Below are 55,090 nucleotides of genomic sequence, written 5' to 3' on the forward strand. Positions count from 1 at the left end.
CCGGTCGACGGGGCGGATCAGGGTCGACCATCAGCGGCCATAGACGGCCACGTCCGATTCGCTCACCTCCTCACCGACCCGGACCACCTCCGCGAGGAAGGCATCGACCTTGTCGCCCTCGATGCCGAAGTCGTTGACGATCCAGTCCCTCCATGCCGGCGTGGCGATCTCCGACATGCGCGCCCGCTCCTCGGGGGGCATGATGTAGCACTCCTCGAAGCGCTCGCAGGACTCCTCCCAGCTGGCCGTGGCCAGGGCCCCGGACATGCCGTGGCCGATGGCGACGGCCTCGCGGGCGGAGGTGACGATGGCCTCCTGCTGCGTCTCGGTCAGGCTCTGGAACCACTCCTCGCTGACCAGCCAGGCGGCGCTGTTGTAGACATGGCCGGTCAGGGTGGTGTAGTCCGTCACCTCGTCGAAGTTGTAGGTGGTGTTGAGCACCGGGGCATTGAACTGGCCGTCGGCGAGGCCCGTCTCCAGGGCGGTGATCACCTCACCCCAGGGCAGCGGCGTGGCCGAGGCGCCCAGCGACTTCATGATGGCCACGTGCCCCGGGTTCTCCTCGGTGCGGATATTGAGCCCCTCGAGGTCCTCCACGGTCTTGATCAGGCGCTCGTTGTTGGTGAAGGCCACGAAGCCGCCACCGTCATCGAAGGTGCCCAGGTAGCGCATGTCGGCCTCCTCGATGGTCCCCGACATGAAGTCGGCGAACCACTCGCTGTCGAAGAAGGTCCAGGCCTGGCGCCAGTTATCGAAGATGAAGGGGGCGGTCATCAGCTGATAGTCGTCATAGAAGGACGACATGGCCCCGGTGGTGATGATGGTGGACTGCAGGGTCCGCCCGCCCTGGACCTCGGACCCGGTCTCCACCTCGGAACCCAGCTGGCTGTTGCCGAAGATCGACACGGTGATCTCGCCATCGGTCCGGGTCTCGACCAGGTTCTTGAAATGCACCAGCGCCGGATAGACCTCGTTGTTGCTCATGTCCTCCGGAAGGATGGTGGCGATGGCCATTTCCGTGGACTGGGCCTGCACCTGGGTGCTGGCGATGGCCAGCGGTAGCGCGGCCAGCGCCAGGGCACCGGGGAGAGTCTTCGCTTTCATGGTCAACCTCGCGTCGTCTTGTCATTATCGTGACCCTGTCTCGCCCTCCCAGCAGAGGACACAACGAGACAGCTGACCTTCAGACTAGGTCGACTCTGGCCCGCCTGCTTGCCCGCAACTGCGATGCTCTTGCCCGAGACTCGGGAATGCCTGGCCCTCACGGCGCGCCCGGGAGGGCGAGACGGCGAAGCGTCGGCGGTAGGCGCGGGAGAAACTGCCCTGGTCGCGAAAGCCCACCAGGGAGGCGATGTGGCCGAGACTCAGGCCGCTGTGGGTGACCAGGGCTCGGGCGTGATCCAGGCGCCGGCGCTGGACATAGGCGAGCGGGGTCACGCCGGTCAGCTCCCGGAAGCAGGCGTGGAAGTGGCCCGCGCTCAGGGCGCAGAGCGCGGCCAGCTGCTCGACGCGGATCTCGTCCGCCAGGTGTCGGTCGATCCAGGCGTCCAGGCGCGCCAGGTCGAGGCGCTCGCTAGACCCCGGGCTGGCAGCCATGCCGGCACCCGCGGACAGGGGGTCGGACTCGAGGTGGAGATAGAGGGCCCGCAGCAGCAGCGCGGCGATCTCGCTGTGCAGGGCCGGACAGCACTCGAGTTGCTGCATCAGGCTTGCCGCCAGGCGGTTGAGGCGTGGCGGCACGGCGAAGAAGCGCGATCGCTCGAAGAGGCGCCCGATGGCCTCGCCATCGCGCAGGGCCGGCAGGCTCGAGGCAGGAATGTCGAGCACGAAGGTGCGGTTGCGACCATCACCCCGATAGTCATGGTGGCGGCCGCAGGGAATCAGGCAACCCCGGCTGCCGGTGATCCGATCCCCCCGCCCCTCGATGGAGAGCTCGGTGGCCCCGCGGGTGGCGAGGATCAGCTGGTGGTGGTCATGGGCATGAGCCACGTGCTCCTGGCCCAGGGTGGCGGCGCGAAGATCGAGCAGGGTCATCGGGGTATCGCCTTCCAGTCGCCATCGACAGCGTCAACATGGCGTGACGCAAGGTGGAAAGCAAGTCGGGTGGGAGGGCCTAGTGATCACTCCCGAGCCCCTTCGATGCCCTGGACCACATAGTCCCGCGCCACGCCGATGTGGTAATCGATGGCCTCGCGACAGCGCGGAGCATCGCCGCTGGCCAACGCATCGAGCAGCAGGTGATGGCTCTCGGCAATGGAGTCCGGCGCCTCGTGGGTCTTGGTGATCAGGGTGATGCACAGCCGCAGCTCGTGGGCCAGGTCATCGAAGGTCCTGAGCAGGCGGCGGTTTCCTGCCGAGGCGATCAGCAGGCGATGGAAGGCCAGGTCCGCTTCGATGCGCCGGCTCTCGTCGCCGCTGCCCGACGCCTCGCACAGCACCTCGACCTGTCGCCGCAGTGCCGGCAGGGCCCCGGACGGACAGGACCCGGCGAGCCGCTCCATGGCATGGCGTTCCAGGCAGAGCCGGAGGTCGAAGATGTCGGCGAGCTCTCCGGCATCCAACGCCCGCACGAAGAAGCCACGCCGGGGCTGGGAGACCAGCAGGCCGCGACTCTCCAGGAGCCGCGCTGCCTCACGGACCGGCGCGCGGCTGACCCCGAGGTCGCGGGCCAGTTGCACCTCGGACAACCGTTCGCCGGGGGCGAAGCGCTGGCCGATGATGGCCTGGGTCAGGTAGTCGGCCACCTGGTCCACCAGGTTTCGCTGCTGGATGAAGGCGGCGGGCGTGACGACTGGGGATGCGGGCATGCGGCTCGGACTCGCGTCGGGAAGGCTTCCCTCCCAGTATGGCCAAGGGGCGCCGCTTGTCGACCGTCGATTGACGACTGTCGACAGCTCGAGAGGTGCCTGCTAGCTTCATCCGAGTGACTGCCCATTGCCAACAACAATCGCCACAACGGGGACAGCATCATGAAGACACCACTGGCCATCGCCCTTGCCGCCGCGGCCATCACCGCCCCCTCCGCCTTCGCCGACGAGCCCAAGGCCGGCGGGGTCATCGACACCATCATCCAGCCCGAGCCGCCGGGCCTGGTGCTGGGCATGATCCAGAACGCCCCGACCCGCACGGTCGCCGGCAACATCTACGAAGGCCTACTGCGCTATACCACCGACCTGGAGCCCCAACCCCAGCTCGCAGAATCCTGGGAGGTCAGCGACGACGGACGCACCTGGACCTTCCACCTGCGCGAGGATGTCACCTGGCACGATGGCGAGCCCTTCACCGCCGAGGACGTGGTGTTCTCCGCCGATGTCTTCCACCGCGAGCTCAACCCCAGCGCCCGTGCCGTGCTGCAGCATGTGGAATCCATCGAAGCCACCGACGACCACACCGTGGTCTTCACTCTAGAGAAGCCCTTCGGCCCCTTCCTGATCTCCTTCGAGGCGGGGACCTTCACCATGGTGCCCAAGCACATCTACGAGGGCACCGAGTTCCGCGACAACGAGGCCAACAACCATCCCATCGGCACCGGCCCCTTCAAGTTCGACAACTGGGACCGCGGCACCGTCATCCAGCTGGTGAAGAACGAGGACTACTACGAGGAGGACCTGCCCTACCTCGACGGCATCAACTGGCACATCATCCCCGATGGCGCCTCCCGCGCGGTCGCCTACGAGAACGGCACCGTCGACGTGCTGCCCTACGGCACCGTTGAGAACTTCGACATCCCGCGCCTCACCGAACTGGACAACACCTGCGTGACCGAGCAGGGCCACGAGTACTTCAGCCCCTTCGCCATGCTGTGGATGAACAACCGCGAGGGCCCCACGGCCGACAAGCGCTTCCGGCAGGCGGTCATGTACGCCATGGATCGCCAGTTTGCCCGCGACGTGCTGTGGAATGGCCTGGGCCAGGTACCGCTGGGGGCGTTCGGCTCCAACGCCAGGTTCCAGAACGATGACCTGGAGCCCTACGACCACGACCCGGACCGCGCCCGCGAGCTACTCGACGAGATGGGGTATGACGGCGAGGAGGTCCGCCTGCTGCCGCTGCCCTATGGGGAGACCTGGACGCGCTGGGCCGAGGCCGTGCAGCAGAATCTCAAGGAGGTCGGCATCAACGTGCGAACCGAGGCCACCGACGTGGGCGGCTGGAACCAGCGCCTCGGCGACTGGGACTACGACCTCGCCTTCACCTACCTCTACCAGTATGGCGACCCAGCACTCGGCATCTCGCGCACCTACCTCTCCAGCAACATCGAGAAGGGCTCGCCCTGGAACAACGTCGAGGGCTACGAGAACGAGCGGGTCGACGAGCTGTTCAACCAGGCCGCAACGGCCTTTCCGGACGAGGAGCGCGAGGCGCTCTATCACGAGGTCCAGGAGATCCTCCAGGAGGACGTGCCGGTGGGCTGGCTGCTGGAACTCGGCTTCCCGACCATCTACCGCTGTGACGTCAAGGACCTGGTGACCTCGGGCGTGGGCGTCAATGACGGCTTCAAGGACGCCTGGCTCGACAGGTAAGCCATGCGGGGCGGCCCTCACGGCCGCCCCTGCGCCGTTCCACCGCGTCCCACGTCGCCAGGGGGTAATGGCATGCTCTATGTCAGGCTGATCGCGTCACGGCTGCTCAAGGCCGTGATCGTGCTGTTCATGATCATCATCTTAAACTTCTTCCTCATCCAGATGGCGCCGGGCGACCCGGCCGCCATCCTGGCCGGCGAGGCCGGGGCCACCGATGCGGAGTTCCTGCGCCAGCTGACCGAGCGCTTCGGCCTGGACCAGCCGCTCCACGTGCAGCTGTGGCGCTATGTCTCCGGCGTGGCCATGCTCGATTTCGGCTTTTCCTACCGCCAGCAGGTGCCGGTGCTCGACCTGATCCTGGCTCGCTTGCCGGCCACCCTGCTGCTCACCGGCACCGCCTTCGTGCTGTCGCTGGTGCTGGGCATCGTCGCCGGCTCGCTGGCCGCGGCCCGGGTCAAGAAGCCCTCGGGCTCGATCATCATGGCCCTGGCGCTGATCTTCTACGCTACCCCGCTGTTCTGGGTCGCATTGATGGCCGTGGTGCTGTTCTCGGTCTATCTCGACTGGCTGCCGGCCTACGGCATGTACACCGTGGGCGCGGGCCTGGAGGGGTTCGCCCTCGCCCTGGACGTCGGCAAGCACCTCATCCTGCCGGCCACCACGCTCGCGCTGTTCTTCATGGCCATCTACACCCGCATGACGCGGGCGTCGATGCTCGAGGCCGCCCAGCAGGACTTCGTCAAGACGGCACGCGCCAAGGGCCTGAAGAACAGCGTCATCCAGCGACGCCACATCCTGCGCAACGCCCTGCTGCCGATCATCACCCTGGCCGGCCTGCAGGCGGGGCAGATGGTCGGCGGGGCCATCCTCACCGAGACGGTCTTCGCCTGGCCCGGCATCGGCCGGTTGATGTTCGAGGCCCTGCAGCAACGCGACTACAACCTGCTGCTGGGCATCTTCTTCTTCTCGGCGGCCCTGGTGATCGTCTTCAACATCATCACCGACCTCGTCTACCGCCTGGCCGACCCGCGCATCAAGGAGGCGTCATGAGCTTCTTCGCCCGCTTCGCCCAGAACCGCGGCGCCCTGGTGGGCCTGATCATCCTGATGGCGATCATCCTGATGGCCATCCTGGCCCCGCTGCTGTTCCCCGAATCGCCCTGGCGCATGGTCCAGCGCCCCTTCCTGCCGCCGCTCGAGACGGAAGGCTTCCCGCTGGGTACCGACACCATGGGACGCAACGTCGCGGCCGGCCTGATGCACGGCGCCTGGGTCTCGCTGCTGATCGGGCTGGTCTCGACCACGGTGGCCCTGGCGATCGGCGTGCCGCTGGGGGCCATTGCCGGCTACTACGGGGGCCTCGTCGACGACGCCCTGATGCGCTTCACCGAGTTCTTCCAGACCATCCCCAACTTCGCCCTGGCCATCGTGCTGGTCGCGATCATGCAGCCCAGCATCACCTCCATCGTGCTGGCCATCGCCATCGTCAGCTGGCCGCCGGTGGCGCGCCTGGTGCGCGCCGAGTTCCTGTCACTGCGACACCGCGAGTACGTGGAAGCCGCCCGGCTGGTGGGCCAGACCAACGCCACCATCATCCTGCGTCAAATCCTGCCCAATACCCTGTCACCGATCATCGTGCTGGCCTCGCTGATGGTGGCGACGGCCATCCTGCTGGAGTCCGCCCTTTCCTTCCTCGGCCTGGGCGACCCCAACGTGATGTCCTGGGGCTACATGATCGGGGCGGCACGCACGGTGATCCGTCAGGCCTGGTGGCTGAGCTTCTTCCCCGGTGTGGCAATCCTGCTCACCGTGCTGGCACTCAACCTGGTGGGCGAAGGCCTCGACGACGCTCTCAACCCCAAGCTCGCCCGGGAACGTTCATGAGCGGTGGCGAAGGAGAATCCCATGACTGACACCCTGCTGAGCATTCGCCACCTGAGCATTGCCCTGCCGCACGGTGCCGATCGCGACTTCGCCGTGGAGGACGTCAGCTATGACGTGGCACGCGGCGAGATCATGTGCGTGGTCGGCGAGTCCGGCTCCGGCAAGTCGATGGCCGCCAATGCCCTCATGGGCCTGCTGCCCAAGGGGGTGCGGGCCACCGCTGGCGAGGTGGTGTTCGATGGCCAGGATCTGCTCCAGCTCACCGAGACGCAGCATCGTGCCCTGCGCGGGCTGCGTATCGGCATGATCTTCCAGGAGCCGATGACCGCCCTCAATCCGCTGATGCGGGTCGGCGCCCAGATCGGCGAGGTGTTCGAGGCCCACAACAGGCTGACCCCGCGCGAGCGACAGGCCCGTGCCCTGGAGCTGCTGACGGAAGTGGGCATCCCCCAGCCCGAGAAGGCCATCCGCGCCTATCCCTTCGAGCTCTCCGGCGGCCAACGCCAGCGGGTGATGATCGCCATGGCCCTGGCGCTCGAGCCGGAGCTGCTGATCGCCGACGAACCCACCACGGCGCTGGACGTCACCACCCAGGCACAGATCCTCGACCTGATCGGCGACCTCCAGCGTCGCCACGGCATGGCCGTGATGTTCATCACCCACGATTTCGGCGTGGTGGCCGAGATCGCGACCCGGGTCTGCGTGATGCGCGAGGGGCGCATCGTCGAACTCGGTGAGGCCCGGGAGGTGCTGGAACATCCCCGGCACGACTATACCCGGGCGCTGATCGAGGCGATTCCCAGCAACGCCATGCCCGCCGCCCGCGAGGCCGACCAGAGTGCCCCGCTGCTCGAGGTGCGTCACCTGCAGAAGGTCTTCCGCTCCCGCGGAGGCCTCTTCAAGCCCTCGCGTGAGGTCCATGCCCTGGACGACGTCAGCTTCACCATGGCACGCGGCGAGACGGTGGGCATCGTCGGCGAGTCGGGCTCCGGCAAGTCGACCCTGGGACGCTGCGTGGTGCGCCTGGAGCGGCCCGACAGCGGTGAATTGCTGCTCGACGGCGTCGACCTCACCAGCCTCAAGGGCGAGTTCCTGCGCCGCGAGCGCCGGCGGGTGCAGATGATCTTCCAGGACCCCTATGCCTCGCTCAACCCGCGCACCCGGGTCGGCATGGCCATCGCCCAGGGGCCCATCGCCAACGGCGTGAACCGGCAGCAGGCGCTCAAGGAGGCCGGTGACCTGCTCGACCTGGTCGGCCTGGGCGTCGCCTCGGCCGAACGCTTCCCCCATGAGTTCTCCGGAGGCCAGCGCCAGCGCATCGGCATCGCCCGGGCGCTGGCCCTCAATCCCGAACTGATCGTCGCCGACGAGGCCGTCTCTGCCCTGGACGTCTCCATTCAGGCGCAGATCCTGGAATTGCTCGAGGACCTGAAGCAGAAGCTCTCGCTATCGCTGTTGTTCATCACCCATGACCTGCGCGTCGCCGCCCAGATCTGCGACCACATCATCGTCATGCAGCACGGTCGCATCGTCGAGCACGGCACCGCGGAAGCGGTCTTCCTCTCGCCGCAGGAGGCCTATACCCGCGAACTGCTCGAGGCCATCCCCGGCAGGGCGCAGGTCCTGGCCACCGCCTGACCCACCCGGAGCCTGAACCTGTCATGGACGCCCTCTTGAAGGAGATCACCGCCATCGTCGGCGCCGCCAACGTCCTCACCGGCGAGGATGTCAGTGCTCGACGCGTCGACTGGCTGACCGGTGCCCCCTGCCGCGCCGGGGCCATCGTGCGACCGGGATCGACCAGGGAGCTCGCCGAGGTGATGCGTGCCTGCCACGCCGCCCGCCAGCCGGTGGTCACCCACGGCGGCCTCACCGGACTCGTGCATGGCACCGAGGCGGGCCCCGATGAGCTGGCCGTGTCGCTTGAGCGCATGACCGCCATCGAAGCCGTCGACCCGGTCAGTGCCACACTCACCGTACAGGCGGGGGCGCCTCTGCAGAGCGTCCAGCAGGCCGCCGAGGCGGTGGGCCTGCAGTTCGCCCTGGACCTGGGTGCCCGCGGCAGCTGCACCATCGGCGGCAATATCGCCACCAATGCCGGCGGCATCCGGGTCATCCGCTACGGCATGATGCGCCAGCAGGTGCTGGGGCTCGAAGCGGTGCTGGCCGACGGCACCGTGGTCAGCTCGATGAACCGCATGCTCAAGAACAATGCGGGCTTCGACCTCAAGCAACTGTTCATCGGCAGCGAGGGGACACTGGGTATCGTCACCCGGGCAGTGCTGCACCTCCAGCCGCCTACCCCGGACGTGCAGACGGCGCTGGTCGCCTGCCCCTCCTTCGAGAACCTGACCGGCCTGCTGGGCCATCTGGGCCGGCATCTCGGCGGCAGTCTGGCGGCCTTCGAGGCGATGTGGCAGAGCCACTATCGGCTGCTCACCGAGGAGAGCGGCCGGCACACGCCACCGCTCTCCCCCGACGCCCCCTTCTACGTGATCCTCGAATCGCTGGGCAGCGAGCCCCAGAGCCATGGCGCCCAGTTCTCCCTTGCCCTGGAGCGCGCCCTGGAAGACGAGTTGATCAGTGATGCGGTCATCGCCCAGTCCGACGCTCAACGCCAGGCCCTCTGGGCGATACGCGAGGACATCGAGGGGCTGATCCAGGCCCTCTCGCCGCTGCTCACCTTCGACGTCAGCCTGCCGATCGGCGAGATGAATCGCTATGTCACCAGCCTGGAAGCGGCCCTGGCGCGCGACTGGCCTCGGGGACGCATGGTCACCTTCGGCCACCTGGGCGATGGCAACCTGCATATTTCCATCACCGTCGGCAGTGCCGATCCGGCGGCCCGCCGCGCCGTCGAACACCTGGTCTACACGCCACTGGCCGAACTTGGCGGCTCGGTGTCGGCCGAGCACGGCATCGGCCTGGAAAAGCGCGACTACCTTGCCCTCTCGCGTACCCCGGAGGAGATCACGCTGATGCATACCCTCAAGCGAGCCCTCGACCCCCACGGGCTGCTCAATCGCCACAAGGTGCTCGCACCGCAGGACGGCTGACCCCTCGATGGCACGCTTCCTCCCTGACCGATTGCCACTCGCGCTCACCCCCCGCCCGATGCTCGGCACGCTGGCCTTGATCCTCGCCATCGGGCTCTTCTGGGGCGGCAACTGGCCGGCGGTGCGCTTCATCCTTCGGGACCTGCCGCCCTTCACCCTGCGCGCCATCGGCTTCTCCGCCGGTGCGCTGGTGCTGCTGGGCTGGGCCCGCTGGCGCGGCCTTCCGCTTCGCGTGGGGGGCAGGGAGTGGCCGTGGCTCGCGGTCACGGGACTGTTCACCATCCTCGGCTTCAACCTGGCGACCGCCTTTGGCCAGCTGCGCATGCCGACCTCCCAGGCGGCGATCATCGCCTTCACCATGCCGTGCTGGGCATTGCTGATGGCCTGGGGGTTGCTCGGCGACAGGATCAGCACACGCCAGTGGCTGGGGCTGGCCACCGGCCAGCTGGGGCTGATCGTGCTGCTCGGTCCCGCAGCGCTGGCGGCGCGGACCGAGGACCTCATTGGCCCCGTCATCATGCTCGGCGCGGCCCTCTCCTGGGCGCTGGGCACCGTGCTGATCAAGCGGCGTGGGCATTGGGAGAGCCACCCGGTGGTGATCACCGGCTGGCAGTTCGCGCTCTGTGCGGCACCGATGATCGGACTGGCGGCTTGGCGGGAGTCGCCGCCACCGCCCGGGGACTGGCTCGACACGACGTGGCTGGCACTCGGCTACCACCTGGTATTCTCGATCTGCCTGGCGCAGATGCTATGGTTTCGCAACGTCAACCGCCTCACCGTGGGGGAGTCCACCACCAGCACCCTGCTCATTCCGGTGGTCGGCGTCGGCAGCGCCAGTCTGCTGCTGGGTGAGCCCCTGACGCCGCAGGTGGTGGTGGCGCTGCTGCTGATCCTCGGCGCCATTGCCGTCGTCCTGCTCGGCAGGCGACGCCTTGACCCCGCCCCGCGACTGACCGACCGTGATTGAATCCCCTCGACCACAGCTGACTGGGAGTTCCCGATGCCCCGCTTTCCCGACCACCTGACCGGCGACGGCCCCACCAACCCCTTCCCCGGGATCCGCGTGCTGGAGCGCCGCCTGGGCCGCGAGATTCCCCACCGCCTCGGCTCCAACGAGGGGCTCGACATGCCCCACCGCGCCCTGCGCGCACACTTCGGCGATGCCATGGTCGAGCATGCCTATTGCTACGGGGATTCGGAGGCGCTGGGCGTGCGCCAGCGGCTCGCCGGGCAGCAGGGCATTGTGCTCGAGGCCCTACTGGTCGACGCCGGGGCCGACAGCCTGATCGCCCTCGCCCTGCGCACCGTGGCCGAGGCCGGCACCGCCGTGGTGGCCACCGCCGGCACCTACCCCACCTTCGGCTACTTCGCCCGGGGCCAGGGCTGTCGGCTGGTCGAGGTGCCCTACGAGGAGGCGCCGGGCCGCCTCGCCCCGGACCTCGAGGCCCTCTCCGCCGCTGCCCGGCGGGAACAGGCCCGACTGGTCTACCTCGCCAATCCCGACAACCCCAGCGGCCACCTGCATGACGACGCGGCCGTTCGCCGCCTGCGCGAGACGCTGCCCGACGACTGCTGGCTGCTGCTCGACGAGGCCTACCACGACTTCCGCGAGGATGCCGATTCTCCCTTCGCCCGCGAGGTGCTGCCCGGCGTGATCCGCCTGCGCACCCTCTCCAAGGCCCACGGGATGGCGGGGCTGCGCATCGGCTACGCCATCGCCGAGCCCGAGACCCTGGCGATGATGATGAAGGTGCGCATCCACTATGCGGTCTCGACGCTGACCCTGGCCGCCGCCGAGGTGGTGCTGGACCATCCCGACGAGACCCGCGAGCACATCGCCGCGGTGCTGAATCGCCGCGAGCGCCTGACCGAGCACTTCCGCGGGCTCGGCGCCGAGGTACTGCCCAGCGCCACCAATTTCATCGGCATCCGGTTGCCCAGCGCCGAGCTCGCTGAACGGGTCAACCGCGAACTGCTCGAGGCCGGGCGGCTGATTGCCCGTCCGGCCCACCCCGACCTCGGCCACGTGCTGCGCATCACCGCCGTGGAGGATGCCCTGGTCCCCGGGCGACTGCAGATCCTGGAAGACGCCCTGCGGTAGACGCGTCCAGCGCCGGGCAAGGCGTCGTCAGCAACGCCCCTTCTTGGCCTGTCCCGGCGGACAGAAGCCGCCGCGACGGTCGTAGTGGTCGTGGCCCCGGTCGTCATCGATGACCACCAGCGGTTCGGACTGGATGCGCGCGGGCGTGTAGCTGCAGCCGGCCAGCAACAGGCTGGCGCCGATCAGGCAGATCAGGAGCGTCGAGTGTCGGGTCATGGGGAAACCTCCGTGTCAGGGTGCTGTGCAGCGGCATTCTAGCGAACCCTGGCCACCCTACCCATGTGGCGCAACGGCGACGCAGCCGTCTCCAACAAGAGACAGTGGCCAAGGGAAAACGGACGCGCGATAGTGGCTTGTCATTAGTCTGCAAACAGGTCGTTCCCGAATGGATGCGCTGCGCCGCCACACTCTGCTGATCATCGTCCTGGGCAGCCTGGTCATCTCGCTGGCCATGGGCCTGCGCCATGGCTTCGGCCTCTTCCTGGAGCCGATGAGCAGTGACCTGGGCTGGGGACGGGAGGTCTTCGCCTTCGCCCTGGCCCTGCAGAACCTGATCTGGGGACTCTCCCAGCCCTTCAGCGGGGCCCTGGCCGATCGCTTCGGGGCCGCACGGATCGTGGTGGCGGGGGGCCTGCTCTATGCCCTGGGGCTGTCCATGATGGGGCTGTCGGACTCGGCCCTGGGGATGTCGATGAGTGCCGGGCTGCTGATCGGCCTGGGGCTCTCGGGCACCACCTTCTCGGTGATCCTCGGGGCCGTGGGCCGCGCCGTGCCGCCCGAGAAGCGCAGCCTGGCCATGGGCATCGTCAGCGCCGCGGGCTCCTTCGGCCAGTTCGCGATGCTGCCCGGCACCCTGGGACTGCTGGAGTGGCTCGGCTGGTCCGCCGCCCTGCTGGTGATGGGCGCACTGGCGGCCTTGATGGTGCCGCTCGGAGGGATGTTGCGCGACCGCCCTTCCCCCCGTCTGGCCAGCGACCTCTCGCTGGGTGCGGCGCTCGACGAGGCGGCCGGCCATCGTGGCTTCTGGCTGCTCTGCATGGGCTTCTTCGTCTGCGGCTTCCAGGTGGTGTTCATTGGCGTCCACCTGCCCGGCTACCTGGTCGACAGCGGCATCGCCGTGCAGGTGGGCAGCACCGTGCTGGCGCTGGTGGGGCTGTTCAACATCGTCGGCACCTACACCGCCGGCTGGCTCGGCGGCTTTCTCTCCAAGCCGCGCCTGCTGACCTGGCTCTACCTGATCCGCGGCATGGTGATCACCGCCTTCCTGGTCGTTCCCCTGAGCGCGGTGAGCGCCTACCTGTTCGGCATCGCCATGGGCCTGCTGTGGCTCTCCACGGTGCCGCTGACCAACGGCATCGTCGCCTCGGTGTTCGGCGTGCGCCACCTCTCCATGCTCGGCGGCATCGTCTTCCTCTTCCACCAGCTGGGCTCCTTCATGGGCGTCTGGCTGGGCGGCTACTTCTACGACCTCAACGGCGACTACGACCTGGTATGGCGGCTCGCCATCCTGCTCTCCGTGGCGGCGGCCGCCCTGCACTGGTTCATCGACGAGGTGCCGGTGAAGCGCCAGGCCAGCGCCGAGGCCGAGGCATGAGTCGCGCCCGACGGGGGCTGTTCGCCCTGCTGGCCACCGCCGCCCTGGCGCTGGCCTGGTGGGGCTGGCAGACCCTGGATGCCAGCCTGCTGCTGCTCGGCAGCCGGTTGTGTTGAGCGGCACCGCGTCGAGTGACAACGGCCATCGAGGCGCTCAGCGCCTCCAGCAAGACGCTCCCACAGGACATGGCACAGGAAAGGATCGATGATCGGTATCTCGGCGATCGCCATTGCGCTGCTGCTATTGATGGTTCTGGCCTACCGCGGCCTCAGCCTGTTGATCCTGGCCCCGCTGCTGGCCGCACTGGTGGCACTGGTCTCGGTCGGCACGCCCCTGCTGGCCAGCTACACCCAGGTCTTCATGGGGGCCGCCGGCGACTTCATCGTTCGCTACTTCCCGCTGTTCCTGCTGGGGGCGGTGTTCGGCAAGCTCATGGAAGACTCGGGCAGCGCCGAGGTGCTGGCCAGCGCCATCGTCGAGCGCCTGGGCGACACCCGCGCCATCCTGGCGGTGTTGCTCTCCTGCGCGGTGATGACCTACGGCGGCGTCTCGCTGTTCGTGGTGGCCTTCGCGGTCTACCCGATCGCCGCGGCGCTGTTCCGTCAGGCCGGCCTGCCCAAGCGGCTCATCCCCGGCACCATCGCCCTGGGCGCCTTCACCTTCACCATGACGGCGCTGCCGGGCACGCCGGCCATCCAGAATGCCATTCCCATGCCCTATTTCGGCACCTCGCCGTTTGCCGCGCCTGGGCTCGGCATCCTCACCGGCCTGGTCATGCTGGGGCTGGGGCAGGCCTGGCTGAACCATCGGGCTCGCCAGGCACGAGCGACCGGCGAAGGCTACGGCAACCACCAGGAGAAGGCACCACCGGCCGGTCACCTGCGCGAACACGCGGCAGGCGAAGGCTTCGACCTGGCCGAGGTCACTGCACAGCCGATTCGCGATCTTCCTCCCTTGACCCTGGCGCTGCTGCCCATCGTGCTGGTCATTGTCCTGAACCTGCTGTTCACGACGGTGGTGATACCGGCCATGGACACCGGCTATCTCGCCGAGCCGACCTATGGCGCCACCAGCATCGAGTCCGTTCGTGGCGTCTGGTCGGTCATCGCTGCCCTGGTCATCGCCATCGGGGTCATCATCGCCACCAATCTGCGTCGTCTCGAGGCCCTCACGAGCACTCTCGACAGCGGTGCCAATGCCTCGCTGCTGCCGATCTTCAATACCGCCAGCCTGGTCGGCTTCGGCTCGGTGATTGCCTCCCTGACGGCGTTCGACACGATCAGCCTCTGGGTGACCTCGGTAGGCGGCGACAACCCCCTGATCTCGCTGGCCATTGCGGTCAACCTGCTGGCCGGCATGACCGGCTCGGCCTCCGGCGGCATGAGCATCGCCCTGGCGACACTCGGCGACACCTACCTGGCCATGGGCCAGGCCACCGGCATCGCCCCCGAACTGATGCACCGGGTCACGGCCGTCGCCACCGGCGGGCTGGATGCGCTGCCGCATAACGGCGCGGTGATCACGCTGCTCTCCATCTGTGGCCTGACGCACCGCCAAGCCTACCTCGATATTGCGGTGGTGGCCGTAGTGGTCCCCATCATCTCGCTGGTGCTGCTGATCACCCTGGGCAGCCTGGCGGGGTCGTTCTGAGGCGGGAGGTTCATTCAGTCGCCGAACGGGTTGGTGAGGCCGCCGGCTCTGCCGAGCCCGGCCTTGTCGCGGGGTCCCGCATGGCAATCGGCCAGCCCAAGGTGAGCGCCTCACAGCGTGCGGCGCCCAGGTTCCGCTGATGGACGTCGTGGCCAGCGTCCACCTGGATGGGTCAAGGTTGTCGTCCGAAGGCCTTCACCCCGCACGGCGGCGCGGGTAATCTCGAGAGGCACCCTCGGGCCGTTTCCCACGACATCGGCCTCGGTTGACGTCAATCAAGAGGGTCGACGCGGCCTTGGTGTGAAGTGAGTGGAGTGAAGGGAACGTGTCGCACTCGATGCTGGACAGGGAGACTGGCCCATGCCGCTCGCGCTGATCATCCTGCTGCCGCTGACCGGCGCCTGCCTGCCCGCCCTGATGCGGGGGCGCTCGTCTCGGCTTCTCGCCTCGGTGTCCGCCCTTCCCGCCGTCTTCACCCTGCTGCTGCTGCTGAGCTGGCTGCCCCATGTCATGGGCGGCGGCGAGGCCGAAGTCCAGCGGCTCTCCTGGCTGCCGGCACTGGGCCTCGACGTGGCCTTCCGCCTCGACGGCCTGGGGCTGCTGTTCGCCCTGCTGATCACCGGGATCGGCTGCCTGATCCTGCTCTACGCGCGCTACTACTTCGAGGGCAGCGACACCTCGGCGCGCTTCTTCACCCTGGTGCTGCTGTTCATGGCGGCGATGCTGGGCATCGTGCTCTCCGAGAACCTGCTGTTCCTGCTGGTGTTCTGGGAGCTGACCAGCCTCGTCTCCTTCCTGCTGATCGGCTACCACACCCACGACCATGCGGCCCGGCTCGGGGCCCGCATGTCGCTGGTGATCACCGGCGGCGGCGGGCTGGCGCTACTCGGCGGCGTGGTGCTGCTGGGCCAGGCCGCCGGCAGCTATGAGCTCTCCACGGTACTGGCGGCCGGCGACCAAATCCGTGCCCACGAGCACTACGGCCTGATGCTCAACCTGATCCTGCTGGGCGCCTTCACCAAGTCGGCCCAGTTCCCCTTCCACCTCTGGCTGCCCCACGCCATGACGGCGCCCACGCCGGTCTCCGCCTACCTGCACAGCGCCACCATGGTCAAGGCGGGGCTCTTCCTGCTCGCCCGGCTGCACCCGGCGCTGGGCGATACCTCCGAGTGGTTCCACCTGGTGACCCTGACCGGCATGGTGACGCTGATGGTGGGCGCCTTCGTGGCGATGTTCATGCACGACATGAAGGGCCTGCTGGCCTACTCCACGGTCTCCCACCTGGGCCTGATCATGCTGCTGCTGGGGCTGGGCACCCCCATGGCCGTGGCGGCGGCGCTCTTCCACCTGCTCTGCCACGCGCTGTTCAAGGCGCCGCTGTTCATGATGGCGGGCTACGTGGATCGTGCCACCGGCACCCGCGACATGCGACGGATCAACGGCATGTGGCGCTTCATGCCCGCGCTGATGGGACTCTCGGCCGTCTCCGCCGCCTCCATGGCCGGCCTGCCGCTGATGAGCGGCTACCTGAGCAAGAAGATGCTGTTCGGCGAGAGCCTGCAGGTCACGGCACCCCACTGGGCGGTGGTGGTGATTCCCCTCTGGGTGACCCTGGCCGGACTCTTCTCGGTGGCCTACTCGATCCGCATCTTCCATAACGTCTTCTTCAACGGCCGGCCGGTCGACCTGCCGGCCTGGCCGCCGCGCGCGCCGCGAGCGGCGGCGCTGTCGCCCATCGTGCTGCTGGCCTTCGCCACCCTGCTGGTGGGGCTGGCCCCGGAGGCCTTCTACGCTGCCCTGGTCCATCCCGCTTTCGCCGCGGCGCGTCAGGCCACGGTGACGCCCTTCGACTTCGCCTCTCTGGGGGGCCGCCTGCCGATGCTGATGAGCCTGTTCGCCCTGGCCGGCGGCGCGCTCTTCTACCACTGGCGCGACCCCCTGTTCCGCCTCCATGCCCGGCTGCCCGAGGTCGACGCCAAGGAGATCTTCGACTGGATCATGCGCAGCGCCATCGCCCTCTCCCAGCGCCGCGTCTTCCAGCTCGAGAACGGCTCGCTGCAGCGCTACCTGACCTTCATCATGGCCACCGTGGTGGTCCTGGTGGGCCTGGCACTCGGCGGCGTGACCCGCTGGCACGGCGGCGAGGCGCTCTCCCCGCTCGATCCGCTCACCCTGCTGGCGGCCATCCTGCTGTGCCTGGCCGCCATCGGCGTGGTGGCCTTCCACCACTACCGCCTGCCGGCCCTGTTGCTGCTGGGCGTCACCGGGCTCTTCGTCACCGTCACCTTTGCCCGCTTCTCGGCCCCCGACCTCGCCCTGACGCAGCTGATGGTGGAGGTGATGGCGGTGGTGATCATGATGCTGGCGCTCTCCTTCCTGCCGCAGACCTCGCCCAGGGCCTCGAGCGGCTTCCGGATGGGGCGCGACCTGGCCATCGCCGTGCTGATGGGCGTCGGCGTGGCGGCCTTCAGCTTCGCCATCCTGACCCGCCCCCACCAGACGATCTCCGATTTCTTCCTCGCCAACAGCGTGCCCGGCGGCGGTGGCACCAACGTGGTCAACGTGATCCTGGTCGACTTCCGCGGCTTCGACACCCTGGGCGAGATCACCGTGCTGGGCATCGCCGCGCTGGCGGTGTTCGCCTTCACCCGCGACCTGCACCTCAAGGAGCGGGTGGTCGAGACCAATCCCATGCACTGGGTCGCCGAGCCACACCCGATCATGCTCAGCACCGTGGCCCGGCTGGTGCTGCCCATCGCCCTGCTGGTCTCGGCCTACATCTTCCTGCGCGGCCACAACCTGCCCGGCGGCGGCTTCATCGCCGGGCTGATCACCGCGGTGGCGCTGACCCTGCAGTACATGGCGGGCGGCCTGGAGTGGGCCCAGTCGCGCATGCTGGCCCCCTTCCGGCCGCTGATCGGCGCCGGCGTGCTGATCGCCACCTTTACTGGCCTGGGCAGCTGGCTCTTCGGCTTCCCCTTCCTCACCTCGGCCCACGGCCATGTCAGCCTGCCACTCATTGGCGAGTTCGAGCTGGCCACCGCCATGCTCTTCGACCTCGGCGTCTATGCCACCGTGGTCGGGTCGACGCTGCTGATACTGGCCAACCTCGGCAAGCTGATGACGGTGGCCGGCCCCGGCAAGGAGATCGGCTGATGGAACTGCTCTACGCCATCACCCTCGGCGTGCTGACCAGCTGCGGCGTCTACCTTCTGCTGCGCGCGCGCACCTTCACGGTGATCCTCGGGCTGACCCTGCTCTCCCACGCCGTCAACCTCTACCTGTTCGCCTCGGGGCGCCTGGTCGCCGGCGCGCCGGCCATCGTCGGTCTCTCGGAGCGCTCCGCGGACCCCTTGCCCCAGGCCCTGGTGCTCACCGCCATCGTCATCGGCTTCGCCATGACCGCCTTCGTCGTGGTGCTGGCCCTCAAGGCGGCGGTGGAGCTGCGCAACGACCACGTGGACGGCGAGAACCCCGACGAGGATCGCGCATGAACCATGCCCTGATCCTGCCGATCCTGCTGCCGCTGATCACCGGCGCCGGCCAGCTGCTGTTCTACCAGGCGCCCTTCCCCCTGCAGCGCCTGCTGGGCTTCGCCAGCACCGCCTGGCTGGTGCTGCTGGGGATCTGGTGCCTGCTGGTCGCCGGCGGCGGCGAGCACCTCATCTATCATGCCGGCGACTGGCCCGCGCCCTTCGGCATCGTGCTGGTGCTCGACCGCCTCTCCGCCGTGATGCTGGCGCTGACCGCCGTGCTGGGCCTGTGCTGCCTGATCTACGCCAGCGGCGGCACGGACCAGCGCGGCGCCCACTTCCACGCCCTCTTCCAGTTCCAGCTGGCCGGCCTCAACGGCGCCTTCCTGACCGGCGACCTGTTCAACCTCTTCGTGTTCTTCGAGATCCTGCTGATCGCCTCCTACGCCCTGCTGCTGCATGGCGGCGGCCGCGCCCGCAGCCGCGCCGGGCTGCACTACGTGATCATCAACCTGGCGGGCTCGGCGCTGTTCCTGATCGCCCTGGGCACCCTCTACGGCCTCACCGGTACCCTCAACATGGCCGACCTGGCGCTGCGCGTGGCCGAGGCGCCGCCGGAGGATGCCCCGCTGCTCGCCGCCGCCAGCCTGATCCTGCTGGTGGTGTTCGGCATCAAGGCGGCAATCCTGCCGCTGCTGTTCTGGCTGCCGCGGGCCTACTCGGCCGCCAGCGCCCCGGTAGCCGCGCTCTTCGCCATCATGACCAAGGTCGGGATCTACGCCATCCTGCGGGTCTTCCTGCTGGTCTTCGCGCTGGGGGAGTCCGCCGTCGCCGCGACGGCCTGGGGCTGGCTGTGGCCGCTGGCGCTGCTGACCCTGGCGCTGGGTGGCGTCGGCGTGCTGGGCTCTGACAGCCTGCGCACCCTGACCGCCTACCTGGTGATCCTCTCGGTGGGCACCCTGCTCGCGACCATCAGCCTCGTGACCCCGGCCGCCCTGGGCGCCGCGCTCTTCTATCTGATCCACAGCACCGTCATGGCCGCGGTATTCTTCCTGCTCGCCGACCTGCTGGGCCAGCAGCGCGAGGAGGGCTACGACCGCTTCTCCGCGACCGGCCCCATCGGGCATCGCTGGGAGCTGGGCACACTGTTCTTCATCGCCGGCATCGCCATGGCGGGCCTGCCCCCTTTCGGCGGCTTCGTCAGCAAGGCCTGGATCCTCCAGGCCAGTGCCGCCGACCCCCGGGGGCTGTGGCTGTGGGGCGTGCTGCTGGCCTCGGCCCTGCTGGTGATCATCGCCATCAGCCGCACCGGCAGCACCTGGTTCTGGCGCCCGGGCGAGATGGCCAGGCCCTATCCGCTGCGCCCCGGGCTGCTCACCCTGGTGGCCATCATGGTCGGCCTCAACGGCGCCCTGGCGGCGTTCGGCGAGCCGGTGATGGGCTACCTCGAACTGACCGCCGAGCAGCTGCTCGACCCGCACGCCTATATCGACGCCGTGCTGCCGGACGCCCGCGCCGCCGGCCAGGAGGTCTCGCCGTGACACCCGCGTTCCGTTCCCGACAGTTCTGGCTGCCGCGACCGCTGTTCTCGCTGTTCCTGGCGCTGCTGTGGCTGCTGATGGTCAACGAGGTCAGCGTGGCGCATGCCCTGCTGGGGCTGGCCCTGGGCGTGGGCATCCCCTTCGTGACGCACGGCTTCTGGCCCGAGGAGGCGAAGATCCGACGCCCCCTGCCGCTGCTGCGCTACCTGCTGGTGCTGCTGGTGGACATCCTGCGCTCCAACCTGGTGGTGGCCCTGCGCATCCTGCGCCCCGCCCGCCACCTTCAGCCGGGCTTCTTCACCTATCCGCTCGTCCTGGAGGACGACTTCGCCATCACCATCCTGGCCAGCACCATCTCGCTGACGCCGGGCACCGTGTCGATCCACTACGACGCCGAGGCCAATACCCTGCTGGTGCACGCCCTGCACCTGGAGGACGAGGCCGAGGCCATCGCCGCCATTCGCGAACGCTACGAGCAGCCGCTCGAGGAGATCTTCCGATGATCGCTTTCGTGATACCGGTCGCCATGACGCTCTTCGCCATCGCCGCCCTGCTCAACCTCTACCGGCTGGCCGTGGGCCCCGATATCGTCGACCGCATCCTCGCGCTGGACACCCTGATGATCAACAGCATCGCACTGATCGTGCTGGCCGACATGCGGATGGGGCTCGGCGTGCTGTTCGAGCTGGCCCTGCTGATCGCCCTGATGGGCTTTGTCGGCACCGTGGCCATGAGCAAGTACCTGCTTCGGGGGGACGTCATCGAATGACCAGCATCGACATGCCGTGGACCCTGCAGCTCGTCGTCGCCACCTTCCTGCTGTTCGGCGCCCTGGTGGCGCTGATCGGCTCCTGGGGGCTGGCCAAGCTGCCCGACTTCTACACGCGCCTGCATGGCCCCACCAAGGCCAGCACCCTGGGCGTCGGCTGCACGCTGATCGGCTCGCTGCTCTACTTCAGCCACCAGCAGGACGGCGTCTCGGTGCAGGAGGCGCTGGTGACGATCTTCCTGTTCGCCACCGCCCCGGTCAGCGCCCACATGATGGGCAAGGCCGCCCTGCGCCGGCGCCTGCCGGGCGTGCCGGGCACCCGCAACCTGCCCGACCGCTAGCGGTGGCCCGCTACGCCTCGGCCGAGGGCATCTCCCGCCGCTCGTCCCCGGCGGCGATGGGGCGTCCCACGGTGAGCGCCTCGCGCAGCTCGGGCGCCATCTCCCGGTAGGCGACATCGGCCTGGGCACCGAGGCCGTCCAGCACCTTGGTGAAGAAGGCCCGCGCGGCGGCCACGGCCACGATGTCGAAGATCTCGTCATCGGCGAGCCCGTGTGCCCGAAGGCGGTCGATGTCGGCCTGGGTCACCCCGGCAGCGTCATCGGCCACCTTCGTGGCCAGGGCCATCATCTCCCGCTCCGCCGCGTCGAGCGTGTCCCGGCCCTCGAGGATCGCCTGCAGCTGCGGCGTGCCCACCAGCCCCGCCAGCGCCTGGCCGTGGGCCAGGGCGCAGTAGGAGTTGCCCAGCGCCCGCGCCGCGGCCAGGGTCACGAGCTCGAAGCGCCGCGGGTCGACGTGACGCCGGATGGTGCCCAGCAGGGCCGCCCAGCTCGCCATCACCTCGGGACGATGGCAGAACACCCGGGCATAGTTGGGCAGGTAGCCGAAGTGGGCCTGCTGTCGCCGGTACATGGCCTGCACCTCGCCTGAGGCCTGCTCGGGCGCCATCGTGTCGATGAAGCTCATCTCGTCGTGCCTCCCGCTCACGCCGCGCTGGTGCGCGGATGCAGCCACCCCGGCAGCAGGTCATAGGGGTCGACCTCCACATCGCGGCGATAGGCGATGCCGCGGGCCTCCAGACGCCGGCGCAACGAGCCATCCCGCCAGGCATCGAAGAGCTCGGTGCAGCCCCCGATCGACTCGCCGCCGACGAAGATCCGCGGGATGGTGGTGGCCCCGGTGCGCGCGGCCAGTACCGCGCGGATCCTGCCGCCCAGGTCGCCCTCCTGGTAGGCCACCGCGTCGAGGTCGACGCTGCGGTAGTCGATCCCCAGGCGCGCGAAGAGCTTGCGCACCGACCAGCAGAACTCGCACCACTCCAGGGCGAACATCACCACCGGCTCTCCCGCCACGGTCACGTCGACGAAGCGTTCGGCCTCGGGATCCAGCGCCACCGGCGCCGCCGGGGTCGCCTCCGCGGAGCGGGGTGGCGCCGCAGGGGCATCGAAGCGGTAGCCCGGCGTGGAGCGCGACAGGGCAAGCTCCTCGTCGTTCATCGCCTCGCCGATGCCATCGAACAGCGGCGTGGAGAGGTAGCGCTCGCCGGTGTCCGGCAGCATGCAGACGATGTTGCTGCCGGGCGGTGAACGGCGCGCCACGTCCAGCGCGGCGGCCAGGGTAGCCCCGCTGGAGATGCCGACGAAGATGCCCTCGCGACGGGCCAGCTCGCGGGACAGCCGCAGCGCCTCGTCGCCCGCCACCGGCACCACCTCGTCGACATGCTGCGCCGCCAGGGCGTCCTGGGTGAGCCGCGAGATGAAGTCCGGGCTCCAGCCCTGCATCAGGTGGGGGCGGAAGCGCGGATGGCTGGCCGTGGGGGCGCCGCGGGCATCCCGCGGCTGCGCGATGCCGCTGCCCAGCAGGGCGGCGTTGTCGGGCTCGGCGACGATCACGCGAGTCGTCGGGTCCGCCTGCTTCAGCACCCTGGCCACCCCCTTGAGGGTGCCGCCCGTGCCGAAGCCGGTGACCCAGGCGTGCAGGGCGTCCCCGCGGAAATCGTCGAGGATCTCCCGCGCCGTGGTCCGCGAGTGCACCTCGGCGTTGGCCTCGTTCTCGAACTGCCGGCAGAGGAAGTAGCCGTGGCGTTGGGCCAGCTCCACCGCCTTGGCGAGCATGCCGGTGCCCTTCTCGGCCGCGGGGGTCAGCACCACCCTGGCCCCCAGGAAGCGCAGCAGCTTGCGCCGCTCCACGCTGAAGCTCTCCGCCATGGTCACCACCAGCGGATAGCCCTTGCGCGCGCAGACCATGGCGAGTCCGATGCCGGTATTGCCGCTGGTCGCCTCGATCACCGTCTGGCCGGGGCGCAGTGCGCCGTCGCGTTCCGCCTGCTCGATGACCGCCAGGGCCATGCGGTCCTTGACCGAGCCCATGGGATTGAAGGCCTCGAGCTTCACGTAGAGGTCCACCCCGGGGGGGGCGAGCCGGTCGAGCCGCACCAGCGGCGTGCGGCCGATGGTGTCCAGGATACTGTCGTAGCGTGCCATGTCGCTGCTCCTCGGTAGCGGGATCGGTGCCTTGCAGGGTCAGCCTGCGCCGGCGCCGAGGGAGCGGGCGTGGTAGCCAGCGTGGTATTTTTCCGATCTCGCCCCGCGGGCGCGGGTACCAGGCGCGCTATACTCAAGAGTGGTCTCTCTCCTGGGAGGGAGCAGGCGATGAACGCACTGACCCTCAACGTGCTCGGCGATCTCGAGGTGGTTCGGGATGGCCGGGTGCTGACCCTCCCGCCGTCGAAGAAGACCCGCGCCCTGCTGGCCTACCTGGCGGTGAACGGCCGCCCCCTCTGTCGCGAGCACCTCTGCGACCTGCTGTGGGAGATTCCCGACGACCCTCGCGGTTCGCTGCGCTGGAGCCTGTCGAAACTGCGCCGGCTGGTGGATGAGCCGGGCAGGCCGCGCATCATCGCCGACCGCCTCGGCGCGTCGCTCGATACCGACGACCTGGATGTCGACCTCCTGGCCCTGCACGGCGTCCAGGGGGAGGGACTCGAACAGGACGACATCGCGCGGCTGGAGCGCATCGCCGCCCGCTATCGCGGCCCCTTCCTGCAAGGGCTCGAGCTGCCGAACTTCCACGACTTCCACAGCTGGTGCCTGGCCGAGCGGGAGCGGGCCCTGCGTGCCCAGATCGCGCTGCTCTCGACGCTGGTCAGTCGCCTGGCCGAGGCCCCCGAGCGGGCCCTGATCCATGCCCATGCGCTGGTCCGGCTGGCGCCCTTCGACGAGGACGCCCGCGCCCGGCTGATCCGGCTGCTGATGAGCCTCAATCGCCCCCGGGAAGCGGAGCAGCACTACCGGCTGGGCCTGCGCCTGCTCGGCGAGGCCGGCCTCCCCTCGAGCGGCGCCCTGCTGCGCGCCCGGCGGGCGCCGGCCGTCCACCCCGCGACCGGCCCCCCGCTGCCTCGCCAGGCCAACGAGGCGCTGCCGCAGGCGGCGGCCCCCTCGCCGGCAACGCCCCCGGACGCCGCGCCGCCCGTCTCCCTCGAGGCAGCGCCTCTCGAGGGCGAGCCCCTGGAAGTCCTGCGCTGGGCCGCGCTGCTGGGCGCCTGCCCGAATGTCACCGTATTGGCCCGGCTGAGCGGGCGCGAGGCCCAGCGCATCGGCGCGGCCCTCGAGGTCGCCGAGCGACGCGGCCTGCTGCAGGCCACCGAACACGGGCTGTGCTTCGCGGACGGCGACCTGCCGCGCCGCCTCTATGAGGCGATCTCTCCGGCGCGGCGCCAGCTGATGCACCGCCATGTCGCCGAACAGCGGCTCGGCGATGCCCACCTTGACCTGGACAGTGCCGCCGAGCTGGCGCACCACGCCCGACGGGGGGGTGACCCGGAACTGGCCGCCGAGGCCCTGGTCGCGGCCGGACGGGTCTGCCTGCGCTTCTTCGCCAACGACGAGGCCCTGCGCCTCGCCCGCCAGGGCGTCGAGATGGCCGAGCGACTCACCGGCGCTCGCCGGGTCTGCCTGCTGCTCGAGCTGCGCGACGTGATGCTTCATGCCGCCCCCCTGGTGGACTGGCAGGACACGGCCAGGGAACTGGTGACCCTGGCCGAACAGGCCCTGGAGCATGGTGCCCTCGCCCATGCGCGGCTCGGCTACCAGCTCGCCAGCCAGGTTCGCTGGTCGCATGGCCAGTGGCGGGATGCCCACGAGGAGGCCCTGCAGGCCGAGCGGGTCACTCACAGCGCCGACGACCGGGACCAGATCATCGCCATGGCAGAGACGGCGAAGTGCCTGGCGATGCTGGAGCGCGACCTCGACCGCGCCGCCAGGATGCTCGACGACGCCCGCGCGCTGGCCGACCGGCAGCGGCTGAGTCACCCCGCCATCCCCATGGCCCTTGCGCTGATGCGCTTTCACGACAACCGGCTGGACGAGGCGGAGGGACACTTCAAGGAGGCGCGGACCCTGTGCAAGGCCAGCGGGGATCGGCTCGGCGAGTTCCAGGCCAACGAGGGCCTGCTGATGCTGGAGCTGGAGCGGGGCCGCTTCCCAGAGGCCCTGAAGCGCGGCATCACCCTCGCGGAGATCGGCGAGAAACTGCGCGAGGGCAGCGAGGCACCCTTCGCCTGCGCCGCCCTCGCGCTCTGCCGCTATGCCCTGGAGGACCAGGCCCTGGAGGACCAGGCGTCCCCCCTGGAGACCGCCCTGGCAACGCTGCGTGACGCCGACGCCAAGCACCGGCTCTGCTGCCTGCTGATCCACGCGGCCCAGCTCGACCTCAAGCGGGGGCGAGCGCTCGACGCCATCGCGCGGGCCGGGGAGGCCCTGACGCACGCCCGGCTCCTGGAACGTGCCACCGAGCAGCTGCTCGCCCACGGCGTGCTGGCCGAGGCCCATCGGGCGACCGGCGACATCGACGCGCAACGCGACCATGCCCAGGCGGCGGCCGAGATCGCCCGGCGGCCGGTCGCCCGCTGGGCTCGCCTCCGGGTGGCCTACCGCCTGGCCGACAGCAAGCCGGAGGGCGCCGCATGATGGATATCGTCCTGGAACGCTGCTTCTCGAGGCCACTCACGGCGGAATTCGTGCGCTCGGTGTCGCTGGAAGCGGAAGGCTGCCTGGCCCTGCATCGCGTTGCCTGGCAAGGCAGCCTGCTCTCGCGGGACGGCCGACGCATGGTCTGCCGCTTCCGGGCGCCGGATGTCGAGTCCGCGCGCAACGCCCTGCGCCAGGCAGGCGCCGAGGTCACCACCCTCTGGCCCGGCACGCTGCACGACGCACCGGGACTCGACGCCGGGGCGCTCGCCGAGGCCAACGTGCTGGTGGAGCGCGCCTTCGCCTCGCCGGTCAGCCTCGCGGCGATCCAGGCCCGCGAGGAGGCCGGCGCGGCCTGCCTGCAGAACCACCGGGTGCGCTTCGTGCGCACCTTCCTCTCGCAGGACGCCCGACGCATGCTCTGCCTCTACCGGGCCCCCGATGCCGAGTCGGTGCGTCTCGCCCAGCACCAGGCCGGCATGCCGCTGGCGCGTGTCTGGGCCTTCCGCGCGATCCTCCCCGGCCTCCCGGTCGATACCACGCACGACGCCTGAAAAACCACGTGCTCTCCCACGCTGGGTCCCACGTGACGGCCCCAGAGTCGTACCTGACGGGTGAGCCCACCCGCCATACCACGACAATCCCCGAGGAGAGATCACCATGCAGACCGCCATCCGCGAGATCGACAACGGCGTCAACGTCACCGCCCTGCTGGGCGCCCGCGAGGCCCTGTCCCAGGCCCCCGAGGCCGCACGCTTCACCTGGCGCACCAGCTGCGACTGGGTGATGGGCACCCATAGCCGCGCCACCGTCGAGGGCTTCCACGGCCTCGGCGAGGAGCAGCGCCACAAGACCCGCTTCGCCTTCGATACCGACCACCCCGAGGTCTTCGCCTCCGAGGACCATGGCCCGACCCCCGTGGAGTACGTGCTCGTGGGCCTCGCCGGCTGCCTGACCGCCGGCATCGCCGCCGTCGCCCAGCACCGTGGCATCCAGCTCAATTCGGTGCGGGCCCGCCTGGAGGGCGACATGGACATCCAGGGCATCCTCGGCATGGACCGCGACGTGCGCAACGGCTTCGATGACGTCCGCGTCACCTTCGAGATCGATGCCGACGCCACCCGCGAGGAGATCGAGGCCCTGGTCGCCCAGTCGCAGAAGCGCTCGGCCGTCTTCGACATCCTCACCAACCCCACCCACGTCTCGGTGCAGGTGAAATGAGCGAGGAGCGTCCAGGCCGGCAGCACCGCCCGGCCCGCGCGGTGACCGTGGTGGTCATCGGCGCGGGCCAGGCCGGGCTCGCCATGAGCCACTACCTCGGCCGGGCCGGCATCGAGCATGTGCTGCTGGAGCGTGGCGAGGTAGGCAACGCGTGGCGCCACGAGCGATGGGACTCGCTCAGGCTGCTGACCCCCAACTGGCAATGCCGGCTGCCCGGGCTCCGCTACGCGGGGCCCGACCCGGACGGCTTCATGTCCATGCCCCAGGTGGTCGACTTCCTTGGCGACTATGCCCGACGACTCTCGGCCCCGGTACAGGCCGGTACCAGGGTGCGCTCGGTCCGGCCGGCAGACGATGGCTACCGGGTGATCACCGATCGGGGCGAGTGGCGCTGCCGGGCGGTGGTGATCGCCAGTGGCGCCTTCAACCTGCCCCGGGTGCCGGCCCTGGACCGGGCGCTCCCGGCATCGGTCGACCGCCTGACGCCCAGGGAGTATCGCCACCCGGGCCAGCTGGCGCCGGGCGGCGTGCTGGTGGTGGGGGCCTCGGCCACCGGGCTGCAGCTGGCCGACGAGCTCCAGCGCGCCGGTCATGCGGTGACCCTGTCGGTGGGCGAGCATGTGCGACTGCCGCGCCGCTATCGGGGCCGGGATATCCAGTGGTGGCTGGAGGCGGCCGGCATCCACGACCAGCGCTTCGACGAGGTGGACGACATCGAGCGGGCCCGCCGCCTGCCCTCGCCGCAGCTGGCCGGCGGCGACGTCCCCGCCACCCTGGACCTGAATGCCCTGAGCGCGCGGGGCGTCAGACTGGTCGGCCGGCTGGTGGGGCTGCAGGACACCCGGCTGCAGTTCTCCGGTTCGCTGTCGGCCCACTGCGCCGCGGCGGACCTCAAGCTGGGACGACTGCTCGACACCCTCGATGCCTGGGTGCGGACCCGCGGGCTGGAGGGCTGCCTCGAGGCGCCGGAGCGCTTCCCGCCGACCCGCCTGCCGAACGTCCCCTGCCTGGGGCTGGATCTCGCCCGCGGCGGGATCCGCACCGTGCTGTGGGCCACCGGCTATCGCCCCGACTACAGCTGGCTGCAGGTGCCGGTGCTCGACCGCAAGGGGCAGCTGCGCCATCACGGCGGCGTGGTCGATGCCCCGGGGCTCTACGTGCTGGGCCTGCCGTTCCTGCGCCGTCGCAAGTCGAGCTTCATCCACGGGGCCGATGACGATGCCCGGGAGCTCAGCGCCCATCTCGTCGCCTGGCTGGCCCGGGGTCACCGCCATGGCACCATGCCCCGGGGACTGACTACCGCGCTCGGTGCCTGACTTCGCGCCGGCCCGTTCGGCCGGCGCCCTTCTCCCTCCGCCTGCCCCGTGGCCACCGGAACGCCGCCGGGGCCGGACAGTCTCAAGGCATCGAGGAGGCCTTTCCCATGACCAGCGAGTTCGACGGCCCCCCGGCCAATGGGGCCGGCGCCGCCAGTCCCGAGATCCTGGCCGAGGTGGTGACTGAGCCGGTGAGCGGACCAAGGCCTGCGGCACGCTGAGCACCCGGGGGAAACGCTCACCGCCCTTTGCCCCGCCTCGCTGACCGGAAGGGACCGTTTCTGACCCGTTTGGCACTGGCAAGAGCGGCCAGCCAAGGGGAGTGTGGGACCCAGGAGACTGGCGGACGACAAGCGTCTGCCGCAATCCTGGAAACCACGACCGATGGGAGGTCACCATGAAAGCCATTATGAGTACGCCCGCCTGCGCACTGGCCATGGCCAGCGTGGCTTGGATCGCCCCCGCCCACGGCGCCGAGATACCGCGCTTCGATAACCTGGGGGAGTATGGCCGCACCATTACCACGGACTCCGAGCAGGCCCAGGCCTACTTCAATCAGGGGCTGCGTCTCGCCTACGGTTTCGCTCAACCGGAAGCGATCCGCTCCTTCCGGGCCGCACAGCAGCACGACCCCGGCTGCGCCCTCTGTGCCTGGGGGGAAGCCTGGGCGCTGGGCCCCTATCAGAACAACCCGGGAGGCGTCGGTGATCCGCAGGACGCCAACGCGGCGGCCCAGCGAGCCCTGGAGCTGGCCGATGAGGCCGCACCCTGGGAGCAGGCGCTGATCGAGGCCATGGCCTTGCGCTACCCGCCCTCCGACGACGATAGCGACCCGCAGCAGGCGACCCGCCGCTACGCCGAGGCCATGGAAGAGGCCGTGGCGGCACATCCCGACGACCTTGACATACGCACCCTCTATGCCGAATCGCTGATGCTGTACCGCCCCTGGGATCTCTACCAGGCAGATGGCGAACCCTACCCGGAGACACAGACGGTGATCGAGGAACTGGAAACCGTGTTGGACGCCGAACTGGGCCATGGCGGCGCCTGCCACCTCTATGTCCACACCGTGGAAGCCTATGAGCCGACCCGCGCCGAGGCCTGCGCCGACCGGCTGGCCGACGCCATCCCGGGAGTGAGCCATATTCAGCACATGCCCTCACACATCTACATGAACATCGGCCGCTACGGCGACAGCGTCCGCGCCAACCAGCGGGCGCGCCAGAGGGACCAGGCGGCCCGCCACGACGCGGCCGTGAGCACCTATGCGCCCCACAACACCCTGATGCTGGTCTATTCCGCCTGGATGGACGGGCAGAGCGGCGTCGCCCTTTCAGCCGCTCGGGACATCGGTCGCGAACGCGCGGAAGATATCTTCCACCACAGCCTGCAGCTCGCCCGCTTCGGCCGCTGGGACGAACTACTGAACCAGGACGGTGCGCCAGACGCCGCCTTCCAGGCCGCCATGTGGCACTTCGCGCAAGGGCTGGCGCAGTTGCGTACCGGTGATGCCGAAGCGGCCCGGGACACCCTGGCGCAGATCCGTGCCACTCGGGAGGCGACCCCGGACGATGCCACCTATCACTTCTTCCGGCATGCGCAGCGCGATCTGCTGGGCATCGCGGCCGGTATCCTGGCCGGCGAAATCGCCGCCGAGGCGGGGCGCCTCGATGAGGCGCGCGAACAGCTGCAGGCAGCCATCGCCCTGGAGGACGGCCTCGGCTACTCCGAGCCAGAGCCCTGGCCGATACCCGCCCGCCATGTGCTCGGAGCGGTGCTGCTGGAGGCTGGGCACGCCCAGGAGGCAGAATCGATCTATCGCGACGCCCTGGCGGTACACCCCGACAACGGTTGGTCGCTCAAGGGGCTCGAGCAGAGCCTCACCGCCCAGGGAAGGGACACCGAGGCAGCCGAGGCCGGCCAGGCGTTCGAACGGGCCTGGGCGAGAGCCGACGTCTGGTTGCCGGCCTCCCGCTTCTAAGACTTATGACGGGTACCTGTCAGGACGCGGACCCGCCTGACGGGCCCGCGTCCTGGCGTCGCGCCAGTGCAAGCATTCACCGCTGCAGCGAGTGGCTGATCGAGCGCGACGGGGTCACCCTCTGGAGCCGGAACCTGACCGACGACGGCCACTGCCGATTCTGCGGCACCGGCCTGCGACAGGGTCAGCCGGTGAGCCCCTCCAGCCACGCCACCACCAGCTCCGCCATGACCGCATCGTCGAGCCCCTGGGCCTCGAGCGAGGCCCAGGTGGTGAACGCCAGGCCGTGCTGGAGCGTGATCGCCAGGCGCGGGTCCTCGGTCGCCCCGAGGTGCTCGTGCAAGTCCTCGCTCACCTGGCGCAGATGGTCGCGAAATGCCGCCATGGGCGCCTGAAGCGCCGGGACCTCGGACGCGTCGCGGTGGGCGGCACGCCACATGCGCTGGGTAGCGCGGTAGTAGCGGTAGAAGGCCCGCAGGGTGGCGCGCACGTGCGCCACGCCCGCCTCGGAGGCAGCCCACTCGGCGGGGTCCGGCGGTGGGTGCAGTTCCAGCCAGCGCGAAGTGCAGGCCGCGAAGACCGCCGTCTCGTCGGGGAAGTGGCGGTAGACGGTCAGGCGCTGTACGCCGGCGCGCTGGGCGATGGCACTGATGGTGGTGGCGCGCGGTCCGACCTCCTCGTGGAGTTGCATCGTCGCCTCGACGATGCGTTCGCGGGTCTCCTCCCGGCCGGCGGCACGCTTGCGCTGGGTGTAACGACGTTTCTCGGCCATTTATTGAACATACCTGTTCACTCAAATATTGACAAGCGCCGCCTGCGGGCCTATCAATATTTCAGTGAACATACGTGTTCACTAACTCCAACAATGACCACGGAGTCCCGCGATGACCGACACTCTCCCCCTGATGCTGCCGACCCGGGATGCCGGGTGCGACTGGTGTGTGCTGCCCGCCTTCCTGCCCCTGCAGGGCATGGGTGGCTTGACGGTGAATGCCTTCCTGCACAAGGGACGCGAGCCGGTACTGGTCGACACCGGCCTGGCCGCTCTCGGCGATGCCTTCCTCGACGCCCTGCAGGCAGAGATCGACCTCGCCGACCTGCGCTGGATCTGGTTGAGCCACACCGATGCCGACCATATCGGCAACCTCACCCGAATACTGCAACGTGCCCCCCGGGCCCGGGTCGTCACCAACTTCCTCGGCATGGGCAAGATGGGCCTGCTCGGCCTCGACACCGGCCGTGTGCAGTTACTGGAACCCGGTGCCCGCTTGACGCTCGGCGACCGCGAGCTGGTGCCGCTGCGGCCGCCCTACTACGACGCGCCGGAGACGCTGGGCTTTCTCGACACCCGCTCGCGTACCCTGTTCGCCGCCGACAGCTTCGGCGCCCTGCTCCCCGCCCCGGCCGACAGCGTAACGGCGATCGAGGCGAGCGCGCTGCGCGACGGCCTGGTGACCTGGTCGGCGATCGACGCCCCCTGGCTGGCTACGAGCGACCGGGATGCCCTGGGACGCTCGCTGCATGCCCTCGAGCGCCTGGCACCGACTACCCTGCTCTCCGGCCACCTGCCGGTCGCCGAGGACGGTATCGCGGCCCTGACATCCGTGATATTCGAGGCCTGGTGCGCGGCTCCCAGCGACCCGGCCGACCCGCAGGCCATCGAGGCCGTGGCGAAGGCGCTGGAAGGAAGCCCGGAAGCGCGCCTGGAGGTGTGACACCGGCCTGGAGCGCAGCCGTAAGGGCCCGGCGCGTGATGGCGCCGGGCCCCGTCACGCCGACGCCACGCATCAGGTTTTGCTGGACAGCGACTCCACCCGGCCCGACGCTTACTTGAGCCGAGCGACCGGATGACAGGAGTCGAAGCCATGACCATTGCCGCCTTCGTGGCCGGACTGGTGCTGTTGATCGTGGGGGCCGAGGGACTGGTGCGGGGTGCATCGCGCCTGGCCGAACGGCTGGGCATCACGCCGCTGATCATCGGCCTGACGGTGGTAGCCTTCGGCACGAGTTCCCCCGAGCTGGCGGTGAGCCTCAAGGCCGCCAGCGATGGCCAAGCGGGCATTGCCCTTGGCAACGTGGTGGGCAGCAATATCTTCAACGTGCTCTTCATTCTCGGCGTCTCGGCGCTGATCGTTCCCCTGACGGTGGCCCAGCAGCTGGTACGCATCGACATTCCGCTGATGATCGGGCTCTCGGTGGCGATGCTGCTGCTGGCACTGGATGGCGTCATGGGACGTTTCGATGGGGGGCTGCTGTTGGCGGGACTGGCCGCGTACCTGGCCTTCCTGTTCTATCAGAATGCGCGAGCCCAGCCTGAGGACAGCGGCGAGTCGCCGGCCTCGGGAGAGACCCACTGGGCCTTCAGCCTGGCACTGGTGGTGGGGGGACTGGCCCTGCTCGTGCTGGGCTCACGCTGGTTCGTGGAGGGGGCAGTGGCGTTCGCGGCCTTCCTGGGGGTCAGCGAGCAGGTCATCGGTCTGACGATCATCGCGGCGGGCACCTCGCTGCCCGAGGTGGTCACCTCGATCATCGCCGCCCTGCGCGGCGAACGCGACATCGCCGTGGGCAACGTGATCGGCAGCAACGTCTTCAATATCCTCGGCGTGCTGGGGCTGACCGGGTTGCTCTCCGCCTCGGCGATTGCCGTGCCACCGGCCCTGGTGGGCTTCGATATCCCGGTGATGATTGCCGTGGCGCTGGCCTGCCTGCCGATCGGTTTCACGGGGGGCGTGATCAGTCGCTGGGAGGGCGGGGCGTTGCTCGCCTACTACCTGGCCTACACCCTCTACCTGATCCTGGCGGCGGCCCAGCACGATGCACTGCCGGGCTTCGGCGCCACCATGCTCTACTTCGTGCTCCCGATCACGGCATTGACCCTGGCGGTTCTCACCCTGCAGGAACGGCGTCGCCTGCGCTAGCAACGCGCCGGACGCGACGCCGATTCGGTTGCGGCCCCCGCATCGAGCGAGCGGCCCCCGCCGCGGGCATCGACGACGGCTGCAAGGCCTGGGTTGCCCACGCCGCCTCGGGGGCCGCCGCAGTAGCGTTGGCCGGCTCGGCTGGTGCGAGCTCAACCTTCCGGCTTGCGCGCGGTGATGGTCCAGGAGCTTGAGCCCATGACGATCTTGCCATCCTGCTCGAAGGGGGCCAGGGCCTGGCGCAGCGCCTCCTCGATCTGCGGGCGTTGCCGCTCGGCCTCCTCGCCGGCCTCGCGGAACACCTCCCCGGCCGGCCCCAGGGCGAGCTGGAAGCGCATGGCGTTCTCCACCGAGTCGCCCACCTCGACCGGCCCGTCGTTGCGCTCGAAGGCGATGTTCTCGAAGCCGGCGATCTCCAGCTGCTGGGTAACCACCTCGGGATTGGCCATGGAGAAGGGCCCCGGGCCACAGGTGCGGGCGTCCTCGCCGGGCGGAGGCAGGAAGTCCAGCACTACCCGTTTGGGCAGCCCCAGCCAGGGGTTGTCCTCGATATCGCGCCAGACGATGAACATCAGCTCACCGCCCGGCTTGAGCGCCTTGTGGACGTTGCGCATGGCCACTACCGGATGTTCGAAGAACATCATGCCGAAGCGCGAGAAGCACAGGTCGCATTCAGGCTCGAAGGGGTAGCGCTCGACATCGGCGGCGATGAAGCGCACGTTGTCGACGTCCGCCTCCGCGGCGCGGCGCTGGGCGTCCTCCAGGAACTGTGCGACGCAGTCCAGGCCCAGGACCTCGCCCCGAGGACCGGTGCGGCGTGCCAGCTCGATGGCGGTATCGCCCCAGCCGCAGCCGACATCGAGGATCCGGCTACCGGGTTCGATATCGAGTCGCGTGAGCGGAACCCGGCTGTGGTAGCTCAGGCCGTTCATCAGGATGTCCTGGAAGCGATCGAACTTGTCGGCCAGGGTGTCGTTCCAGAACTCGACGTATTCGCTGGTGGTTTGCGTGGTCTGTTGCATGGCGTACCTCCGGGATGGAAGCCATGGGGGTCGCAGTGCTGCGGCACCGCATCACGGCGACGGGGCATCACGCTGCCACGACCCGCCGCCTACCTACCAGTTCTAGCAGTTGGTCTCCCTTCCTGCGGCCCCTGTCATGATTCAGGCCCTTGAATGGTCCAGGGGCCTGTCGAATCTGACCGATCATCGCGAGAGAGTCGGGGTTCGAGACAGCTTGATCGATCTGATGATGCGAATAGATCACTACTTAACGAATCAGGCCGAATGAGGTTGGCCGGATGACCGGCTTTCGAGGTTGATCAGCATCAAGTCCGGCAGGCTCTAGGTCGTCCCCCGGCGCAGCCCCTTCCGTCGTTGCAATCGGCCCCTTCCAGACCAACGGAACGGGAATATACGGATACAACAGCAAGTATGTCAGTCCGCGATTAACTTATACCGGGCGGCCAGGTCGCATCTTGCGAGAGTGAATGCAGGGTATTTTTTGTACACCAAGAGTTCATTCATGAGGCCCATGAAGTGAAAAAACTCTCACTTCTTCTCGCATCGTAACGATTAAAATTACGCCTCATGTTCTACAATAAGAAAGCCTAAGCCAGACACTCCCTGACGGCGATCATCCCCCTGCACACCGGCCATGAGCTTGTCGTTCTGAGCAGAAAGCGGGTCCTGCATGGGCGACCTTCTTGCCTCCTCGAGAAGCGCCAGGCCGACGGCACGGCCCATACCGGCAAGGCATGGCGTCGTATCACTTACCCCGGTATCGGGGTGTCACTCGGCACCCAGGATCGGTTACCGATGACAGTTACTGCCTCGATACCTCAACGAGGCAACTTCCATGAAACTCATGGTATGCAGTTCGGCACTGATCATCGCACTGCTGTCCATCTCTCCCGTCATGGCGGCAGACTCGGTGTATCTGGAAGAGCGCACGAAACGTCTTCATGAAAAGACGCAGACATCCACCATGGAACCGGCCACGATGCAAAAACGGGTGGGACCGCGCACAACGGGAGCGAGGGCATTACCGGCGGCGACCGTCGCGTCCCCCGACCCCTGGTGGCACTGACGCCAAGCGACGGATATGGAGCTCCACCCAGGCCAAATCATCGGGGTGCAAGCAGCACTCCCCCTCACCGCCACGGCTCGCCATCGCGCCGTGGCGTCTTCGTGTCGTTCCGAGGGAATTCCGCAGCGTTCCGTCACTCGAGCGCGCCCTACCGGCGCATGGGACGGCAAGAGTTCGTGCCGTCTCGGCACCCTACCGGGAACGATCAGGCGTTATGGACCACCCGCCCGAGCTCGCCGATGTCATAGCCACCCAGCGCCTCGGCCCGCTCGGCGAAACGCGCTTCCCGGGCGAAGGCGAGAAGCCTCTGGATCGGCGGCTCGAAGTAGCTTCGCCGCCGCAGGGCCAGGTCGAAGGCCTCCTCATGCAGGGGCACGAAGGCCAACCCCTGGCGGCGGGCCGCTGCCTCGACCCCGAGCCCGGCGTCCGCCTCGCCCTGGCGGATCGCCAGCGCCAGGTCGTCCTCGTTGAGCGACGGGTGCGCGGTGAAGCGCAGCCGCCTGGCATCGACCCCCGCCCGGGCCAGCAGCCAGGTCAGCAGCCGCTGGGCCCCGGCATCGGGCTGGCGATGGGCCAGGCGCACCGCGTCCCCGGCCAGGGCCTCGAGGCCGGTGATGCCCAGGGGGTTGTCCGGCGCCAGCAGCAGACCCTGGCGCCGCGTCGCCCAACGCACCATCACCAGGTCCCGCATGCCGGAGAGCCCCAGCGACTCGGGCCGGTTGTAGCCGCCGCTGTGCGCATCCAGCAGGTGCAGCCCTGCCACCATCGCCTCGCCGGCCAGCAGGCGCCGCACTCCATCGCCGCTGCCGTGACACAGCAGCGCCAGCCCCGCCCCGCTCTCGCGCACCGCCCACTCCAGCAGCGGATCCTGGCTGCCCGCGAGCACCACGGGCACCGGCCGGCGGCTGGCCCGGTCGCCCTCCAGGTGATTCATCAGCCAGAGGTCGATGCTCTGGCGGGGGAAGAGCAGCTTGCCGGTCACGCGCACGCAGGGCATCGCCCCCTGGCGCACCAGATCATAGACCTTGCGCTCCTTGAGGCGCAGGTAGTCGGCCACCTCGGCGGTGGTCAGGTAGGCAGGGGACGCATGCCCCCGTTCGGTCTCCATGGTGCAAGGCCCCTCGTGGTGCTAGAACCGTCGTTATCCTGCATGGTACTGCATGAATTACAGCGTTGGATGCGTCACCGTGCTTCAACGCACATGATGCAGGGAGACCGCAGGAGCGCGCGATGTCCGACGATCCCAACGCCTTCCAGACCGCCCTGGCCCTGATCCTGGGCCGCGACCCCGACCTGATCGGGATCGTGACGCTGTCGCTGCAGGTCTCGCTGTCCGCCGTGCTGATCGCCGCGCTGATCGCCCTGCCGCTGGGCGCGGCCCTGGCGCTGTGGCGGTTTCCCGGCCGCGGGGCGTTGATCGTGATGCTCAATGCACTGATGGGGCTGCCCCCGGTGGTGGCCGGGCTGGCGGTCTACCTGCTGCTCTCCCGGGCCGGGCCCCTGGGCGAGTTCGGCCTGCTCTTCACCCCTGGTGCCATGGTGATCGCCCAGGTGATCCTGGTGCTGCCGATCATCGCCGCCCTGACCCGCCAGCAGGTCGAGGAACTCCACGGCGACTACCGCGAGCAGCTCGCCTCCCTGGGCGTGTCGCGGGCGCGCCGCATCCCGACCCTGCTGTGGGACGCCCGTTTCGGCCTGACGACCGTGATGTTGGCCGGCTTCGGCCGGGCCAGCGCCGAGGTCGGGGCGGTGATGATCGTCGGCGGCAACATCGACGGCGTCACCCGGGTGATGACCACCGCCATCGTGCTGGAGACCAGCAAGGGCAACCTGCCCCTGGCGCTGGGCCTCGGCATGGTGCTGCTCGCGCTGGTCGCGCTGGTCAATGCCGCCGCGCACCTGGTGGGCGAGACGGCGCAGAGGCGGCTGGGATGAACGATCTCAGGCGGCTACCCGTGGCAGCCATACCCTCGCTCGCGCTGGAAGGCGTCGGCTTCGTCCATCGCGGCCAGACCCTGCTGCATCCCCTCGACCTGCGCCTCGAAGGCTGCCACCGCACCCTGGTGATGGGCCCCAACGGCGCCGGCAAGAGCCTGCTGATGCGCCTGGCCCACGGGCTGCTGGCGCCCTCCCGTGGCCGCGTGCGCTGGGAAGGCCGCCCGCCCCGCCAGGCAATGGTCTTCCAGCGCCCGGTGCTGCTCAAGCGCTCGGCCCTTGCCAACCTCACCTACGCCCTGGCGATCCACGGCACGCCTCACCGTCGACGCAGGCCGCTGGCCCGGGAGGCGCTGGAGCGCTTCGGCCTGGCGGCCCTCGAGAAGCGCCCGGCCCGGGTGCTCTCGGGGGGCGAGCAGCAGCGCCTGGCCCTGGCTCGGGCCTGGCTGGTGGAGCCCGAGGTGCTGTTCCTCGACGAGCCCACCGCCGCCCTCGACCCGGCCGCCATCCAGGCGGTGGAGGCCGCCGTGCGCGACTTCCACCGGCGCGGCACGCGCATCCTGATGACCACCCACGACCTCCAGCAGGCCCGCCGCCTGGCCGACGACATCGTGCTGCTCTATGGCGGCCGACTGGTCGAGCACAGTCCGGCCGAGCGCTTCTTCGCCGACCCGCAGACCCCGGAAGGCAGCGCCTTCGTCCGCGGCGAGCTGGTCTGGTAGACCGCTCACGTCCACCAGGCACCCCCCAGGAAAAGCACCACCCAGGAAAGAAGGAAGGGCACCATGAAGACGACAGGACTCACCCTCGCCGCCATCGGCCTCACGGGGTTCACTCTGGGTGTCTCGGCCCGGGACCAGGCCCCCTTCATCACCCTTGCCTCGACCACCTCCACCGAGGCCTCGGGCCTGTTCGACGCCATCATCCCCCCGTTCACCGAGACGACCGGCATCGAGGTCCGCGTGGTGGCCGTGGGCACCGGCCAGGCCTTCGAGATCGCCCGCCGCGGCGACGCCGACAGCCTGCTGGTGCACGACACCGTCGGCGAGGAGCGCTTCGTCGAGGGGGGCTATGGCAGCGAGCGCGCCGACGTCATGGTTAACGACTTCGTGCTCATCGGCCCGGGGGGCGACCCGGCCGGTATCAGTGAGGCCGAGAGCGTGGCCGAGGCGATGCAGCTGATCGCCGAGGCCGAGGCCCCGTTCGCCTCCCGCGGCGACGACAGCGGCACCCATCGCGCCGAGCTGCGTCTTTGGCAGGCCGCGGGGGTCGAGCCCGAAGGCGAGTGGTACCGGGAGCTCGGCAGCGGCATGGGCCCGACGCTGAACACCGCCGCCGGCATGGACGCCTACGTGATGGCCGACCGCGCCACCTGGGTCGCCTTCGAGAATCCACAGGACCTCGAGCTGCTCTTCGAGGGCGACGAGGCGCTGTTCAACCCGTACGGCAGCGTGCTGATCGACCCCGAGCGCCACCCCCACCTCAAGCACGACCTGGCCGCGCAGTGGCACGCGTGGCTGCTTTCCGACGAGGGCCAGGCCGCCATCGCCGACTTCGAGGTCAAGGGACAGCAGCTGTTCTTCCCCAACGCCCGCCCCGACTGATCCGTCGATAACATCGCCTCACCCGCAGACCCTCAAGTGCACGGCCACGTCCAGCCGGGCCATGAAAAGCCTGCTCTCCGCCGTCGAGCCTATCGGGTATATCGCTTGAGCTCATCGGCAAATTCACTCCGCAATCGCGTCCACTCCATCTTGAACCAGGGCGTATAGTCTTCCGGGCGGGAGGCCAGCTCGGCATCGAGCGCAGCGGGTGATATCCAGCACCAGTTGGCGATCTCCTGGCGGTTGGGGCGTGGCTCATTGTCAGTGCCCCCAAGATATACCCAGCAAAGCTCGTGCTCGGCGCCGCTTGAACCGTACTGGACCTGATAGCGGAACTTGTAGAGGAAGGCGAGTTGCGCCTCGATGCCGACCTCCTGCCATAGTCGCCGGTGAATCGCCTCTTCCATGGGCTCGCCTCGGCGTGGGTGACTACAGCAGCTGTTGGACCAGCACAGTGACCAAAGACGCTTGCCTTCCGCCCGCTGCTGCAGAAGAAGCTCCCCGTCATGATTGAACACGAACAGCGAGAAGGCGCGATGCAGCACACCGCTTCCTTCGTGGCACTTTGCCTTGCTCAAATGCCCCAGCTCCCTGTCCTCGTCATCGACCAGGATCAGTTCCTCGTCATCGAAGGAAACGGTCTCGTCGCGCTCGCTCGAGCCAGTTCTAACCAATGGTCACCTCCTTGGCCATGATACCTGTCTACCCCTCGTCATTGCCTAGCCGAAGGGCATAACGTGCGGCTGAAGCGCCATCACCATCGGAAAGTTCGGAAGCCCATGCACTAAGTTCCGGGTGTGGGCCCCCGAGCGGCCCGAGTGGCAACCCTCTGGTCACACCGCTGAACAGCAGCTTGAGCATCCCATCATGACGTGTCACCAGGCGGGTACTCGCGATGACGGCCTTGACCGTGCGGCGTGACACCTTGACCTGCCGCCCCGTGCAATAGGTCGGCCGAGCATCTATCCGCCTGAGTGTGAGCACGGCCAGGCCGATGGCCCATAAGCAGAAACGCCTGATACCCGTTTCTTTCGCGGGAACCATCAGGGTGTAGCGAAAGGCATTACGCAAATGGGCGTGCGCAATACCGACCATGTATCGCAGTGCGGTGGCAAACTCCGGATCCCTGCGTCCCGGCGCCAGGCTCGCCACGTCCACACCAAACTCCCGAAATTCCTGGCGGGGCAGCCAGCAGACGCCACGTTGCCGATCGTCCCAAAGGTCCTTGAGGATATTGGTAAGCTGCAGGCCTTGTCCGAACGACGGTGCCAGGGCCAGCATCTCGGCACGCTTCTCATGCATGTCGCCTGAATGCTGACAGAACAGTTCCGTGAGCATTTCACCCACGACGCCTGCCACGTGATAGCAATAGCGGTCCACCTCGCCCAGGTCTGCCAAGCCCTCCAGGCTGGCATCGTCCTGGTAATGGCCCATGCCCCGGCACATGATGCTCACACACTTGACCAGCGCCTGCTGTTGGGGCACTTCGAGGCTATGGGTGCAACGGACGACCAGTGGCGTGTTAGCCATCAACTCTCGCTCATCCGGTGACGTGGCCTGCGAGAGTAGCGGCGTGACCTGTCTGGCGAAACGCTGGGCCTTCTCCTCTCCTCTCAGCACCGCCAGAAACCGTTCATGCAAGAGGGTCTTCTGAACCGCGGAAAGCGTCGGTTCATCCTCCAGGGTGTCGGCAATACGACAGAGCAGGTAGGCATTGGTCACGACCTTGCTCAGATCGGCCGGGAGCTGAGGAATGGTGAAGGCAAAGGTGCGTGACACCCCGCGAAGGACCTTGCCCTGATAGGCTTCTGCTTCTGCAATTCCGGAAGCCGTCGCAAGGACCTTGGCCATGGCAGTACACCCATTCATGTGTGGCGATTGACCGACCCGCGTGACGTGCGAGTATCGAGACAGGTTGATCGGGGAGGCTATCACGCTGGCGTTGGGAGACTAACGACGCCCAGCCAACGTCAAGGCCCCCTCCCCGGCAGCTTGCTTGTGATCATTGCGCGGTGGCCCTCCTTCCGGTGTCAGACCGTTAACGGGATGTCAGGGTCTGACACCGGGCGCAGGTCACTCGCTACGCGCCGCGTAGGCGCGTGACGTTCGTGTTTCCGGCTTCAGCCCATCAACACGAAGCCGTTGAACTGCCAGATCGTCAACAGCGTCAGCAGCAACACCACCACCAGCCCGACATGGCGCAGGCGCCGGCCCCGGGACCAACCCTCCTCACCCAGCACAGGCACCAGCAGGGCAAGCGCCCCCAGGCTGGCCGCCCCCGCCAGCATGGCGACGCCCTGGGCGGCCACGAAGGCCGGTGGCGGGAAGTCGAAGAAGGCGAGTCCCACGTCCTGCGTGATGGGCAGCACACCGGCCAGGGCCAGCCCCATGCTCACCAGCCACAGACCGGCGGCCAGCAGCGTCAGCCGTGCGGCCCAGCGCACCACGGCGCGACGTGCTGGCGGCCGCTCCCGGCCGACCAGCGCCACCACCAGGGTGGCGACGAACATTCCCCCGGCCAGGCCCAGGAAGGCCAGCCGCCATCGCGGGTTGGCCAGCGGCCCAACCCGCTCCATCACCATGATCGGCTCCGGCACGGCCAGGTGCGTCACGGCGCCACTCTCGTCGGCGAGAAAGCGCAGCGACTCGCCGCTATCGGCCTGGCGGAAGTGCCCCTCGCCCGGCGCCTGCACCAGGCGCACCTGCCGCCCCCGGCGGCTCAGCACCAGCCGGCCGTCCCGGTCCGGGTGGACGCTGGCCATGTCGTGGTTGAGCAGCGCCTCGACGGTGGTATAGGGCCGCCGCGTGGAGAGGTAGTCCCCCGCATAGCGCGCCGGGTCGTCGGGCGCCGTGGCCGCAGCGGGGGCTTCGTTCGGGAAGTAGCGGCGCACCAGCTGCTCGACGAAACCCCGGATCAACGCCTGGCCGCCGTTACTGTTGGTGGAGACGAACACCCCCAGCTCGAGTTCGGGGATCAGCTGCAGGTCGGAGATGAAGTGCACGGTACCGCCTCCATGGCCGATGGCCCGGTAGCCGGCGATCTCGCTCTCGATGAAGCCGTGGGCCATGCCGGGCTGCCCCGGCGCCACCTGGTAGTGGGTACGCTGCATCTCGCGGGCCGTCTGGGGCGAGAGCAGCTGCACGTCGCCGAGGCGACCCTCGTTGAGATGGGCGCGCATGAAGCGCGCCATGTCGGTTGCCGTGGTGGAGAGGCTGCCGGCCGGGCCGATGCCGCCGACGAAGGTGAAGCCGCCCGGCCGGAAGGCGCCCTCGACCCACTGGTAGCCCTCGCTGACCCGCTCGCGCAGGGCCGGCGCCATGGGGGCCTGCTCGCGCTGCGGCCCCCAGGGCTCGCGGAAGGTGCTGTCCTGCATGCCCAGCGGCCCCAGCAGGTGACGCTCGGCGTAGGCTTCCCAGGACATGCCGCTGACCTTGGCGACCACCAGGCCAGCCAGCGCCACCCCGTAGTTGGAGTAGGCTGGCCAGGTGCCCGGCGGGCGCACCTGGGCAGGGGCATGGCGGCGCAGGTAGTCACGCAGCGAGAGCACGGCGTCGGGGTCGTCCTCGAAGAGATGGCCCATGGCCGTGTCCTCGAAGCCCGGGGTATGGGCCATCAGCTGGCGCAGGGTAATGGGTGCCGGATAGAGGGTCGCCAGGGGGAAGTCGGTCAGGGTGTCGCGGATATCGGCGTCCAGGTCGAGCCGTCCCTGTTCCACCAGCTGCATTACCGCCGTCCAGGTGAAGAGCTTTGAGATCGAGCCCGGCCGGAACAGGGTCTGCTCGGCGACTACCGGGCGCCCGGCCTCGAGGTCGGCCGACCCGAAGCCCTTGGCCAGCAGCAGTTCGTCGTCCTTGACCACCGCCACCGTGACGCCGGCCACACGGTGGGCCTCCATACGCGCCTTCACGAAGCCGTCGACGAAGGCCTCCAGGTCCTGCCTGTCGATGGCCGCGCCCATGGCCACTCCCGCCCACAGCCAGACCAGCAGGCCGCACAGGACGCCTCGCATGAGATTCATGATCGCGTGCCTCCCAAGGTCGCATCGCTGCCCTTCGCAGAGTCAAGCATCGGTCATCTCCAGCCCCGCCAATAGGTCGGGAATCTCGTTGCACAGGAAGCGTGCCTCCACGCATTCGCTCAGGTGCCCCTCGGCGAAGCGCAACAGCCCCAGCGCCGCATGCGGCAGTCGCCGGTCGCGGCGCACGATGAACTGCCAGTGGCTCTCGATGGGCAGCCCCGCCACCGGCAGGATCACCAGATCCGGATGCTCCGGCGGCAGCACGTGCTCGGAGAGCACGGCGAGTCCCATCCCGGAGGCCACGCCGACACGGATCGCCTCGTTGCTGGCCATCTGTAGCGTCGCCCCCAGGGTCAGCCCCTGTTCCTGCAGCCAACTCTCGAAGAGCATCCGCGTGGCCGATCCGGGCTCGCGCAGCAGGAAGCGCTCGCCCAGCAGCTCGCTCATCGCCACCCGGTCGCGTTCCGCCAGCGGGTGGCCCCGCGGCGCCACGGCCACCAGGGGATTGCGCAGGAACCGGCCGGCCCGGGCATGGGCCAGCGAAGGGGGGTGGCTGAACACGTAGAGGTCGTCGTCCTGGCGCTCGAAGCGGGTCAGCACCTGGCGGCGGTTGCCGATATGCAGGGTGACGTCCACCTCGGGAAAGGCCCGGCTGTAGGGGCCGAGCAGGCGCGGCAGCACGTATTGGGCGGTGTTGACCAGGGCGATGGAGCAACGCCCCCGCGCCCCGCCGCGCAGCGAGGCCAGGTAGTCCTCGAAGTCGTCGAAGCGCCCCAACACCTCGCGGCTCGCCCGGTAGAGCTCGCCGCCCGCCTCGGTGGGCACCAGGCGCCCCTGGCGGCTCTCGAGCAGCGGCTCGCCCACCGTCTCGGCCAGGCGACGCAGCTGCTGGGAGACCGTAGGCTGGGTCAGGTGGAGCCGTCGCGCCGCCTCGCTGATCGAGCCGGCGCGCACCACCGCGGCATAGACCTGCAGCAGGCGGAAGGTCAGGTGTCGGATGTTCATTGGCGGGGTGCCCTGGATCGTCTATAGATGATCGTCAATGATGCAATGCGAAAGAGTTTATTGGAATCAATGTCCGGGGCTTCGCAGAATGCGTGGCGTTTTCCTTCAGCCACCAGAGACCTCCCGATGCCCGATATCGTGGTGATGTTCTTCCTGCTCGGCCTGCTGGCCGGGCTGGTGAAGTCCGACCTGACCATCCCCAAGGCCGCCTACGACACCCTGAGCCTGCTGCTGATGCTGACCATCGGCCTCAAGGGCGGCATGGCGCTCTACGGCAACCTGAGCTGGTCACTGGTGCCCGAACTGGCCGCGGTGGCCGCCCTCGGCGCGCTGATCCCGCTGGCCCTGATGCCGGTGATGCGCCGCCTGGTGCGCCTCTCCGCTGCCGACAGCGCCAGCATAGCCGCCCACTACGGCTCGGTGAGCGCCGGTACCTTCGCCGTGGCGCTGGCCTTCGCCGAGAGCCGCGCCCTGCCCATCGGCGCCGAGGTCACCCTCTATCTCGTGATGATGGAGCTGCCCGCGATCATGGTCGCCATCGCGCTCTATCGCCGCCATGCGGGCAAGGCCGCCGGGGAAGCGATGCAGGGGATCTGGCACGAGACCCTGACCAACCGCGGCGTGATCCTGCTGGCCGGCGGCGCGGTGATCGGCGCCATGTATGGCCCCCAGGAGGGCGCCAACGTCACCGAGCTCTTCACCAGTGCCTTCCATGCCGTGCTCGCCCTCTTCCTGCTGCAGATGGGCCTTACCGCGGCGGACACCCTGCGTCCGATTCCCTGGTTCCACTGGCGACTGCTCACCTTCGCCCTGGTGGCCCCGCCGCTGCTGGCGATGGCCGGCCTGAGCGTCGGCCTGGCGCTGGGCCTGCCCCAGGGCTCCCTGCTGATTCTCACCGCCCTCGCCGCCAGTGCCTCCTACATCGCCGCCCCGGCCGCCATCCGCACGGCGATCCCCCGGGCCAACATCGGCCTGGCGATGCTGGCCTCGCTCGGCTTCACCTTCCCGCTCAACGTGATCCTCGGCATCCCGCTCTACCACCAGCTGATCACCTGGCTGGCGAGCTAGGCTCCCGAGACCGGCCACCGCCCGGTGGCCGGTCTCCTCACGCGTCACGCCTCACGCCTCACCCCTCACCCCTCACCCCTCTTTCGACATTCGTCGTAGCCGCCAAAACCTGCACTTTACGTTAACGTCAACCTCGCCTAGTCTTGTGCCATCTGCCATCCTGATGACCAACTGTTTGCCCCTGGCGCCTCACCCGAGCGGTCGGCGCCTCACCTGACGAGAACGGGAGCCCGCCATGCATACGCCCTACAAGCCCCTCGACTTCGGCCTCGACGACGAGCTGAACATGCTGCGTGACCAGGTCAACGCATTCGCCCGGGACGAGATCGCCCCGCGCGCCGCCGAGATCGACGAGAAGAACGAGTTCCCCAACGATCTCTGGCAGAAGTTCGGCGACATGGGCCTGCTCGGCATCACCGTGTCGGACGAGGACGGCGGCAGCGGCATGGGCTACCTGGCGCACTGCATCGCTGTGGAGGAGATCTCCCGGGCCAGTGCCTCCGTGGGCCTCTCCTACGGCGCGCACTCCAACCTCTGCGTCAACCAGCTCAAGATCAACGCCAGCGCCGAGCAGAAGGCCAAGTATCTGCCCAAGCTGATCAGCGGCGAGCACGTCGGCGCGCTGGCCATGTCCGAGCCGGGCGCCGGTTCCGACGTGGTCTCCATGAAGCTCAAGGCCGAGAAGCGCGGCGACCACTACGTGCTCAACGGCAACAAGATGTGGATCACCAACGGCCCCGACGCCGACGTGCTGGTGGTCTACGCCAAGACCGACCCGGAGGCCGGCTCCAAGGGCATCACCGCCTTCATCATCGAGAAGGGCATGCCCGGCTTCTCCACCGCCCAGAAGCTCGACAAGCTGGGCATGCGCGGCTCCAACACCTGCGAGCTGGTGTTCCAGGACTGCGAGGTGCCGGAAGCGAACGTGCTCGGCGAGGTCGGCAAGGGCGTGCGCGTGCTGATGAGCGGCCTGGACTACGAGCGCACCGTGCTGGCCGCCGGCCCCATCGGCATCATGCAGGCGGCGCTGGACATCGTGGTGCCCTATGTCCACGAGCGGAAGCAGTTCAACCAGTCCATCGGCGAGTTCCAGCTGGTGCAGGGCAAGATCGCCGACATGTACACCACCCTGAACGCCTGCCGCGCCTACCTCTACGCCGTGGCCGCCGGCTGCGACCGCGGCCAGACCTCGCGCAAGGACGCCGCCGGCGTGATCCTCTACTGCGCGGAGAAGGCCACCCAGGTGGCGCTGGACGCCATCCAGCTGCTCGGCGGCAACGGCTACATCAACGAGTACCCCACCGGGCGCCTGCTGCGCGATGCCAAGCTCTACGAGATCGGTGCCGGCACCAGCGAAATCCGCCGGATGCTGATCGGCCGCGAGATCTTCAACGAATCAAAATAAGCTAGAAGCTGGAAGCTGTAAGAGGCGACGACTCTCCCCACGGGGTTTCTTCCAGCTTCCGGCTTCAAGCTTCCGGCTCATCTCGGAGAGATGTATGGCAATCCTGAACACCCAGATCAATCCGCGCAGCGACGTCTTCCAGGGTAACGACGTCGCCATGCGCCACGAGGTCGGCAAGCTGCGCGAGCTGACCGCGGCCATCGCCCAGGGCGGCGGCCCCAAGGCCCGCGAGCGCCACGAGTCCCGCGGCAAGCTGTTCGTGCGCGACCGCATCGACCACCTGATCGACGAGGGCTCGCCCTTCCTCGAGTTCTCGTCGCTGGCCGCCCATGAGGTCTACGACTCCGCGGTGCCCGCCGCCGGCGTCGTCACCGGCATCGGCCGGGTCTCCGGGGTGGAGTGCGTGATCGTCGCCAACGACGCCACGGTCAAGGGCGGCACCTACTTCCCGCTCACCGTGAAGAAGCACCTGCGCGCCCAGGAGATCGCCCGCAAGCACCGCCTGCCGTGCATCTACCTGGTCGACTCCGGCGGCGCCTTCCTGCCCCGCCAGGACGAGGTCTTCCCCGACCGCGACCACTTCGGCCGCATCTTCTACAACCAGGCCACCCTGTCCGCCGAGGGCATCCCGCAGATCGCCGTGGTCATGGGCTCCTGCACCGCGGGCGGCGCCTATGTGCCGGCCATGGCCGACGAGTCGATCATCGTCAAGGAGCAGGGCACCATCTTCCTCGGCGGCCCGCCCCTGGTGAAGGCCGCCACCGGCGAGAGCATCAGCGCCGAGGACCTGGGTGGTGCCGACGTGCACGCCAAGGTGAGCGGCGTGGCCGACCACTACGCCGAGAACGACGCCCACGCCCTGCAGCTGGCCCGCGGCTGCGTCTCGCGGCTCAACTGGCAGAAGCGCGGCCAGCTCGCCATGCAGGCACCCAAGCCCCCGCGCCTCGACCCCAGCGAGCTCTACGGCATCGTCGGCACCGACCTCAAGAAGCCCTACGACGTGCGCGAGGTGATCGGGCGCATCGTCGACGACTCCGACTTCGACGAGTTCAAGCGCTACTACGGCGACACCCTGGTCACCGGCTTCGCCCACATCCAGGGCTACCCGGTGGGCATCGTCGCCAACAACGGCGTGCTGTTCTCGGAGAGTGCCGTCAAGGGCGCGCACTTCATCGAGCTGTGTGCCCAGAGGAAAATTCCGTTGATTTTCCTCCAAAATATCACCGGCTTTATGGTGGGTTCCAAGTACGAGCACGAGGGCATCGCCAAGCACGGCGCCAAGCTGGTCACCGCGGTGGCCTGCGCGAAGGTGCCCAAGTTCACCGTGCTGATCGGCGGCAGCTTCGGTGCCGGAAACTACGGCATGTGCGGCCGCGCCTACGATCCCAACCTGCTGTTCATGTGGCCCAACGCGCGCATCTCGGTGATGGGCGGCGAGCAGGCCGCCGGCGTCCTCTCCCAGGTCAAGCGCGAGCAGATCGAGCGCGAGGGCCGCGAGTGGACCAAGGAGGAGGAAGAGGCCTTCAAGGCGCCCACCCGCGAGCAGTACGAGCACCAGGGCCACCCCTACTACGCCAGCGCCAGGCTGTGGGACGACGGCGTGATCGACCCGCTGCAGACCCGTGAGATCCTCGGCCTGTCGCTGGCCGCCGCCATGAATGCCGAAGTGGAAGAGACCCGCTTCGGCGTGTTCCGGATGTGAGGTCGAGATGACACAGACAACTTCCCGACTGACGATCGACGACCGCGGCGTGGCCTGGCTGACCCTGGAGCGCCCGGACGTCCACAACGCCTTCGACGACCACCTGATCGCCGAGCTCAACGATCATCTGCGCCGCGTGGGCGAGCTCGCCCACCGCAATGAGGTGCGCGCGCTGGTGCTGGGCTCCGAGGGCAAGAGCTTCTCCGCCGGGGCGGACCTCAACTGGATGAAGCGCATGGTCGACTATGACTTCGAGGACAACCTGGCGGACTCCCGGGAGCTCTCGGCGCTGATGCACGGCCTGGACACCCTGCCCTGCCCCACCGTGTGCCGCGTGCAGGGCGCCACCTTCGGCGGCGCCGTGGGCCTGGCCGCCTGCTGCGACATCGTGATCGCCTCCGAGAAGGCGAAGTTCTGCCTCTCCGAGGTGAGGATCGGCCTCTCGCCGGCGGTGATCAGCCCCTACGTGCAGCGGGCTGTGGGCTCCCGCCAGATGCGCCGCTACGCGCTGACCGCCGAGGTCATGGACGCCGCCACCGCCGAGGCCCTGGGCCTGGCCCACCGGGTGGTCGCGCATGACGACCTGGACGCCGCCGTGGCGGCCATGGTCGACACCCTGCTTGGCACCTCGCCCCAGGCCAGCCGCGCCACCAAGGCGCTGCTCGCCGAGGTGGCCCGCGAGCCCGACAGCAACACGACCCGCGATCATACCTGCCGGGTGATCAGCGAGCTGCGGGTCAGCCATGAAGGCCAGGAGGGACTCGCCAGCTTCTTCGAGAAGCGTCGCCCCGCCTGGGCCCCCGACTCCCCCTCGAACACGGAGCGCCGACAATGAGCCAGACGACCCATAACACCAAGCGCTTCGACACCCTGCTGGTCGCCAACCGCGGCGAGATCGCCTGCCGCGTGATGCGCACGGCGCGTGCCGTGGGCCTGCGCACCGTCGCCGTCTACTCCGACGCCGACGCCAACGCCCGCCACGTGCGCGAGGCCGACGAGGCCATCCGCCTGGGCCCGGCCGCGGCCCGCGAGAGCTACCTCAAGGTCGAGGCCGTGGTGGAGGCTGCGCGGCGCAGCGGCGCCGGCGCCATCCATCCCGGCTACGGCTTCCTCTCCGAGAACGGCGCCTTCGTCGAGGCCCTCGACCAGGCCGGCATCGTCTTCGTCGGCCCGCCCGCCTCGGCCATCGCCGCCATGGGCGACAAGTCTGCCGCCAAGTCCCGCATGGCCAACGCCGGCGTGCCGCTGGTGCCCGGCTACCACGGCGACGACCAGGACGACGCCCTGCTCAAGGCCGAGGCCGACAAGATCGGCTACCCGGTGCTGCTCAAGGCCAGCGCCGGCGGCGGCGGCAAGGGCATGCGCGTGGTGGAGGCCGCCGCCGGCTTCCAGGCCGCCCTGGACGGCTGCCGCCGCGAGTCCCAGGCCGCCTTCGGCGACCAGCGCATGCTGATCGAGAAGTACCTGACCCAGCCGCGCCACGTCGAGGTCCAGGTGTTCTGCGACAGCCACGGCAACGGCGTCTACCTCTTCGAGCGCGACTGCTCCGTGCAGCGCCGCCACCAGAAGGTGCTGGAGGAGGCCCCGGCCCCCGGCATGAGCGAGGGCCTGCGCCGCGAGATGGGCGAGGCCGCGGTGCGCGCCGCCAAGGAAATCGGCTACGTGGGCGCCGGCACCGTGGAGTTCCTGCTGGACATCGACGGCTCGTTCTTCTTCATGGAGATGAACACCCGCCTGCAGGTGGAGCACCCGGTCACCGAGATGATCACCGGCCAGGACCTGGTCGAGTGGCAGCTGCGCGTGGCCATGGGCGAGCGGCTGCCGCTGGCCCAGGACGAGCTGACCATCACCGGCCACAGCTTCGAGGCACGCCTCTACGCCGAGGACCCGGAGCAGGACTTCCTGCCCGCCACCGGCACCCTGACCCGCTTCGCCATGGACCTGGAAGGCGCCGGCCTCGACCCGGCGCGCGTGCGCCTGGACAGCGGCGTGGAGACGGGCGACGCCGTCTCGATGCACTACGACCCGATGCTCGCCAAGCTGATCGTCCATGGGGACGACCGCGCCCAGGCGCTGGCGACGCTGAACCGGGCGCTGGCTGCCCTCGACGTGCAGGGCGTGGTCACCAACCGCGCCTTCCTGCAGCGGCTGGCCACCCACCCGGCCTTCAAGGCCTGCGAGCTCGACACCCGCTTCATCGAGAAGCACGAGGAGACCCTCTTCGCGCCGCGCCGCTACAGCATCGAGGAGTATGCCGGAGCCGCCCTGGTGGGGCTCAACCAGCTCGCCCGCGAGTGCGAGAGCGACTCGCCCTGGGACCGCCACGACGGCTTCCGCGTCAACGCCCCGCACACCATCCGCATCGCCCTGTGCGACCCGGCCCATGCCCAGGACGACGACGACTCCGAGGCCGTGGTGGTGGTCGAGGGCACCCGCGAGGACAACGCCGGCCCCTGGCACCTGACCATCGGCGGCGAGACACTCACCGCGCGCCTCGACCCGCTGGCCGGCGACGCCGTGGCCATGACCCTGGACGGCCACCGCCGCCGCCTGCAGGCCCGCCGCGACGGCAACGTGGTGGTGATGGTCGACCCGCGCGGCGAGACCCGCCTCTTCTGGCGGCGCATCGACGCCATCGACCACGGCCACCACGAGGCCGAGTCCACCCTCACCGCGCCCATGCACGGTACCGTGGTGGCACTGCTGGTGGAGGCCGGCGCCCGCGTCGAGAAAGGCATGCCGCTGATGGTCATGGAGGCCATGAAGATGGAGCACACCATGTCCGCCCCCGCCGACGGCCATGTGGCGAGCTTCCACTTCCAGGCCGGCGATACCGTGGGACAAGGCGACGTGCTGCTGGAGTTCGCCCCCGACGAATAGCGCCGAGCGCCGAGCGCCGAGCGCCGAGCGCCGAGCTCAAGGCTAAGCCGCAACGCTATCCTCCAATGCTAGCGGCGCCGGGGACAGGTCGTAGAGGGGGTCCTATGCCAGGGATGGCATCGGTAGCGCCCAGGGAGGGGGTCACAACGCCCCCTCGAAAACCTGTCGCCGGGTAAGCCGCGGCTAATAGTCACCTCATCGGTTCGCCCTGAGCAAGACAGGAGAAGATTCATGGCATTCCCCCAACACGTGCGCCTGGTCGAGGTCGGCCCCCGCGACGGGCTGCAGAACGAGCCCGAGCCGATCAGCACCACCACCAAGCTCGAGCTGATCGAGCGCCTCGGCGCGGCCGGCATCCGCTACATCGAGGCGGCAAGCTTCGTCTCGCCCAAGTGGGTGCCGCAGATGGCCGACCACCAGCAGGTAATGAAGAACCTCGCCCGCCGCGATGGCGTCACCTATGCGGCGCTGACCCCCAACCTCAAGGGGCTGGAAGGGGCGCTGGAATGCGGCGTCGAGGAGGTGGCGGTGTTCGGCGCTGCCTCCGAGGCCTTCTCGCAGAAGAACATCAACTGCTCCGTGGCCGAGTCCCTGGCCCGCTTCGAGCCGGTGCTCGAGCGCGCACAGCAGGCCGGCGTGAGGGTGCGCGGCTATGTCTCCTGCGTGCTGGGCTGCCCCTACGAGGGCGAGATCGCCCCGGCCAAGGTGGCCGAGGTGGCAAAGGCGCTCTACGAGATGGGCTGCTACGAGGTCTCGCTGGGCGACACCATCGGCACCGGCACACCGCTCAAGGCCAAGCGCATGATCGAGGCCGTGGCCCGCGACATCCCCATGGACAAGCTCGCCGCCCACTTCCACGACACCTACGGCCAGGCGCTCGCCAACCTTTACGCCGTGATGGAGGAAGGCATCGCCGTGGTGGACAGCTCCGTCGCCGGCCTCGGCGGCTGCCCCTACGCCAAGGGCGCCTCCGGCAACGTGGCAAGCGAGGACGTGGTCTACCTGCTCGACGGCCTCGGCATCGAGACCGGCATCGACCTCGAGGCGCTGGCCGCCACCGGCACCTGGATCACCCAGGCCATCGGCCGGCCCAACCGCTCCAAGGTGGGGGTGGCGCTGGCCAGCCGCTGAAGCCAGGCCACGAAAGCGCCCTGCCCTTTCAAACGACTTCTGTCCTTGCCCCGGTATGTCGCTCATGCCTGGGGTCTTTTGATGGTGGATTCGTTGGCTACAACGAAAAGCCCCCGAGCCAGCTGGGTGACTCGGGAGTATTATTATATAACGTCGCTGTTCAACGGCGAATTTGTTGTGGCGCAGTTTTGCGCCCTTTGAAAAAGGTGTGACACGACAAATTCGTCCGTTTGGAACGCCTTGTTAGGCGCTCCCCAAATTCCAGAGATAGACATCAAATACTCGTTCCTGAAACCACGTTTGGTTACCGACAGCCTTAATGTAGTCAGGTGTCGCAACTCGAGGATCATTTGAGTAACTGCTGATCTGAAACAATCGTTCGCAACAAGCTTGAATTTCTGCGTAGTGCTTCTGGAAGCTTTCCATCCACGCCGCATTGAAGCTGGATATATCCCCAGCCTTCGTTCTTAAGGCGGCTCTAGCCTGACTATCGTAGATCTTTACTGGGCTTCGGAATTTTAGCCACATGAATTTAGTCGTTAGTGAGAGAGTTTCTCTGCCGCCGTAGTTTCCCGAAATAGCTTGATTGGCCTTAATAATTAATGAATCTAAGTTCTCGATGGTCAGACCTTTCCCATCAATTGCGTTTAGTACATCCAGGACAGGTTTATAGCGAACGACCTTCTTCTCGGTCTCGTGCTTGCCAGGTAGGTTACGCGCTACCCGGTAGAACGCCCCAGCTTTCTTTAATGCAGCGAGTTGGCGTGACTCGTCTTTAGAGCTAAGCGCTTCACAATAATATGAATCTCGATCAAGCCACTGATTGAGGTAATGAAGCGCGCAATTGTCGAATGTCCGTTTAGCCATATCCTTGCTCTGAACGCCTAACGCCGCCAGCATGCGCAGCTTTGTAGTGTAGTGGAGGCTAAGCCGCAACGAAAAAGGCGTCGCCATGCCTGGCCTTGTTAAGGCTGCACCGCTCTACCAGGACGATGGACATTGTGCTGTGTTTCCATTCTCCCAATTAGGTAGAGCTCAAGCGCGTTTGCTAGATAGGCATATTCTTGTGGAAACCCGATCGTAACCATACTCCCTGCCTCTACAAGTCGCGGGTCCGTAGGAATATGGGCACCATTAATCACCTTGGTGTAAGATTGAAACCTTTTTCCTAGGCCATGACCAGCATACCGGCCGCCGCCAAGCGCTGTACCTACACCGACATAGGTGACTATGTCCTCCTTAAGAAAGGCATACACACCTTGCATATTATGATTCGGAAGCGAACCTTCGAAGGCATACCTCTCCGACCAAGTTGGTGGATCGCCTAGCATGTCGCGATTCCAGTGCTTGGAGAAAAAGCTCTCAGTTAACGCCTTGAGACTGTCGAGGGAAGATTCTTGCACATAGCCTCCTTGGCCTTAACGCCCGGCTCACGCGCCGGTTTGGAGCCGCGAAGCGGCGGAGAATTGGTCGCTGTGCAGCCGATTGTTAACTGTTGATGCTCAACGTCAGCGGAACGTGATCACTTATTGAAATCCACTCGTCGTGCTGACCAACCTGCAAATTGCATTTCTCTGCAAAATCTGACGAGGTGAAAACGTAGTCAATGTGATAGGCCTTCTCTAGGTTCCGCTGCAAGAAAAATGTCGGACGGGTCTCATTACCCTGTTCTTCCTCGAAGACTCGATGATACTGGCTCTTGAAGCCCATCTCGCTGAGCTCAGCAACTACGTCTGAGTGATTCCACCAGCGATCTGGCTTATCCCAGCGCACATTGCTATTAAAATCGCCGAGAATGACTGTCTTTGGCCCGCTAAGATCGTCACGGTGAATCTGAAGGTACTTCCAGAATTGCCCCATGTAGCCAAATGCTTCTTCATTGCGCCCTTTCGTCCAGACGGCCAGCACGGTGAAATCTCTATTGATAGTGAAAGGAAGAAAAAGCCTGAGATCTTCCGTGCTCCAATTCAGTGTTTCACTTTTGCTGAAAAGCCCAGGGACGGAAAATGATCTTGCCCAGCAACAGTGGACACCCCGTTAAGGCAGTACACTGAACGAGGTGACCCCATGGCAAGGCAAGCAGCGGCGATGAAGAAGACCCGTACCCGTTACTCCCAGGCCTACAAGGACGAGGCCCTGGCACTCGCTGATCGTGTTGGCACCAGTGCCGCCGCTCGCGAGCTGGGGCTTCAGTCCAGCCAGCTCTATCAATGGCGAGCCAAGGCCCAGCAGCAGCAAACCGTCTCGGCTCGCGAGCAGGCCTTGGCTGACGAGAATGCGCGGCTCAAGCGTCAGCTGGCTGAGAAGTCGGAAGAGCTTGAAATCGCAAAAAAAGCCGCGGTGTACTTCGCGAAGAGCCTGAAGTGAAGTACGCCTTCATCGAGCAGCACCGTCAGGCCTTCAGCGTTCATCGGATGTGCGCGTTTCTCGGTGTCGCCCGCAGCGGCTACTACGCCTGGCGACAGCGTGGTGGTGAACCGTCTTCCCGCCGCCGCCGACAAACGATCACGGATCAGCGCGTGGCTCAGGCCTTCGAACAGGGCAAGGGGCGCTCAGGCGCCCCCAGGCTGACCCGCGACCTGAACGATGCTGGCGTACCCATCTGCCGTAATACTGTGGCCGCCAGCCTCCGTCGGCAAAACCTGCGGGCGAAAGCCGCTCGCAAGTTCAAGGCCACCACGAATTCACGGCATGGCCTGCCAGTCGCACCGAACCTGATGGAGCAGGACTTCACCGCTACGGCACCGAATCAGAAATGGGTCGGCGACATCACCTACCTGGCAACGGGTGAAGGCTGGCTCTATCTGGCGGTGCTGATTGATCTGTACTCACGCAAGGTGATCGGCTGGGCGATGAGCGAACGCATGACGGCTGACCTGGTCAGCGATGCCCTGAAAATGGCCCTGTGGAGCCGGAAGATGCCCAAAGGCGTAATTGTCCATTCAGACCGCGGGAGCCAGTACTGCTCGACGCTGTACCAGTCGCTGCTGATGCGTCACGGTCTCAAGTGCAGCATGAGCGCCAAGGGCAACTGTTACGACAATGCCTGCGCTGAGAGCTTCTTTCACAGCCTCAAGGTCGAAGCCATCCACGGCGAGCGGTTCGTGACCCGTGAGGCGATGCGTCGGCAGGTATTCGAATACATTGAGTTGGACTACAACCGGCAACGCCGACACAGTGCAATCGGGATGATCAGTCCAGAGGCCTTTGAGGCCCAAATGATCGCTTAGACCGGTGTCCACCAATGCTGGGTAAGATCA

The 55,090-nt window shown here is 68.0% G+C and carries 49 protein-coding genes; 33 read left to right on the plus strand and 16 right to left on the minus strand.

Annotated elements, in window-relative coordinates:
• Positions 1 to 30: 30 nt before the first annotated feature.
• The 3 genes from dctP to QLQ83_RS06240 form a co-directional block, all read right to left on the minus strand.
• Complete coding sequence (gene dctP / locus QLQ83_RS06230) at positions 31 to 1,104, minus strand: TRAP transporter substrate-binding protein DctP (RefSeq protein ID WP_282734655.1); 1,074 nt, start codon at positions 1,102 to 1,104, stop codon at positions 31 to 33.
• A gap of 84 nt (positions 1,105 to 1,188) precedes the next feature.
• Positions 1,189 to 2,034: an AraC family transcriptional regulator gene (locus QLQ83_RS06235; protein WP_282734656.1), complete on the minus strand. Its 846-nt coding sequence runs from the start codon at positions 2,032 to 2,034 to the stop codon at positions 1,189 to 1,191.
• Positions 2,035 to 2,120: 86 nt separating this feature from the next.
• The gene (locus tag QLQ83_RS06240; RefSeq protein ID WP_282734657.1) at positions 2,121 to 2,807 is read right to left on the minus strand and encodes a GntR family transcriptional regulator; all 687 of its coding nucleotides are present in this window, start codon (positions 2,805 to 2,807) and stop codon (positions 2,121 to 2,123) included.
• A gap of 162 nt (positions 2,808 to 2,969) precedes the next feature.
• Here QLQ83_RS06240 and QLQ83_RS06245 point away from each other — a divergent pair, with 162 nt between their 5' ends.
• The 7 genes from QLQ83_RS06245 (at position 2,970) to QLQ83_RS06275 (ending at position 11,563) form a co-directional block, all read left to right on the plus strand.
• Positions 2,970 to 4,523, plus strand: coding sequence for an ABC transporter substrate-binding protein (locus QLQ83_RS06245; RefSeq protein WP_282734658.1), 1,554 nt, complete (start codon positions 2,970 to 2,972; stop codon positions 4,521 to 4,523).
• 72 nt (positions 4,524 to 4,595) lie between these two features.
• Entirely contained in the window at positions 4,596 to 5,573 is a 978-nt protein-coding gene (locus tag QLQ83_RS06250) for an ABC transporter permease (protein WP_282734659.1), read from the plus strand.
• Entirely contained in the window at positions 5,570 to 6,406 is an 837-nt protein-coding gene (locus QLQ83_RS06255) for an ABC transporter permease (protein WP_133635000.1), read from the plus strand. The genes QLQ83_RS06250 and QLQ83_RS06255 overlap by 4 nt, the downstream gene beginning before the upstream one ends.
• Positions 6,407 to 6,427: 21 nt before the next feature.
• Positions 6,428 to 8,044: an ABC transporter ATP-binding protein gene (locus tag QLQ83_RS06260; RefSeq protein WP_282734660.1), complete on the plus strand. Its 1,617-nt coding sequence runs from the start codon at positions 6,428 to 6,430 to the stop codon at positions 8,042 to 8,044.
• Between the two features lie 23 nt (positions 8,045 to 8,067).
• Positions 8,068 to 9,462, plus strand: a complete 1,395-nt coding sequence (locus tag QLQ83_RS06265; protein WP_282734661.1) for an FAD-binding oxidoreductase — start codon at positions 8,068 to 8,070, stop codon at positions 9,460 to 9,462.
• Positions 9,463 to 9,469: 7 nt separating this feature from the next.
• Positions 9,470 to 10,429, plus strand: coding sequence for a DMT family transporter (locus QLQ83_RS06270; protein WP_282734662.1), 960 nt, complete (start codon positions 9,470 to 9,472; stop codon positions 10,427 to 10,429).
• A 33-nt stretch (positions 10,430 to 10,462) separates the two neighbouring features.
• On the plus strand, positions 10,463 to 11,563 hold the full coding sequence (locus QLQ83_RS06275; RefSeq protein ID WP_282734663.1) for a pyridoxal phosphate-dependent aminotransferase: 1,101 nt from the start codon (positions 10,463 to 10,465) through the stop codon (positions 11,561 to 11,563).
• A 27-nt stretch (positions 11,564 to 11,590) separates the two neighbouring features.
• Here the strand turns inward: QLQ83_RS06275 and QLQ83_RS06280 are convergent, their stop codons facing one another.
• The gene (locus QLQ83_RS06280) at positions 11,591 to 11,779 is read right to left on the minus strand and encodes a hypothetical protein (protein ID WP_282734664.1); all 189 of its coding nucleotides are present in this window, start codon (positions 11,777 to 11,779) and stop codon (positions 11,591 to 11,593) included.
• A 169-nt stretch (positions 11,780 to 11,948) separates the two neighbouring features.
• Between QLQ83_RS06280 and QLQ83_RS06285 the strand changes: the two genes are divergently transcribed.
• The 8 genes from QLQ83_RS06285 (at position 11,949) to QLQ83_RS06320 (ending at position 20,931) form a co-directional block, all read left to right on the plus strand.
• Entirely contained in the window at positions 11,949 to 13,157 is a 1,209-nt protein-coding gene (locus QLQ83_RS06285; protein ID WP_282734665.1) for an MFS transporter, read from the plus strand.
• Positions 13,158 to 13,361: 204 nt separating this feature from the next.
• Entirely contained in the window at positions 13,362 to 14,807 is a 1,446-nt protein-coding gene (locus QLQ83_RS06290; RefSeq protein ID WP_282734666.1) for a GntP family permease, read from the plus strand.
• A gap of 360 nt (positions 14,808 to 15,167) precedes the next feature.
• The gene (locus QLQ83_RS06295) at positions 15,168 to 17,963 is read left to right on the plus strand and encodes a monovalent cation/H+ antiporter subunit A (RefSeq protein ID WP_282734667.1); all 2,796 of its coding nucleotides are present in this window, start codon (positions 15,168 to 15,170) and stop codon (positions 17,961 to 17,963) included.
• Entirely contained in the window at positions 17,963 to 18,301 is a 339-nt protein-coding gene (locus QLQ83_RS06300; RefSeq protein ID WP_282734668.1) for a Na+/H+ antiporter subunit C, read from the plus strand. The genes QLQ83_RS06295 and QLQ83_RS06300 overlap by 1 nt, the downstream gene beginning before the upstream one ends.
• On the plus strand, positions 18,298 to 19,821 hold the full coding sequence (locus QLQ83_RS06305) for a monovalent cation/H+ antiporter subunit D (protein WP_282734669.1): 1,524 nt from the start codon (positions 18,298 to 18,300) through the stop codon (positions 19,819 to 19,821). The genes QLQ83_RS06300 and QLQ83_RS06305 overlap by 4 nt, the downstream gene beginning before the upstream one ends.
• Positions 19,818 to 20,324: a Na+/H+ antiporter subunit E gene (locus QLQ83_RS06310; RefSeq protein WP_282734670.1), complete on the plus strand. Its 507-nt coding sequence runs from the start codon at positions 19,818 to 19,820 to the stop codon at positions 20,322 to 20,324. Before QLQ83_RS06305 ends, QLQ83_RS06310 begins: the two co-directional genes overlap by 4 nt.
• Positions 20,321 to 20,590, plus strand: coding sequence for a K+/H+ antiporter subunit F (locus QLQ83_RS06315; RefSeq protein WP_282734671.1), 270 nt, complete (start codon positions 20,321 to 20,323; stop codon positions 20,588 to 20,590). Before QLQ83_RS06310 ends, QLQ83_RS06315 begins: the two co-directional genes overlap by 4 nt.
• On the plus strand, positions 20,587 to 20,931 hold the full coding sequence (locus QLQ83_RS06320; RefSeq protein ID WP_282734672.1) for a Na+/H+ antiporter subunit G: 345 nt from the start codon (positions 20,587 to 20,589) through the stop codon (positions 20,929 to 20,931). Before QLQ83_RS06315 ends, QLQ83_RS06320 begins: the two co-directional genes overlap by 4 nt.
• A 10-nt stretch (positions 20,932 to 20,941) precedes the next feature.
• On the opposite strand, the gene QLQ83_RS06325 is transcribed toward QLQ83_RS06320, so the two are convergent.
• Both QLQ83_RS06325 and cysK read right to left on the minus strand, forming a co-directional pair.
• Entirely contained in the window at positions 20,942 to 21,556 is a 615-nt protein-coding gene (locus tag QLQ83_RS06325) for a carboxymuconolactone decarboxylase family protein (protein ID WP_282734673.1), read from the minus strand.
• 17 nt (positions 21,557 to 21,573) lie between these two features.
• On the minus strand, positions 21,574 to 23,073 hold the full coding sequence (gene cysK, locus QLQ83_RS06330; RefSeq protein ID WP_282734674.1) for a cysteine synthase A: 1,500 nt from the start codon (positions 23,071 to 23,073) through the stop codon (positions 21,574 to 21,576).
• A gap of 168 nt (positions 23,074 to 23,241) precedes the next feature.
• On the opposite strand from cysK, the gene QLQ83_RS06335 reads away from it, so the two are divergent.
• From QLQ83_RS06335 to QLQ83_RS06355, 5 genes are all read left to right on the plus strand, one after another.
• Entirely contained in the window at positions 23,242 to 25,557 is a 2,316-nt protein-coding gene (locus tag QLQ83_RS06335) for a BTAD domain-containing putative transcriptional regulator (protein WP_282734675.1), read from the plus strand.
• Positions 25,554 to 26,111, plus strand: coding sequence for a nickel-binding protein (locus tag QLQ83_RS06340; protein ID WP_282734676.1), 558 nt, complete (start codon positions 25,554 to 25,556; stop codon positions 26,109 to 26,111). Before QLQ83_RS06335 ends, QLQ83_RS06340 begins: the two co-directional genes overlap by 4 nt.
• A 106-nt stretch (positions 26,112 to 26,217) precedes the next feature.
• Positions 26,218 to 26,778: an OsmC family protein gene (locus tag QLQ83_RS06345; protein ID WP_282734677.1), complete on the plus strand. Its 561-nt coding sequence runs from the start codon at positions 26,218 to 26,220 to the stop codon at positions 26,776 to 26,778.
• Entirely contained in the window at positions 26,775 to 28,094 is a 1,320-nt protein-coding gene (locus QLQ83_RS06350) for an NAD(P)-binding domain-containing protein (protein WP_282734678.1), read from the plus strand. The genes QLQ83_RS06345 and QLQ83_RS06350 overlap by 4 nt, the downstream gene beginning before the upstream one ends.
• 397 nt (positions 28,095 to 28,491) lie before the next feature.
• Positions 28,492 to 30,075: a tetratricopeptide repeat protein gene (locus QLQ83_RS06355; protein WP_282734679.1), complete on the plus strand. Its 1,584-nt coding sequence runs from the start codon at positions 28,492 to 28,494 to the stop codon at positions 30,073 to 30,075.
• 184 nt (positions 30,076 to 30,259) lie between these two features.
• Here the strand turns inward: QLQ83_RS06355 and QLQ83_RS06360 are convergent, their stop codons facing one another.
• On the minus strand, positions 30,260 to 30,847 hold the full coding sequence (locus QLQ83_RS06360; RefSeq protein ID WP_282734680.1) for a TetR/AcrR family transcriptional regulator: 588 nt from the start codon (positions 30,845 to 30,847) through the stop codon (positions 30,260 to 30,262).
• 112 nt (positions 30,848 to 30,959) lie between these two features.
• Between QLQ83_RS06360 and QLQ83_RS06365 the strand changes: the two genes are divergently transcribed.
• A complete protein-coding gene (locus QLQ83_RS06365; RefSeq protein ID WP_282734681.1) occupies positions 30,960 to 31,790 on the plus strand; it encodes an oxygen-binding di-iron domain-containing protein in 831 nt (276 codons plus the stop codon).
• A 150-nt stretch (positions 31,791 to 31,940) separates the two neighbouring features.
• Positions 31,941 to 32,993: a calcium/sodium antiporter gene (locus QLQ83_RS06370; RefSeq protein WP_282734682.1), complete on the plus strand. Its 1,053-nt coding sequence runs from the start codon at positions 31,941 to 31,943 to the stop codon at positions 32,991 to 32,993.
• Positions 32,994 to 33,145: 152 nt separating this feature from the next.
• On the opposite strand, the gene QLQ83_RS06375 is transcribed toward QLQ83_RS06370, so the two are convergent.
• On the minus strand, positions 33,146 to 34,015 hold the full coding sequence (locus QLQ83_RS06375; RefSeq protein ID WP_282734683.1) for a class I SAM-dependent methyltransferase: 870 nt from the start codon (positions 34,013 to 34,015) through the stop codon (positions 33,146 to 33,148).
• Positions 34,016 to 34,850: 835 nt separating this feature from the next.
• On the opposite strand from QLQ83_RS06375, the gene QLQ83_RS06380 reads away from it, so the two are divergent.
• Positions 34,851 to 35,081, plus strand: a complete 231-nt coding sequence (locus QLQ83_RS06380) for a hypothetical protein (RefSeq protein ID WP_282734684.1) — start codon at positions 34,851 to 34,853, stop codon at positions 35,079 to 35,081.
• A gap of 205 nt (positions 35,082 to 35,286) precedes the next feature.
• Here QLQ83_RS06380 and QLQ83_RS06385 read toward each other — a convergent pair whose 3' ends face one another.
• Positions 35,287 to 36,189: a helix-turn-helix transcriptional regulator gene (locus QLQ83_RS06385; RefSeq protein ID WP_282734685.1), complete on the minus strand. Its 903-nt coding sequence runs from the start codon at positions 36,187 to 36,189 to the stop codon at positions 35,287 to 35,289.
• Between the two features lie 122 nt (positions 36,190 to 36,311).
• Between QLQ83_RS06385 and QLQ83_RS06390 the strand changes: the two genes are divergently transcribed.
• The 3 genes from QLQ83_RS06390 to QLQ83_RS06400 all read left to right on the plus strand — a co-directional run bounded on the left by QLQ83_RS06390 (position 36,312) and on the right by QLQ83_RS06400 (position 38,620).
• Positions 36,312 to 37,016 carry an ABC transporter permease gene (locus QLQ83_RS06390; RefSeq protein WP_282734686.1) on the plus strand — a complete coding sequence of 235 codons (705 nt, stop codon included), beginning with the start codon at positions 36,312 to 36,314 and terminating at the stop codon, positions 37,014 to 37,016.
• A 20-nt stretch (positions 37,017 to 37,036) separates the two neighbouring features.
• Complete coding sequence (locus QLQ83_RS06395; protein ID WP_282734687.1) at positions 37,037 to 37,738, plus strand: ATP-binding cassette domain-containing protein; 702 nt, start codon at positions 37,037 to 37,039, stop codon at positions 37,736 to 37,738.
• Positions 37,739 to 37,801: 63 nt separating this feature from the next.
• A complete protein-coding gene (locus QLQ83_RS06400; RefSeq protein ID WP_282734688.1) occupies positions 37,802 to 38,620 on the plus strand; it encodes an ABC transporter substrate-binding protein in 819 nt (272 codons plus the stop codon).
• A gap of 89 nt (positions 38,621 to 38,709) precedes the next feature.
• Here the strand turns inward: QLQ83_RS06400 and idi are convergent, their stop codons facing one another.
• The 4 genes from idi to QLQ83_RS06420 all read right to left on the minus strand — a co-directional run bounded on the left by idi (position 38,710) and on the right by QLQ83_RS06420 (position 43,644).
• A complete protein-coding gene (idi, locus tag QLQ83_RS06405) occupies positions 38,710 to 39,294 on the minus strand; it encodes an isopentenyl-diphosphate Delta-isomerase (RefSeq protein ID WP_282734689.1) in 585 nt (194 codons plus the stop codon).
• A 28-nt stretch (positions 39,295 to 39,322) separates the two neighbouring features.
• Positions 39,323 to 40,471 (minus strand): phytoene/squalene synthase family protein, encoded by a 1,149-nt coding sequence (locus QLQ83_RS06410; protein ID WP_282734690.1) that lies wholly within the window; start codon positions 40,469 to 40,471, stop codon positions 39,323 to 39,325.
• A gap of 269 nt (positions 40,472 to 40,740) precedes the next feature.
• Positions 40,741 to 42,639, minus strand: coding sequence for a serine hydrolase domain-containing protein (locus QLQ83_RS06415; protein WP_282734691.1), 1,899 nt, complete (start codon positions 42,637 to 42,639; stop codon positions 40,741 to 40,743).
• A 42-nt stretch (positions 42,640 to 42,681) separates the two neighbouring features.
• Entirely contained in the window at positions 42,682 to 43,644 is a 963-nt protein-coding gene (locus QLQ83_RS06420) for a LysR family transcriptional regulator (RefSeq protein ID WP_282734692.1), read from the minus strand.
• 126 nt (positions 43,645 to 43,770) lie between these two features.
• On the opposite strand from QLQ83_RS06420, the gene QLQ83_RS06425 reads away from it, so the two are divergent.
• The 6 genes from QLQ83_RS06425 (at position 43,771) to QLQ83_RS06450 (ending at position 51,830) form a co-directional block, all read left to right on the plus strand.
• Positions 43,771 to 44,712 carry a sodium-dependent bicarbonate transport family permease gene (locus tag QLQ83_RS06425; protein ID WP_282734693.1) on the plus strand — a complete coding sequence of 314 codons (942 nt, stop codon included), beginning with the start codon at positions 43,771 to 43,773 and terminating at the stop codon, positions 44,710 to 44,712.
• Between the two features lie 235 nt (positions 44,713 to 44,947).
• The gene (locus tag QLQ83_RS06430) at positions 44,948 to 46,117 is read left to right on the plus strand and encodes an isovaleryl-CoA dehydrogenase (RefSeq protein ID WP_282734694.1); all 1,170 of its coding nucleotides are present in this window, start codon (positions 44,948 to 44,950) and stop codon (positions 46,115 to 46,117) included.
• Positions 46,118 to 46,211: 94 nt separating this feature from the next.
• Positions 46,212 to 47,819 carry a carboxyl transferase domain-containing protein gene (locus tag QLQ83_RS06435; RefSeq protein ID WP_282734695.1) on the plus strand — a complete coding sequence of 536 codons (1,608 nt, stop codon included), beginning with the start codon at positions 46,212 to 46,214 and terminating at the stop codon, positions 47,817 to 47,819.
• A 7-nt stretch (positions 47,820 to 47,826) separates the two neighbouring features.
• Entirely contained in the window at positions 47,827 to 48,654 is an 828-nt protein-coding gene (locus QLQ83_RS06440; RefSeq protein ID WP_282734696.1) for an enoyl-CoA hydratase-related protein, read from the plus strand.
• Entirely contained in the window at positions 48,651 to 50,699 is a 2,049-nt protein-coding gene (locus tag QLQ83_RS06445; protein ID WP_282734697.1) for an acetyl/propionyl/methylcrotonyl-CoA carboxylase subunit alpha, read from the plus strand. Before QLQ83_RS06440 ends, QLQ83_RS06445 begins: the two co-directional genes overlap by 4 nt.
• A 231-nt stretch (positions 50,700 to 50,930) precedes the next feature.
• The gene (locus QLQ83_RS06450; protein ID WP_282734698.1) at positions 50,931 to 51,830 is read left to right on the plus strand and encodes a hydroxymethylglutaryl-CoA lyase; all 900 of its coding nucleotides are present in this window, start codon (positions 50,931 to 50,933) and stop codon (positions 51,828 to 51,830) included.
• Positions 51,831 to 52,073: 243 nt separating this feature from the next.
• On the opposite strand, the gene QLQ83_RS06455 is transcribed toward QLQ83_RS06450, so the two are convergent.
• The 3 genes from QLQ83_RS06455 to QLQ83_RS06465 form a co-directional block, all read right to left on the minus strand.
• Complete coding sequence (locus QLQ83_RS06455; RefSeq protein ID WP_282734699.1) at positions 52,074 to 52,784, minus strand: hypothetical protein; 711 nt, start codon at positions 52,782 to 52,784, stop codon at positions 52,074 to 52,076.
• An 11-nt stretch (positions 52,785 to 52,795) separates the two neighbouring features.
• The gene (locus tag QLQ83_RS06460) at positions 52,796 to 53,233 is read right to left on the minus strand and encodes a hypothetical protein (protein WP_282734700.1); all 438 of its coding nucleotides are present in this window, start codon (positions 53,231 to 53,233) and stop codon (positions 52,796 to 52,798) included.
• 85 nt (positions 53,234 to 53,318) lie between these two features.
• Positions 53,319 to 53,738, minus strand: coding sequence for an endonuclease/exonuclease/phosphatase family protein (locus QLQ83_RS06465; protein WP_282734701.1), 420 nt, complete (start codon positions 53,736 to 53,738; stop codon positions 53,319 to 53,321).
• A gap of 159 nt (positions 53,739 to 53,897) precedes the next feature.
• Here QLQ83_RS06465 and QLQ83_RS06470 point away from each other — a divergent pair.
• Positions 53,898 to 55,060, plus strand: a protein-coding gene (locus QLQ83_RS06470) for an IS3 family transposase (protein ID WP_282734270.1) whose coding sequence is annotated in 2 segments (ribosomal slippage) — positions 53,898 to 54,156 and positions 54,156 to 55,060 — 1,164 coding nt in all. Because the reading frame shifts where the segments join, the coding sequence is not laid out codon by codon here.
• Positions 55,061 to 55,090 lie beyond the last annotated feature (30 nt).

Origin of the sequence: Halomonas rhizosphaerae (assembly GCF_030010555.1) — a bacterium.
GTDB lineage: Bacteria > Pseudomonadota > Gammaproteobacteria > Pseudomonadales > Halomonadaceae > Halomonas > Halomonas rhizosphaerae.

Coding starts and splice junctions, on each gene's coding strand:
- dctP (WP_282734655.1), bottom strand. CDS start 1,104: ATGAAAGCGAAGACTCTCCCCGGTGCCCTGGCGCTGGCCGCGCTACCG.
- QLQ83_RS06235 (WP_282734656.1), bottom strand. CDS start 2,034: ATGACCCTGCTCGATCTTCGCGCCGCCACCCTGGGCCAGGAGCACGTG.
- QLQ83_RS06240 (WP_282734657.1), bottom strand. CDS start 2,807: ATGCCCGCATCCCCAGTCGTCACGCCCGCCGCCTTCATCCAGCAGCGA.
- QLQ83_RS06245 (WP_282734658.1), top strand. CDS start 2,970: ATGAAGACACCACTGGCCATCGCCCTTGCCGCCGCGGCCATCACCGCC.
- QLQ83_RS06250 (WP_282734659.1), top strand. CDS start 4,596: ATGCTCTATGTCAGGCTGATCGCGTCACGGCTGCTCAAGGCCGTGATC.
- QLQ83_RS06255 (WP_133635000.1), top strand. CDS start 5,570: ATGAGCTTCTTCGCCCGCTTCGCCCAGAACCGCGGCGCCCTGGTGGGC.
- QLQ83_RS06260 (WP_282734660.1), top strand. CDS start 6,428: ATGACTGACACCCTGCTGAGCATTCGCCACCTGAGCATTGCCCTGCCG.
- QLQ83_RS06265 (WP_282734661.1), top strand. CDS start 8,068: ATGGACGCCCTCTTGAAGGAGATCACCGCCATCGTCGGCGCCGCCAAC.
- QLQ83_RS06270 (WP_282734662.1), top strand. CDS start 9,470: ATGGCACGCTTCCTCCCTGACCGATTGCCACTCGCGCTCACCCCCCGC.
- QLQ83_RS06275 (WP_282734663.1), top strand. CDS start 10,463: ATGCCCCGCTTTCCCGACCACCTGACCGGCGACGGCCCCACCAACCCC.
- QLQ83_RS06280 (WP_282734664.1), bottom strand. CDS start 11,779: ATGACCCGACACTCGACGCTCCTGATCTGCCTGATCGGCGCCAGCCTG.
- QLQ83_RS06285 (WP_282734665.1), top strand. CDS start 11,949: ATGGATGCGCTGCGCCGCCACACTCTGCTGATCATCGTCCTGGGCAGC.
- QLQ83_RS06290 (WP_282734666.1), top strand. CDS start 13,362: ATGATCGGTATCTCGGCGATCGCCATTGCGCTGCTGCTATTGATGGTT.
- QLQ83_RS06295 (WP_282734667.1), top strand. CDS start 15,168: ATGCCGCTCGCGCTGATCATCCTGCTGCCGCTGACCGGCGCCTGCCTG.
- QLQ83_RS06300 (WP_282734668.1), top strand. CDS start 17,963: ATGGAACTGCTCTACGCCATCACCCTCGGCGTGCTGACCAGCTGCGGC.
- QLQ83_RS06305 (WP_282734669.1), top strand. CDS start 18,298: ATGAACCATGCCCTGATCCTGCCGATCCTGCTGCCGCTGATCACCGGC.
- QLQ83_RS06315 (WP_282734671.1), top strand. CDS start 20,321: ATGATCGCTTTCGTGATACCGGTCGCCATGACGCTCTTCGCCATCGCC.
- QLQ83_RS06320 (WP_282734672.1), top strand. CDS start 20,587: ATGACCAGCATCGACATGCCGTGGACCCTGCAGCTCGTCGTCGCCACC.
- QLQ83_RS06325 (WP_282734673.1), bottom strand. CDS start 21,556: ATGAGCTTCATCGACACGATGGCGCCCGAGCAGGCCTCAGGCGAGGTG.
- cysK (WP_282734674.1), bottom strand. CDS start 23,073: ATGGCACGCTACGACAGTATCCTGGACACCATCGGCCGCACGCCGCTG.
- QLQ83_RS06335 (WP_282734675.1), top strand. CDS start 23,242: ATGAACGCACTGACCCTCAACGTGCTCGGCGATCTCGAGGTGGTTCGG.
- QLQ83_RS06340 (WP_282734676.1), top strand. CDS start 25,554: ATGATGGATATCGTCCTGGAACGCTGCTTCTCGAGGCCACTCACGGCG.
- QLQ83_RS06345 (WP_282734677.1), top strand. CDS start 26,218: ATGCAGACCGCCATCCGCGAGATCGACAACGGCGTCAACGTCACCGCC.
- QLQ83_RS06350 (WP_282734678.1), top strand. CDS start 26,775: ATGAGCGAGGAGCGTCCAGGCCGGCAGCACCGCCCGGCCCGCGCGGTG.
- QLQ83_RS06355 (WP_282734679.1), top strand. CDS start 28,492: ATGAAAGCCATTATGAGTACGCCCGCCTGCGCACTGGCCATGGCCAGC.
- QLQ83_RS06360 (WP_282734680.1), bottom strand. CDS start 30,847: ATGGCCGAGAAACGTCGTTACACCCAGCGCAAGCGTGCCGCCGGCCGG.
- QLQ83_RS06365 (WP_282734681.1), top strand. CDS start 30,960: ATGACCGACACTCTCCCCCTGATGCTGCCGACCCGGGATGCCGGGTGC.
- QLQ83_RS06370 (WP_282734682.1), top strand. CDS start 31,941: ATGACCATTGCCGCCTTCGTGGCCGGACTGGTGCTGTTGATCGTGGGG.
- QLQ83_RS06375 (WP_282734683.1), bottom strand. CDS start 34,015: ATGCAACAGACCACGCAAACCACCAGCGAATACGTCGAGTTCTGGAAC.
- QLQ83_RS06380 (WP_282734684.1), top strand. CDS start 34,851: ATGAAACTCATGGTATGCAGTTCGGCACTGATCATCGCACTGCTGTCC.
- QLQ83_RS06385 (WP_282734685.1), bottom strand. CDS start 36,189: ATGGAGACCGAACGGGGGCATGCGTCCCCTGCCTACCTGACCACCGCC.
- QLQ83_RS06390 (WP_282734686.1), top strand. CDS start 36,312: ATGTCCGACGATCCCAACGCCTTCCAGACCGCCCTGGCCCTGATCCTG.
- QLQ83_RS06400 (WP_282734688.1), top strand. CDS start 37,802: ATGAAGACGACAGGACTCACCCTCGCCGCCATCGGCCTCACGGGGTTC.
- QLQ83_RS06410 (WP_282734690.1), bottom strand. CDS start 40,471: ATGGCCAAGGTCCTTGCGACGGCTTCCGGAATTGCAGAAGCAGAAGCC.
- QLQ83_RS06415 (WP_282734691.1), bottom strand. CDS start 42,639: ATGAATCTCATGCGAGGCGTCCTGTGCGGCCTGCTGGTCTGGCTGTGG.
- QLQ83_RS06420 (WP_282734692.1), bottom strand. CDS start 43,644: ATGAACATCCGACACCTGACCTTCCGCCTGCTGCAGGTCTATGCCGCG.
- QLQ83_RS06425 (WP_282734693.1), top strand. CDS start 43,771: ATGCCCGATATCGTGGTGATGTTCTTCCTGCTCGGCCTGCTGGCCGGG.
- QLQ83_RS06430 (WP_282734694.1), top strand. CDS start 44,948: ATGCATACGCCCTACAAGCCCCTCGACTTCGGCCTCGACGACGAGCTG.
- QLQ83_RS06435 (WP_282734695.1), top strand. CDS start 46,212: ATGGCAATCCTGAACACCCAGATCAATCCGCGCAGCGACGTCTTCCAG.
- QLQ83_RS06440 (WP_282734696.1), top strand. CDS start 47,827: ATGACACAGACAACTTCCCGACTGACGATCGACGACCGCGGCGTGGCC.
- QLQ83_RS06445 (WP_282734697.1), top strand. CDS start 48,651: ATGAGCCAGACGACCCATAACACCAAGCGCTTCGACACCCTGCTGGTC.
- QLQ83_RS06450 (WP_282734698.1), top strand. CDS start 50,931: ATGGCATTCCCCCAACACGTGCGCCTGGTCGAGGTCGGCCCCCGCGAC.
- QLQ83_RS06455 (WP_282734699.1), bottom strand. CDS start 52,784: ATGGCGACGCCTTTTTCGTTGCGGCTTAGCCTCCACTACACTACAAAG.